Source organism: Actinoallomurus sp. CA-142502, from assembly GCF_050936355.1.
In the GTDB taxonomy this organism is placed as follows: Bacteria; Actinomycetota; Actinomycetes; order Streptosporangiales; family Streptosporangiaceae; genus Actinoallomurus; species Actinoallomurus iriomotensis.
In genome coordinates this window covers 3,760,944-3,818,614 of record NZ_JBNJMY010000001.1, presented here as the reverse complement: position 1 = coordinate 3,818,614, position 57,671 = coordinate 3,760,944, and the positions used below count along the sequence as shown (strand labels likewise).

General features: G+C 71.1%; 49 protein-coding genes (1 of these 49 only partly in view). 27 read left to right on the top strand and 22 right to left on the bottom strand.

Going from position 1 to position 57,671, the window contains the following annotated elements:
- The first annotated feature begins 60 nt into the window (after positions 1–60).
- The 12 genes from ACQEV1_RS18505 to ACQEV1_RS18450 all read left to right on the top strand — a co-directional run bounded on the left by ACQEV1_RS18505 (position 61) and on the right by ACQEV1_RS18450 (position 15,730).
- A complete protein-coding gene (locus ACQEV1_RS18505) occupies positions 61–558 on the top strand; it encodes an HAD domain-containing protein (RefSeq protein ID WP_433394842.1) in 498 nt (165 codons plus the stop codon).
- A 42-nt stretch (positions 559–600) separates the two neighbouring features.
- A complete protein-coding gene (locus ACQEV1_RS18500) occupies positions 601–1,011 on the top strand; it encodes an OsmC family protein (protein WP_285617092.1) in 411 nt (136 codons plus the stop codon).
- An 80-nt stretch (positions 1,012–1,091) separates the two neighbouring features.
- A complete protein-coding gene (locus tag ACQEV1_RS18495) occupies positions 1,092–3,725 on the top strand; it encodes a beta-N-acetylglucosaminidase domain-containing protein (protein WP_433394841.1) in 2,634 nt (877 codons plus the stop codon).
- A 124-nt stretch (positions 3,726–3,849) separates the two neighbouring features.
- Positions 3,850–4,674 carry a phosphatase PAP2 family protein gene (locus ACQEV1_RS18490; protein ID WP_433394840.1) on the top strand — a complete coding sequence of 275 codons (825 nt, stop codon included), beginning with the start codon at positions 3,850–3,852 and terminating at the stop codon, positions 4,672–4,674.
- Positions 4,675–4,687: 13 nt separating this feature from the next.
- The gene (locus tag ACQEV1_RS18485; protein WP_285617097.1) at positions 4,688–5,488 is read left to right on the top strand and encodes a phosphatase PAP2 family protein; all 801 of its coding nucleotides are present in this window, start codon (positions 4,688–4,690) and stop codon (positions 5,486–5,488) included.
- A gap of 693 nt (positions 5,489–6,181) precedes the next feature.
- Entirely contained in the window at positions 6,182–6,973 is a 792-nt protein-coding gene (locus ACQEV1_RS18480) for an AfsR/SARP family transcriptional regulator (protein WP_285617099.1), read from the top strand.
- A gap of 55 nt (positions 6,974–7,028) precedes the next feature.
- Positions 7,029–7,385, top strand: coding sequence for a DurN family substrate-assisted peptide maturase (locus ACQEV1_RS18475; protein ID WP_285617100.1), 357 nt, complete (start codon positions 7,029–7,031; stop codon positions 7,383–7,385).
- 24 nt (positions 7,386–7,409) lie between these two features.
- Positions 7,410–7,646 carry a cinnamycin family lantibiotic gene (locus ACQEV1_RS18470; protein WP_285566926.1) on the top strand — a complete coding sequence of 79 codons (237 nt, stop codon included), beginning with the start codon at positions 7,410–7,412 and terminating at the stop codon, positions 7,644–7,646.
- Between the two features lie 85 nt (positions 7,647–7,731).
- Positions 7,732–11,850, top strand: a complete 4,119-nt coding sequence (gene lanM / locus ACQEV1_RS18465) for a type 2 lanthipeptide synthetase LanM (protein ID WP_433394839.1) — start codon at positions 7,732–7,734, stop codon at positions 11,848–11,850.
- 11 nt (positions 11,851–11,861) lie between these two features.
- Positions 11,862–12,773: a Nif11-like leader peptide family natural product precursor gene (locus ACQEV1_RS18460; protein ID WP_433394838.1), complete on the top strand. Its 912-nt coding sequence runs from the start codon at positions 11,862–11,864 to the stop codon at positions 12,771–12,773.
- Positions 12,774–12,782: 9 nt separating this feature from the next.
- A complete protein-coding gene (locus ACQEV1_RS18455; protein ID WP_285617104.1) occupies positions 12,783–13,799 on the top strand; it encodes an ABC transporter ATP-binding protein in 1,017 nt (338 codons plus the stop codon).
- 1,064 nt (positions 13,800–14,863) lie between these two features.
- On the top strand, positions 14,864–15,730 hold the full coding sequence (locus tag ACQEV1_RS18450; protein WP_433394837.1) for an ABC transporter permease: 867 nt from the start codon (positions 14,864–14,866) through the stop codon (positions 15,728–15,730).
- Positions 15,731–15,733: 3 nt separating this feature from the next.
- Here the strand turns inward: ACQEV1_RS18450 and ACQEV1_RS18445 are convergent, their stop codons facing one another.
- Genes ACQEV1_RS18445 through ACQEV1_RS18435 form a run of 3 tightly spaced genes read right to left on the bottom strand, consistent with a single transcriptional unit; the run spans position 15,734 to position 20,293 of the window.
- Positions 15,734–16,276, bottom strand: coding sequence for a hypothetical protein (locus ACQEV1_RS18445; protein ID WP_285617107.1), 543 nt, complete (start codon positions 16,274–16,276; stop codon positions 15,734–15,736).
- 12 nt (positions 16,277–16,288) lie between these two features.
- Positions 16,289–19,273 (bottom strand): bifunctional [glutamine synthetase] adenylyltransferase/[glutamine synthetase]-adenylyl-L-tyrosine phosphorylase, encoded by a 2,985-nt coding sequence (locus tag ACQEV1_RS18440; RefSeq protein WP_433394836.1) that lies wholly within the window; start codon positions 19,271–19,273, stop codon positions 16,289–16,291.
- Positions 19,274–19,315: 42 nt separating this feature from the next.
- Positions 19,316–20,293, bottom strand: coding sequence for a helix-turn-helix transcriptional regulator (locus ACQEV1_RS18435; protein ID WP_433394835.1), 978 nt, complete (start codon positions 20,291–20,293; stop codon positions 19,316–19,318).
- 64 nt (positions 20,294–20,357) lie between these two features.
- Between ACQEV1_RS18435 and ACQEV1_RS18430 the strand changes: the two genes are divergently transcribed.
- On the top strand, positions 20,358–21,158 hold the full coding sequence (locus tag ACQEV1_RS18430; protein WP_433394834.1) for a nuclear transport factor 2 family protein: 801 nt from the start codon (positions 20,358–20,360) through the stop codon (positions 21,156–21,158).
- 71 nt (positions 21,159–21,229) lie between these two features.
- Here the strand turns inward: ACQEV1_RS18430 and ACQEV1_RS18425 are convergent, their stop codons facing one another.
- On the bottom strand, positions 21,230–22,810 hold the full coding sequence (locus tag ACQEV1_RS18425; RefSeq protein ID WP_433394833.1) for an MDR family MFS transporter: 1,581 nt from the start codon (positions 22,808–22,810) through the stop codon (positions 21,230–21,232).
- Positions 22,811–22,935: 125 nt separating this feature from the next.
- Here ACQEV1_RS18425 and ACQEV1_RS18420 point away from each other — a divergent pair, with 125 nt between their 5' ends.
- Together ACQEV1_RS18420 and ACQEV1_RS18415 are read left to right on the top strand one after the other, a co-directional pair.
- A complete protein-coding gene (locus ACQEV1_RS18420) occupies positions 22,936–23,505 on the top strand; it encodes a TetR/AcrR family transcriptional regulator (RefSeq protein WP_285617118.1) in 570 nt (189 codons plus the stop codon).
- 12 nt (positions 23,506–23,517) lie between these two features.
- On the top strand, positions 23,518–24,501 hold the full coding sequence (locus tag ACQEV1_RS18415; RefSeq protein ID WP_433394832.1) for a hypothetical protein: 984 nt from the start codon (positions 23,518–23,520) through the stop codon (positions 24,499–24,501).
- Positions 24,502–25,231: 730 nt separating this feature from the next.
- On the opposite strand, the gene ACQEV1_RS18410 is transcribed toward ACQEV1_RS18415, so the two are convergent.
- Together ACQEV1_RS18410 and ACQEV1_RS18405 are read right to left on the bottom strand one after the other, a co-directional pair.
- Positions 25,232–25,702 (bottom strand): hypothetical protein, encoded by a 471-nt coding sequence (locus tag ACQEV1_RS18410; RefSeq protein WP_285617122.1) that lies wholly within the window; start codon positions 25,700–25,702, stop codon positions 25,232–25,234.
- A gap of 185 nt (positions 25,703–25,887) precedes the next feature.
- Entirely contained in the window at positions 25,888–27,069 is a 1,182-nt protein-coding gene (locus ACQEV1_RS18405; protein WP_433394831.1) for a hypothetical protein, read from the bottom strand.
- Positions 27,070–27,497: 428 nt separating this feature from the next.
- Between ACQEV1_RS18405 and ACQEV1_RS18400 the strand changes: the two genes are divergently transcribed.
- Positions 27,498–28,361, top strand: a complete 864-nt coding sequence (locus ACQEV1_RS18400; protein ID WP_433394830.1) for a tyrosine-type recombinase/integrase — start codon at positions 27,498–27,500, stop codon at positions 28,359–28,361.
- On the opposite strand, the gene ACQEV1_RS18395 is transcribed toward ACQEV1_RS18400, so the two are convergent.
- From ACQEV1_RS18395 to ACQEV1_RS18370, 6 genes are all read right to left on the bottom strand, one after another.
- Complete coding sequence (locus tag ACQEV1_RS18395; RefSeq protein ID WP_285617125.1) at positions 28,343–29,704, bottom strand: glutamine synthetase family protein; 1,362 nt, start codon at positions 29,702–29,704, stop codon at positions 28,343–28,345. The two genes, ACQEV1_RS18400 and ACQEV1_RS18395, sit on opposite strands and share 19 nt — an antisense overlap.
- 96 nt (positions 29,705–29,800) lie before the next feature.
- Complete coding sequence (locus tag ACQEV1_RS18390; RefSeq protein WP_285566946.1) at positions 29,801–30,562, bottom strand: amino acid ABC transporter ATP-binding protein; 762 nt, start codon at positions 30,560–30,562, stop codon at positions 29,801–29,803.
- Positions 30,559–31,413 carry an amino acid ABC transporter permease gene (locus ACQEV1_RS18385; RefSeq protein WP_285617126.1) on the bottom strand — a complete coding sequence of 285 codons (855 nt, stop codon included), beginning with the start codon at positions 31,411–31,413 and terminating at the stop codon, positions 30,559–30,561. Before ACQEV1_RS18385 ends, ACQEV1_RS18390 begins: the two co-directional genes overlap by 4 nt.
- Positions 31,383–32,189, bottom strand: a complete 807-nt coding sequence (locus ACQEV1_RS18380; protein WP_285617127.1) for a substrate-binding periplasmic protein — start codon at positions 32,187–32,189, stop codon at positions 31,383–31,385. The genes ACQEV1_RS18385 and ACQEV1_RS18380 overlap by 31 nt, the downstream gene beginning before the upstream one ends.
- A gap of 74 nt (positions 32,190–32,263) precedes the next feature.
- Positions 32,264–33,793: a penicillin-binding transpeptidase domain-containing protein gene (locus ACQEV1_RS18375; RefSeq protein WP_285617129.1), complete on the bottom strand. Its 1,530-nt coding sequence runs from the start codon at positions 33,791–33,793 to the stop codon at positions 32,264–32,266.
- Positions 33,794–33,895: 102 nt separating this feature from the next.
- Positions 33,896–34,702: an ABC transporter substrate-binding protein gene (locus tag ACQEV1_RS18370; protein WP_285617130.1), complete on the bottom strand. Its 807-nt coding sequence runs from the start codon at positions 34,700–34,702 to the stop codon at positions 33,896–33,898.
- Between the two features lie 162 nt (positions 34,703–34,864).
- Here ACQEV1_RS18370 and ACQEV1_RS18365 point away from each other — a divergent pair, with 162 nt between their 5' ends.
- Positions 34,865–36,100, top strand: coding sequence for an MDR family MFS transporter (locus ACQEV1_RS18365; RefSeq protein ID WP_433394829.1), 1,236 nt, complete (start codon positions 34,865–34,867; stop codon positions 36,098–36,100).
- A gap of 55 nt (positions 36,101–36,155) precedes the next feature.
- Positions 36,156–37,427, top strand: coding sequence for an MFS transporter (locus ACQEV1_RS18360; protein WP_433394828.1), 1,272 nt, complete (start codon positions 36,156–36,158; stop codon positions 37,425–37,427).
- 14 nt (positions 37,428–37,441) lie between these two features.
- Here ACQEV1_RS18360 and ACQEV1_RS18355 read toward each other — a convergent pair whose 3' ends face one another.
- A complete protein-coding gene (locus ACQEV1_RS18355; RefSeq protein WP_433394827.1) occupies positions 37,442–37,585 on the bottom strand; it encodes a hypothetical protein in 144 nt (47 codons plus the stop codon).
- An 18-nt stretch (positions 37,586–37,603) separates the two neighbouring features.
- Between ACQEV1_RS18355 and ACQEV1_RS18350 the strand changes: the two genes are divergently transcribed.
- Positions 37,604–37,810 (top strand): hypothetical protein, encoded by a 207-nt coding sequence (locus ACQEV1_RS18350; protein ID WP_433394826.1) that lies wholly within the window; start codon positions 37,604–37,606, stop codon positions 37,808–37,810.
- 62 nt (positions 37,811–37,872) lie between these two features.
- Positions 37,873–39,717, top strand: a complete 1,845-nt coding sequence (locus ACQEV1_RS18345) for an NAD+ synthase (protein WP_433394825.1) — start codon at positions 37,873–37,875, stop codon at positions 39,715–39,717.
- Between the two features lie 211 nt (positions 39,718–39,928).
- On the opposite strand, the gene ACQEV1_RS18340 is transcribed toward ACQEV1_RS18345, so the two are convergent.
- The 4 genes from ACQEV1_RS18340 to ACQEV1_RS18325 form a co-directional block, all read right to left on the bottom strand.
- Positions 39,929–43,600: a DUF6531 domain-containing protein gene (locus tag ACQEV1_RS18340; protein WP_433394824.1), complete on the bottom strand. Its 3,672-nt coding sequence runs from the start codon at positions 43,598–43,600 to the stop codon at positions 39,929–39,931.
- 155 nt (positions 43,601–43,755) lie between these two features.
- The gene (locus ACQEV1_RS18335) at positions 43,756–45,813 is read right to left on the bottom strand and encodes an ATP-binding SpoIIE family protein phosphatase (protein ID WP_285617137.1); all 2,058 of its coding nucleotides are present in this window, start codon (positions 45,811–45,813) and stop codon (positions 43,756–43,758) included.
- Between the two features lie 313 nt (positions 45,814–46,126).
- Positions 46,127–46,810 (bottom strand): TetR/AcrR family transcriptional regulator, encoded by a 684-nt coding sequence (locus ACQEV1_RS18330; RefSeq protein ID WP_285617139.1) that lies wholly within the window; start codon positions 46,808–46,810, stop codon positions 46,127–46,129.
- Between the two features lie 14 nt (positions 46,811–46,824).
- Positions 46,825–48,384 (bottom strand): MFS transporter, encoded by a 1,560-nt coding sequence (locus ACQEV1_RS18325; protein WP_285566965.1) that lies wholly within the window; start codon positions 48,382–48,384, stop codon positions 46,825–46,827.
- Between the two features lie 197 nt (positions 48,385–48,581).
- Between ACQEV1_RS18325 and panB the strand changes: the two genes are divergently transcribed.
- Both panB and ACQEV1_RS18315 read left to right on the top strand, forming a co-directional pair.
- A complete protein-coding gene (panB, locus tag ACQEV1_RS18320) occupies positions 48,582–49,433 on the top strand; it encodes a 3-methyl-2-oxobutanoate hydroxymethyltransferase (protein ID WP_285617141.1) in 852 nt (283 codons plus the stop codon).
- A gap of 116 nt (positions 49,434–49,549) precedes the next feature.
- Entirely contained in the window at positions 49,550–50,524 is a 975-nt protein-coding gene (locus ACQEV1_RS18315; RefSeq protein ID WP_433394823.1) for an asparaginase domain-containing protein, read from the top strand.
- An 11-nt stretch (positions 50,525–50,535) separates the two neighbouring features.
- On the opposite strand, the gene ACQEV1_RS18310 is transcribed toward ACQEV1_RS18315, so the two are convergent.
- The 4 genes from ACQEV1_RS18310 to ppgK all read right to left on the bottom strand — a co-directional run bounded on the left by ACQEV1_RS18310 (position 50,536) and on the right by ppgK (position 53,762).
- Positions 50,536–51,267 (bottom strand): helical backbone metal receptor, encoded by a 732-nt coding sequence (locus tag ACQEV1_RS18310; protein WP_285617145.1) that lies wholly within the window; start codon positions 51,265–51,267, stop codon positions 50,536–50,538.
- Positions 51,264–52,223 (bottom strand): ketopantoate reductase family protein, encoded by a 960-nt coding sequence (locus tag ACQEV1_RS18305; protein ID WP_285617147.1) that lies wholly within the window; start codon positions 52,221–52,223, stop codon positions 51,264–51,266. The genes ACQEV1_RS18310 and ACQEV1_RS18305 overlap by 4 nt, the downstream gene beginning before the upstream one ends.
- Positions 52,220–52,900, bottom strand: coding sequence for an NADPH-dependent F420 reductase (gene npdG, locus ACQEV1_RS18300; protein WP_433394822.1), 681 nt, complete (start codon positions 52,898–52,900; stop codon positions 52,220–52,222). Before npdG ends, ACQEV1_RS18305 begins: the two co-directional genes overlap by 4 nt.
- Positions 52,901–53,012: 112 nt before the next feature.
- A complete protein-coding gene (gene ppgK, locus ACQEV1_RS18295; protein ID WP_285617150.1) occupies positions 53,013–53,762 on the bottom strand; it encodes a polyphosphate--glucose phosphotransferase in 750 nt (249 codons plus the stop codon).
- Between the two features lie 116 nt (positions 53,763–53,878).
- Here ppgK and ACQEV1_RS18290 point away from each other — a divergent pair, with 116 nt between their 5' ends.
- Positions 53,879–54,460 carry a hypothetical protein gene (locus tag ACQEV1_RS18290; RefSeq protein ID WP_285617152.1) on the top strand — a complete coding sequence of 194 codons (582 nt, stop codon included), beginning with the start codon at positions 53,879–53,881 and terminating at the stop codon, positions 54,458–54,460.
- A gap of 36 nt (positions 54,461–54,496) precedes the next feature.
- Here ACQEV1_RS18290 and ACQEV1_RS18285 read toward each other — a convergent pair whose 3' ends face one another.
- Positions 54,497–54,670 (bottom strand): hypothetical protein, encoded by a 174-nt coding sequence (locus ACQEV1_RS18285; RefSeq protein ID WP_285566978.1) that lies wholly within the window; start codon positions 54,668–54,670, stop codon positions 54,497–54,499.
- 58 nt (positions 54,671–54,728) lie between these two features.
- Here ACQEV1_RS18285 and map point away from each other — a divergent pair, with 58 nt between their 5' ends.
- From map to ACQEV1_RS18265, 4 genes are all read left to right on the top strand, one after another.
- Positions 54,729–55,577: a type I methionyl aminopeptidase gene (gene map, locus ACQEV1_RS18280; RefSeq protein WP_285617154.1), complete on the top strand. Its 849-nt coding sequence runs from the start codon at positions 54,729–54,731 to the stop codon at positions 55,575–55,577.
- 33 nt (positions 55,578–55,610) lie between these two features.
- A complete protein-coding gene (locus ACQEV1_RS18275) occupies positions 55,611–56,573 on the top strand; it encodes a DNA polymerase ligase N-terminal domain-containing protein (RefSeq protein WP_285566982.1) in 963 nt (320 codons plus the stop codon).
- Between the two features lie 158 nt (positions 56,574–56,731).
- The gene (locus ACQEV1_RS18270; protein ID WP_433394821.1) at positions 56,732–57,478 is read left to right on the top strand and encodes a metal-dependent hydrolase; all 747 of its coding nucleotides are present in this window, start codon (positions 56,732–56,734) and stop codon (positions 57,476–57,478) included.
- A 97-nt stretch (positions 57,479–57,575) separates the two neighbouring features.
- Positions 57,576–57,671, top strand: partial view of a S1C family serine protease gene (locus ACQEV1_RS18265; RefSeq protein WP_433394820.1) — the 5' end (the start) only. Its footprint extends 951 nt past the window's final position; 96 of the gene's 1,047 nt are visible here — the first part of the coding sequence; its start codon is at positions 57,576–57,578; its stop codon lies off the right edge, out of view.

Sequence of the window (57,671 nt, the reverse complement as noted above, 5' to 3'; positions counted from 1 at the left end):
TTATGGACGATCACTCATCCGCACTAGGCGTGGGACACGTGGTGTCATAGCGTCTCAAGCATGGACACGCCGCTGGTGTTGCTCGACGTGGACGGTGTTCTCAATCCTCTGCAGCGTTCGCCCGGCTATCAGCGGTACCGGGCCACGCCGAACGGCGTCACCTTCCGGCTGTTGCTCAATCCCCGCCACGGGCCGATGCTGACCGCGCTCGCCGAGGAGACCGGCGCGGAACTCGTCTGGGCCAGCTACTGGACCGACGCGGCCAACGAGTGGATCGCCCCACGGGTCGGCCTGCCCGAGTTGCGCGCCATCCCGATCCCCCCGCGCGACCCCGTGTACTCCTACGGGGGCTGGAAGGCGCGGCACGTCGCCGAGTGGATCGGCGAGCGGCCTTTCGTATGGTTGGAGGACGAACCGGATGTTCCGGACGTCCTCGCGACCGGGCCGGCGCTCGGCCCGCATCTGATCGTGGGAGTGGATCCGGAGGAGGGCCTGACCGAGGCCCACGTGGAGCAGGCGCGCGGCTGGCTGGAACAACTGCGGCAGGGCGCGCGTTAGGGGGCGCGTTAGTAGGGCAGTCCGGCGACAAGGGGGATGATCATGGCTTCGGTACGGGTCGAGCGCACCGACGACGGCGGCTTCGTGGCCACCAACGGCCGCGGCGCGCGGGTGGCCATCGGGGGTTCGGGAGACGACGGCGTCTTCACGCCCGTCGAGCTGCTGCTCGCCGCGCTGGGCGGCTGCGAGATCGTCACGGTCGAGCCGCTGACGTCCGAACGCGGCCACCGGCTCGTACGCCTCGCGGCCACCGTCGAGGCCGAGAAGGTGGCGCCGACCCGCCTGGGCGCCGTCACCGTCACCTACGACGTCGAGCTCCCCGAGGGCGACGAGGACGCCGCGAGGGTCTTCACCGACGTCGCGCACCGGGTGCACGACAACCACTGCACGGTCGGCCGCGCCCTGCGCGAGACCACCCCGACGGAGCAGATTCTGCCCGATCTCGCGCGTTAGCGCCCGAAATCGGCGCTTGACGAACACTTCCGCGCATTATTGGCTGTTCGCGGTTGTTCTGAATCGCGAGGAGTTCCCCCATGCGCAGGCTCTGGGCCCCCGTCACCGCCCTGCTCGCCACCGCGGCCGTCACCGCGCCCCTGCCCGGCCCGACCCCACCGGCACACGCGTCGGCCACCGCGACCGTCTGGCCCACGCCGCAGCAGATCAACGACCGGTCCGACGGCTTCCGCCTCCCCCGTACGGTCGGGCTGGTCGCCACGGCCGACGCCGACGCGCCCGCGCTGCGGACGGTGCGGGCGGTCCTGAAGAAGGCCGGCGCGACCGACATCCGGCAGTCGGCGGCCGACCCGAAGACCGAGGTGACCGTCTGGCTGTCCGGCGGCGCGCCCGTACTGAAGGGCCTCGGCGTCGCCGACCACACCGGGCTGGGGCCCGAGGGTTACGTGCTGGCCGCGGGCCGGTACCGCGGACGCGACCACATCGTCCTCGACGGCGCCGACGGCACGGGCGCCTTCTACGCGGCCGAGACGTTCGGGCAGCTGGTGCGCGAGCGCTGGATGCCGGGCGTCGCCGTACGCGACTGGCCCGCGATGCGTTACCGCGGTTCGATCGAGGGCTTCTACGGCACCCCGTGGTCCCACGAGGACCGGCTGGCCCACCTCGACTACCTCGGCGCGCACAAGATGAACACCTACGAGTACGCGCCGAAGGACGACCCGTACCACCGGGAACGCTGGCGCGACCCGTACCCGGCCGACGAGCTCGCCCAGCTCGGCGCGCTGGTGAGCCGGGCCCGCGACAACCACGTGGAGTTCACCTTCGCCCTCTCCCCCGGCCTGTCGATCTGCTACTCCTCCCAGGCGGACGTGGACGCGCTGATCGCCAAGCTGGAGGCCGTGTACGACCTGGGCGGACGGGCGTTCAACGTGCCGTTCGACGACATCGACTACGGCGTCTGGCACTGCGCGGCCGACAAGGACAAGTTCGGCGACGGCGCGGCCGGAGCGGGCGCGGCGCAGGCGTACGTGCTGAACAAGGTGCAGGCGTGGGCGCGCGCCAAGGGCGACGTGCATCCGCTGCAGATGGTGCCGACCGAGTACTCCAACGTGACCGACTCGCCGTACAAGCAGGCCCTGCGCGACAAGCTGGACCCGGACGTGATCGTGCACTGGACCGGCGTCGGCGTCATCCCGGCGACGATCACGGTCGACGAGGCGAAGCAGGCCGAGAAGGTGTTCGGCCACCCGATCCTGGTCTGGGACAACTACCCGGTCAACGACTACATCGCCGGGCGGCTGCCGCTGGCCGCCTACACGGGCCGGGAGAGCGGCCTGTCCGGCTCGATCACCGGGATCATCTCCAACCCCTCCAACCAGGCCGCGGTGAGCGACGTCGCGCTGTTCTCCTTCGCCGACTTCGGCTGGCACGACGCCACGTACGACGCCGGGCGCGCCTGGGCGGCGGCCCTGGCCGAGCGCGCCGGCGGTGACCGGGAGACGATCGCCGCGCTGCGCGCCTTCGCGGACGTGTCGTCCTACGACGGCCGGCTGCACCTGACCCAGGCGCCCGAGCTGGCCGCCGCCGTGAACGCCTTCTGGCGGCGCTGGGACGCCGGCGACCACCACGGCTCCGTCCGCGACCTGCGGACGCGCGTACGGGCGCTCGCCGCCGCCCCGGCCCGGATCCGGGCCGGCGTCATCGATCCCGCCTTCGCCGACGAGGCCAAGGCGTGGCTCGACGCCACCGAACTCTGGGCGCAGGCGATGGACGCCGCCCTCGACATGATCACCCACCCGCTCGCGCGCGGCTGGGCCGACCGGCGGCGCGTCGACGCCCTGGTGGCACGGGCGAACGCCATCCGCGACACCCGCGAACCGCACAGCGGCACCGCGCCCAAGATCGGTGACGGGGTGATCGACCGGTTTCTCACGACGGCGAAGGCGGCGTTCGACCGTACGGCCGGCGTGCACGCCGTACGGCCGGCCGGGATCACCTCCCTGGCGCAGTACCAGGACAACGCCCCCGCCCGGATGACCGACGGCGACACCGGCACGTACTTCTGGAGCAACGCGGCGCCGGCGGCCGGCGACTGGGTCGGCGTCGACTTCGGCGAGCCGCGGCCGATCGGCGACGTCGGCGTCCTCATGGGCAAGTCCGGCAGTCCGAACGACTACATCCACGCCGGGACGCTGGAGTACTCCACCGACGGCTCCTCCTGGACGCCGCTGGCGGACGGGACCACGGCGGAGGTGCACGCCACCGCGCCGGCCGGCACGACCGCCCGGTACGTCCGTTACCGGGCCACGGCGGCCAATGACGGGTACTGGTGCGTGGTGCGGGAGTTCCAGGTGAGCGTCCCCGGCCAGATCACCTACACCGTCACGGGCGGCCCGGCCGGTGACCTGGCCGCCGCGGCCGACGGGTCGCTGGACACCGCCTACACCGCCTCGGCCGCCCCGGCGGCGGGCGACGCGCTCGTCGTGACGCCCTCGGCGGCACGGCGGCTGGCGCGCGTCCGGGTGCTGGGTTCGGCGGGCACCGCCGCGGTGGAGGTCAGGTCGGGTGACACCTGGCGCCACATCGGTATCCTCCGTAACGGGTACGCCGACCTGCCCGCCGGTGGCGATCCGGTCGACGCCGTGCGTCTGACCTGGGAGTCCGGCTCACCGGCGCCCTCGATCAGCGAGGTCGTGCCGGTCCCGGCCGAGTGATCGCCGGAGGAGATCCGGGCGACCGTATCCACCCTGAGGACTAGGGCGTGTACTCATATGGGCCGAGTCGCAGACCATTCCTGGAGGTGATCACAAAAGCCAGGCTTTCCTTCAGGATCTAGACATGGCCCAGCTCGCCCAACCCTGTCGCCCGGCGCCGCGCGACATCGACCTGAAGGGCTCGTGGTCGCCCCGGCTCTGGCGGGAGATCGCCCTGATCGCCGTCTTCTACGGCGCGTACACCCTCGTGCGCCTGGTGATCCCGCACAACGAGTCGGCGGCGTACGTCCACGCCGGGCAGGTCATGCGCCTGGAGCACGCCCTGGGGCCGAACGTCGAACTGGCGCTCAACCGCGCGCTGCTGCGCATGCCCCTGCTGGCCAAGGCCGCCAACATCTTCTACGCGACCGCCCATTTCCTGGTCACGCTGGCGGTGCTGGTGTGGCTCTACCGCCGGCGTCCGCGGCAGTACCGGTGGCTGCGCACGTCGCTGCTGCTGGCCACCGCGATCGCCCTCGTCGGGTTCTGGATCTACCCGCTGGCGCCGCCGCGTTTCCTCGGCGGCGCGGGCTTCGTCGACCCGGTGACCGCCCTCCACAGCTTCGGCCTGTACTCCTCGCCCCAGGCGGGCTCGCTCACGAACCAGTTCGCCGCCATGCCCTCGATGCACGCGGGCTGGGCGGTCTGGTGCGCGGTGGCGGTGATCGCGAGTACCCGCCGGCCGCTGGTCAGGGCCCTGGCGACGCTCTACCCGATCGTCACGGTCACCGTGATCTTCTCGACCGCCAATCATTACCTGCTGGACGCCGTGGCAGGGATCACCGTGATGGCGTTCGCCCTGTCCGCAGGCCTTATCCTCCATCTGCGGGAGAACCGGTCACGTCCAGCGAAGGATCACGAAGTGACAAACAAGACAACTATTGCCGATAGTCCAGGCGGCCGGATCTGACACCATGGGGATCATGTCGAGTTCGGCCGTAGCGCCAGTCGCCACGGGCGACGCGACTGAGGCACCGGAGGACAAGCCGGCCGGGGTACGACCGCGCGTCTGGCGCGAGATCCTGCTCATCGCGCTCTGCTACACGGCGTACTCCTTCGTACGCAATCTGGTACCCACGACGCACACGGCGGCGCTCCGACTCGGCGGACGGATCCTCAACCTCGAGCACCTGCTGCACATCGGCTTCGAACTCCCGCTCAACCACCTGTTCGTACGCGTGCACTGGATCGGCGTCGTCGCGAACTACTACTACTCGACCCTGCACTTCATCGTGACCCCGGGCATCCTGGCCTGGCTGTACGTCCGCCACCAGGACCGCTACGTCTTCTATCGGCGGCTGATCTTCGCGACGACGGTACTCGCGCTGGTCGGCTTCTATCTGCTGCCCCTCGCACCGCCGAGGATGCTGCCGGGATACGTCGACACGGTGCTGGTCTGGCACACCCACGGCCTGTACGCCTCGGGCGCCTCACCGGTCGGCTCCGTGTCGAACCAGTACGCGGCGATGCCGTCCCTGCACACCGGCTGGGCGCTGTGGTGCGCGATCGCCGTCTCGGACGTGATCCGGCGCCCCTGGGCCAAGATCCTGCCGTTCCTCTACCCGCTGGCGACGGTGCTCGTCATCCTGGGCACGGCGAACCACTATTTCCTGGACGCGGTCGGCGGCGCGGTGACACTGGGCTGCGGCTACCTGGCCGCCCGGGGCGTCCGCCTGGTCATCCCCCGCCTGGGCCCCGTCGCGCGGGTGTTCTCCACCGACTAGGGCCGCGGCCCCTTCGCGGGCCGGCGTAATGGCGGCCGTGGGCGGCCGTCGGCGTGAACAGGCAGCGTACGGGACCGCTTCGCCGGTAGAGCCCCTGCAGCCGCCCGTTCGGGCGGTCAGCGCTGAGCCGTACCGGACTGCTCGCGGTCGAGACCTGGACCGAGGTGCCGCGGCTGCGGGGCCGTGCCTTTGCGAGCCCTCATGGCGGACTTGAGCGCGACCTCGCCGTCGGCCGGTGGCCCAGCGTGGCAGAGAGGCGCGCATCTCCCTGCACACGGGGCCACCTCTGTGTCCACCGCGGTTCCCTTTGACCTCACCTCTCCGCCTCCCGGGCCCACCCACACCTCCACCCCGAGAAATATCGCCACTAATCCGCTTTTAAAGCACCGATCACCCTCGGTCACACGCGCGAAAACGGAACACCGAAATCCACCGTCGGGATCATCCACGCCGAACGCGCCACCTCACGTCGTCTTCCCAGGCCATCGCCCATTGATCGTGATTGTCCCTCAACGTCCATAGCTGTATCGTACGAGCCCGAAACCGGTGACACAGAAGTGCCACGGACGCGTCCTCACGGCCGTGACCAAAGAAAGCCCGACTTGACCATAAATCAAATGATTTCGGCGAGTTCCCCCGTCGTCGGCCTCAGAAGCCGGATCGCGGTACGAGAAGCGAGTCTGGAGTTCAGTCGTGCATGGTCTAAATTTCCGCGTCCTCGGTCCGCTCGAGGTCTCCGCCGGCACACGGCGGGTGCCCGTCGCGGCCGGGAAACAGCGGACACTCCTCGCCACCCTGCTGCTCAGCGCGAACCAGACCGTGCCCATCGAGGAGCTCACCGACCGCCTGTGGTGCGGGGACCCGCCCCGCGGCCCGCGCGGGGCGCTGCACACGTACGTCACGCGGCTGCGGCAGACGCTCGACCGCCACACCGGCGGCGGGTCCGGGCTGATCAGCACCTCCCCGGCCGGGTACGGCATCGAGCTCGACGCGGGCGGGCTCGACCTGATCCGCTTCCGCACGATGGTCGCCGAGGCGCGTACGGCCGGGCGGCGCGGCGACCTGACCGCCGAGTCCGCCGGGCTCACCGCGGCCCTGTCCCTGTGGCGCGGTCCGGTCCTGTCCGACGTACGGTCGGAGTCCCTGCACCGCGACGTCGTTCCCAGCCTGATCGAGGAACATCTGCGCACGTTGGAACGGCGGCACGAGGTCGACCTCGCGCTCGGCCGGCACGATCGCCTGGTCGGCGAACTGCGCGCACTGACCGGCAGGCATCCCTTCCACGAACGCTTCTGGGGTCAGCTGATGGTCGCGCTGTACCGCTGCGGCCGGCCGGCCGAGGCACTCGAGGCGTACGGCGAGGTCAGCGCGTCGCTGCGCCGCCGTCTCGGCGTCTGCCCGGGGCCGGAGGTACGCGACCTGCACACCGCGATCCTGCGCGACGACCCCCGGCTTTCGTCAACGCCACCTGAAGGCGAACTGTAAGCGGACTGAAAGAACCCCTTCCTAAGTTGGGAACGCCGACAAGGAAAGGGTGCTCATGACCGCCAAAGGGCCGACCCTGTATCCGGGCGTTGAGGAGATCCGGCAAGTTCAGCAATTAATGATCTTCTGCTCACTGCTGCCTCCGGACGGGAAGCTGCGCGAAGTCCTCACTCGCGCTCTCGACCTCCACGAAGAGCCCGTTCTTTCCCGAATCACTCCCATGACTGATATTCAGCCTCATGCCACAAAGGCGTGGCTCGAGTCCATTTGGATAGAAAGCGGGCTGTCCCCGGACGAAAAGGAGTTGGTTCGCTGGCAGAACGACAGTGACAACATGGCGGCCGCCATCCGGGAGCTGCAGAACGTCGAGCGGCAGATCGGCATCCGGCTCGTCGCCGAGAAGACCCAGTAGCCCACGTTCACTCAGGAGGTATCCGTGTCCGACACCATGACGCTCCAGGCCGTCGTCGACAGCGAGTTCCGCACCGAACTGCTGGCGGACCCCGCGGCCTTCGGCCTGTCCGGCTCCTCGCTGCCCGCTCCCATCGAGCAGCCGGACCAGGAGTCAATCGACTTCTGGACCGAGGGCGTCGCCGCGATGGAGATCTACGCCTGCCAGACGAGTTGCAGCTGGGGTCCGATCACGGCGGTCTGCGACGGCACCACCAAGTAGGCGACAGAAGGGGCCCACACCCCGCGCGGTGGGCCGGCAGACGCCGGCCCACCGTTCCTCGCGACCGCAGGAGCGGCTTCTCCCCATGAGTGACCATTCCTTCCTGGACATCGCCGCCCGCGCCGCCAACCTGTCCGAACGCGAACGGGTCGTCGCCACCCTGCGCGCCTCGGGCACAACGGCGACGCCCGGTGTCCTCCCCGCCTTCGACACGTGGAAGATCGACCGCCTGGCCGGCAAACTCGCCGCCAGACTCCACGCACGCCCGACCACCAGCACCGAAACCGACAAGGCCCGCCCCTACCCGGACCCGCCCGGCGATCAGACGCCCCATACGGACGGAACGCCCATAACCGGGCCTCCGGCAGAGGGCAACGCGGACAGACCCCACGTGGTCGCGCCCCACACGGATGGGCCCCACACGGTCGCACCCGAGCCTGTCGTGACCCGCACGGACATGACCCGCACGGACATGACCCGCGCGGACCTGCGCCGTACGGACGGCCCTTCGGGGGAGCCCTGCACCGACGCGACGCGCGCGAGCGGAACCGGCGCAGACGCGGACACCGTGGACGCGGCCGAAGCCGCCTCGCCTCAGGCCACCATGGCCACCCACGCAAACCGGACCAGCACGGACGTCACGGGCGCGTCCGGCGCAGATGCGAACACTACGGACGGGACCGAAGCCTCCGCCGCTCAGGCCTCCGTGATCGATACCGGCACGAACGGGACCGCCACGGGCGAACGCTCTCAGCGCGAACGCACCAAGCAAGAGATCGTGACCGTTCTGACCACCTACCGGCACTACGAGCTCGGCCTGGCGGGCGCCGGTGAGCGGATACGGACGGCGTTCGCCGATGTCCACGCGTCGTGGCTCCCCGTCTACCGCGCGGCCCTGGGCGGCTTCGCACGCCCGCCCGCCGCCACTGTCGGCACCACCCCCGCTCCGGGCACCGGCGCAACTCCCGGCACCGGCTTCGCGAACCCCTCGCGGACTTGGCCTCTCGACCTGTCAGAGGCCCCATCCGGCAACGTCTCGCACGACCGGCCCCACCGCCCGTCGAGCGCCTCACCCGGCCGGTCGCCGAACCGCCGGGTCCGCCGCACGCCGGAGGTCCCATCCACCGCACCGCAACCCCACCGACCGCCGAAGAGCTCACCCGGTGCCCCCTACCTCCCGCCGGAGCCCTCACCAGGCGAGTTCCACCGCCTGCCGGAAGCCCCATCCGCCGGGCCACAACCCCACCCCACACCCGAGGCCTCACCCGCCGAGCCACGACTCCACCCGCCGGAGGCTCCACCCCGCGAGCCTCTCTCGGCCGCGCGACCGCGCCGACCGGCGGACGCGGCGTCCCGGCAAGCGACGGAGGCCCTGCCGGACGCCGGCTGGCGGGAGTTCGACGTCTACTACGGCCACCTGGCCATCGCGTGCGAACCGTTTCTCGACGAGCTCGGCCGGCGGCTCGGCGAAGAACACGCGCGGCATCCAGGGCTCTTCGACCAGCGGCTCATCGACGACCTTCAGCGGCATCTCCTCGAACGATTCGAGCTGTCGCTCGCCTGGGCCGTCGAGGCCGACGCGAACGTGCACTGCGCCCGTACCGGCATCGACCGCGCGTCCGCGACCCGTGAGGAGTACCTCGCCTATCTCGACGCGACCTTCGCCGACGCCGACGCGTATCACCGCTTCTACCTGCGGTTCCCCGTCCTCGGCCGGTGGCTCGCCGAGGTGACCGGCATGCTCGCCGAGTGCGGCCGCGAGTTGATCGGCCGCCTCGCCGCCGACCGCGCCGACATCGGCGCCGCCTTCTTCGGCGAGGAGATCACCGCGTTCCGCTCCGTACGCCTGGGGCTGTCCGACCACCACGCGGGCGCGCGCAGCGTCGCGATCGTCGAGGTCGCGCTGAGCGGCGGCGGCACCGGCTCGTTCGTCTACAAACCGCGTTGCGTCCGCTCAGAGGCCGCGATGCAGGACCTGCTCCGCAGGCTCCGCGACGACGGCGTCCTCGCGTTCTCGACCCGGCCCGTGCTGCCGAAACCGTCGTACGGCTACGAGGCGCTGATCCCCGCCGGCCGCAACCGCATGGCCGCCCGCGAGCAGGTCGAGCGGGTGTACGAGGAGCTCGGCGGCCTCCTCGGCGTCTTCTACGTCCTCGGCGGCGGCGACCTGCACTTCGAGAACATCCTGATCGCCGACGGGCACGCCTACGTGTGCGACTGCGAGACCGTCCTGGGCGTGCTCCCGGTCGGCCAGGCACGGCCCGCCGGCACGCTGCTCGACTCCGTCTTCAAGACCGGGCTGCTCGAGTGGCCGCGCACCACGACGTCCGCGACCGAGATGCGGATCAGCGGCTACTCCGGCGGCGAGGCGTACGAGATGCCGATCCCGGTGCCGCGCGTCAACGAGCACCGCCTCAGCTTCCGCGCGTCGGTGACCCATCGGTCGGGGGTGCACGTCGAGCCGGCCGGGTCCAACCGCGTCTTCCTCGGCGACCGGCTGATGCAGCCGCAGGACTTCACCGACGCCATCATGGACGGTTTCGGGCGCGTGTACGCCTGGTTCGAGCAGCGGAAGGACGACGCGATCCGCGAGGTGAGCGAGATCTTCGCGGACACCTCGGCCCGGTTCATCAACTGGGGCACCCAGGTGTACTCCCAGTTGCTGATCTCCGCGCGCCATCCCAAGTGCCTGGTCGACCCGCTGGAGGTCGACCTGCTCGTCGGCACCGTGGGCACCTTCCCCCGCACCTGGGACACCGACGGCACGCTCTCCGAGCGCGAGCTGGTCTCGCTGTGGCGGCTCGACATCCCGATCTTCACCGCACCGGCCGGCGACCGGTGGCTGGTGCACGACCACGCCGTACGCCTGCGCTCGCGGCTGGAGGTCTCCCCCATCGAGGGCGCCGCGCAGCGGATCCGGCGGCTGTCGCGGGCCAACCGGGCGCAGCAGACGCAGTACATCGCCGCCAGCCTGTCCTCCGGCGAGGTCGCCAGCCCGGCGTTCGTGACCGCGTCACTGGAGTACGCCACGCGGATCGGCGAGCGGCTGTGCCGTACGCTCCGCGACCCCTCGGCGCCCGCGCCCTGGACCTCGTACGGGCTCACCGGCGACGGCATGGCGGAGGTGGACATCGACGGCGACCTGTACCACGGGTCGGCCGGGGTCGCGCTGTTCCTGGCCTACCTCAACGACTTGGTGCCACGGCCGGAGTTCCGCCGTGCCGCCGGGCGCGCCCTGTCCCACGCCGTCACCCACACCGACCGGCGGCGGCCCGGCGCGTTCCAGGGCCTCGGCGGGCTCATCTACGTCCTCACCCACCTGCACCACCTCTGGCAGGACCGCGGCCTGCTCGAACTCGCCGTACGCCTGAACCGGGAGCTGGCCGGGCCGATCGACGCGGACACCCACTTCGACGTGCTCAGCGGCTGCGCCGGCCTGATCCCGGTGCTGCTCGGTCTCGGCCGCGAGACCGACGGGCAGGGGCTCGAACACGCCACGCGATGCGCGGACCTGCTGCTGCGGCACGCGGTCGAGGACGGCGACACGCTGAGCTGGCCGCCCACCGATCCGGGCGAGGCCGTGGCGAACCTCACCGGCTTCTCCCACGGCGTGGCCGGCATCGGCTGGGCGCTGATCCAGCTCGGCGCCCTGATCGACGAACCGGTCTACATCGACGCCGGCCGGCGCGCCTTCGCGTACGAGGCACGCCACTTCGACGAGGCGCAGCAGGACTGGTACGACCTGCGCACCAGTCCGGGCGGCGCCGTACGCGACGGCCACCACTTCGCCAACGCCTGGTGCAACGGCGCGGCCGGCATCGGGCTGAGCCGGATCTCCAGCTGGGCGGCGCTCGGCGGTGACGACGAGCTGTTGCTGCGCGAGGCCCATCAGGCCCTCGCCGCCACGATGCGGGGCTTCCCGCGCCTGATGAACGACACGCTCTGCCACGGCCGCACCGGCAACGCGGAGCTGTTCCTGCGGTTCGCGGCGCTGCGCGACGAGCCGGCGTTCCGGCTCGAGGCGAACGTCCAGGTGCAGGAACAGTGGCGCCACCTCGACGACGCCGAGAACGGAGTCATGGAGGGCGGGTTCTTCCCCGGCCTGATGCTCGGCCTGTCCGGCTTCGGCATGCACTTCCTGCGCCTGGCCCGGCCCGACCGGGTTCCCTCCGTCCTGCTCCTCGATCCCGCCCCCAGCCGATAAGGAGACACCGCATGTCCGTCGAATCCAGCCGCGCCTTCCTCCAGATCGCCTACGACTCCCCGGAGCTGAAACAGCAGCTCAAGGCCGTCACCGGTACGCGAGAGATCGTCCGGCTCGGGTCACGCTACGGGTACTCCTTCGACGTGCCCGAGCTGATGGAGGCGTCCTCCGCCTTCACCCCCGGAGAGACACCCGAGCCGGTACGGCGCCCCACCGAGGCCGAACGCGACGCCGGCCCGCTCCACCACGAATACCTGCTGGAGGACCTGCCCGGTCTGAAGGGCGTCATCGACCAGCTCCCCCATCTGAAGATCAAACCGCCCTCGTTCGACCTCGACCGGTTCGCGCGGACCTTCCGGGAGGAGGACCTGCGGTCGACCGGCCTGTCCCCGGCGGACCCGGCCTTCCAGGCCTGGCACGAGTCGATGATGAAGGCGCACTGGCGCGACCCGGCCCTCGGCACCGGCGCCCCGCGCCGCGACTTCCACCTCGTCAACCTCGACGAGCACGTCGACCATCCCGGATACGACCGCTACCTCGAGGCCAAGCACCGCATGGTCCGTACGCTCGAGGAGTTCTTCTCCGCCGAGATCCGGTTCTCGGGCAGCCTCTGGTATCCCCCGTCCGGCTACCGGCTGTGGCACACGAACGAGACGCAGCCGGGGTGGCGGATGTACGTCGTCGACTTCGACGAGCCGTTCGCCGACCCGGCCGACACGTCGTTCTTCCGCTACATGAACCCCCGTACCGAGGAGATCGTCACTCTGCGGGAGACGCCGCGGATGGTCCGCTTCTTCAAGGCCGAGCAGGATCCGCGCCGGCTGTTCTGGCACTGCATCGTGAACCCCACGCCGCGACACCGGTGGAGCTTCGGGTTCGTCGTGCCCGACCACTGGATGACCGCGGTCGCGCGGCAGGTCTGAGGCGGCGACGTGTTCGGGCTCAGGCAGCGCTCACCCGCATCCGGTCCCCACGCCCTCGCCCCGTACGACGCGGGCCCGGCGCCGGACATCCCGGCGATCCGGGCCGTCGGCGTCCGCAAGTCCTTTCCGGGTGTGGAGGCGGTACGCGGCATCGACCTGACGGTCGCCCAGGGCGAGACGTTCGGCTTTCTCGGCCCGAACGGCGCGGGCAAGACCACGACCATCGCGATGCTCTGCACCCTGGTCACGCCGACGGCGGGACGCATCGAGATCGCCGGCCACGACACGCGGACCGCGCCGCACCGGGTGCGCCGCGACCTCGGGCTCGTCTTCCAGGAGACCACGCTCGACGGCGACCTGACCGCCGAGGAGAACCTCCGTTTCCACGCCGACCTGTACGCCCTGCCCCGCACGACACTGTCGGCCCGGGTCGACGCGATGCTCGACCTCGTCGGCCTGGCGGCCCGCCACGACACGCTCGTCCGCACGTTCTCCGGCGGCATGCGCCGCCGGCTGGAGATCGCCCGTGGGCTCCTCCACCGGCCACGCGTGCTGTTCCTGGACGAGCCGACCATCGGCCTCGACCCGCACGCCCGCGCCCGTCTGTGGACCCACCTCGGCGAGGTACGCGAGCGCGAGGCCACGACCCTGTTCCTCACGACGCACTACCTGGAGGAGGCCGAACGCTGCGACCGCGTCGCCATCATCGACGACGGCCGCATCGTCGCGCAGGGCACACCCGCCGAGCTCAAGGCCGTCCTGGGCGCCGACCGCGTCGACCTGCGCACGGGCGACGACGAGGCGGCCGCGACCGCCCTGCGCACGAAGTTCGGGGTGAAGGCCATGGCGGGCCCGCACGGCGTACGGGTGGAAGCCGAAGACGGCGCCCGTCTGGTCCCCCGCCTGTGCGCGACTTTGGACGTACCGGTCTACGAGGTGACGGTCACCCGCCCGACTCTGGACGACGTGTTCCTCCACCACACCGGCCACCGCATCCGCGACGACCCGACAGGCGACCCGCGATGACCGGACCAGCCCCCGACCCCGAGGCGTGCCTGGCCTATCCCTTTCGTCGCGAGCGGCGTCCACGGCGGAGGAGGGAGCCAGCCCTGGTGTGGCCGCCGACCGGCGATGCGGCGCCTTGGCACCGCCCAGCCGGACAACGCATCCGTCAGACCCACCCTGCCGCCCTGGCGGCATCACGACGGCACCGCCGCCAACGGCGCGCTACGCACGGTGCCGACCTGCACGCGAAGTCGGGTCCTCGCGACGCGGCCTGCCGACCTGGCGGCATCACCACAGCACCGCCGCCAACACGCACATCACGGACGACACCGACCGGACACGCGAAACCGGCACCTCGCGACCCACCCTGCCGACCACGGCCACCGACGGCCGGCCGGACCGGGCGCGACGGAACCAAGAACACACCCCGGCGCCAGTGCCACTTCGACGACGAGCACAGACCGGCGACCCGATGCCGCGAGCCCGCTACGCGTCTACGAACTCAGAGGTGAACCACGATGACCGAACCAACCCCCAACCCGGCCGCCCACGCACACGGCGACCGCGCCAGCGGCCCGGCGACATCACGACGGTGCCGCCATGGCGGACGCGCGCATCACAGACGACGGTACCGGCCCAGTGCACGAGGCCGCGGCCTCCCGACGCGGGCCGCCGACGACCAGCCTGACCAGCGCGGAACCAAGAACACATCCAGGCACGAGTAGCACTTCGACGGCGAGCACCGTCCTCCGACCCGATGCCCGCCACCCCATCACGCACCTACGAACCCACAGGTAAACCATGATGACCGAACCAATCCCCGACCCCGTCACCCACGCACACGGCGCTGCGGCCCGCACACGTCCGTTGTCCGCGGTGTCCCGGTCGCAGGGCGACCGTGGGCCCGCTCTCGAAAGGCGGGACGCCGATGATCGAGCGGGACGATCAGAACACGGCCGCGGTGGCCACACCCCCGGACCTGGGAAACACGAGGCGGGTGAAGGGTTCTCGTGGGGCGGAGGAGGAGTCGTGACCCCGGCGCGTGCCGTCGTGCAGGGGCTTCGGCGAGGGACTGGGCGGCGGGCATGACGCATGCCGCTCACGCGCGGTACGAAGCGGTCGGTGTCGGTCCCGGGCGGCTCGCCGCCGAGTTGCGGGCGGGGCGGATGGTCTGGCGGCGGGAGCTGCTGCACTTCGTCCGTGACCGTACCGGCACGCTCGTCGCGCTCCTTCAGCCGCTGCTGTTCCTGTTCGTGCTCGGCGTCGGGCTCGGGCGGCTGTTCGCCGGCGCGGGAGGCGGTTCGGCCACGGACTATCTCACCTTCCTGTTCCCCGGTGTGCTCGTCATGGCCGCGCAGCCCGCCGCGATCTCTGTCGGCGCCTCGATCGTCTGGGACCGGGAGTCCGGCTTCCTGCGCGAGATGCTCGTCGCTCCGGTCCGCCGCGGCACGCTGCTGGCCGGAAAGTGCCTCGGCGGTGCGACCGTCGCCACCTGCCAGGGCACGGTCGTGCTCGCGGGCGCGGGGCTGATCCACATCCCGTACGATCCGGCGCTGTTCGCGCTGCTGCTGGCCGAGCTGGCGCTGACGGCGCTCGCCATGACGGTGCTCGGCGCGGTGGTGGCGGTCGTCATCCGCCGCGCCCGGACGTTCACGATGGTGCTGAGCGTGCTGATGACGCCGCTGATCTTCCTGTCCGGGCTGATGTTCCCGGTCGCGGCGATGCCCGCCTGGATGTCGTGGCTGACGCCGGCCGATCCGCTGACGTACGCGGTGGACGCGATGCGCCGCACCGTCAACGCCTGCCGGCCGGTCCGGGGAACGTCGGCGCTGTTCGAACCGGTGTCCTGGGCCGGCCTGCGCCCCTCGCCGGTGCTCGAGCTCGCCGTGGTCGCGGCGTTCACGGCGGTGGCACTGGCGATCGCGGCCCGCCGCTTCGCCCGTACCGGCTGACGCTCAGCGGCCGGCCGGTCCGTTCCGCAGGATCTCGCGGCGGCGTACGGGCGCGGACGTCCAGCGGCGGACGGCCGCGAGGACCTCCTCCAGCGGCCGTGCCAGCTGGTCGGCCCGGACGAAGATCGGGCCGCCGACCCGAGGGATGCCGCTGCGGGCGAACCACCGTGGCGTCCCGCGGTGCGCGGTCACCACCTGCGCGGCGTCCACCGGCACGAACACCAGCAGCTCCGCGCGGCCGGGCCGGCGTTCGACCCGGACCTCGGCAACGTTCGACCAGGGCAGACGGACCCGTGCCGAGTGCAGCGTGACCCCGTCCTCGCTGATCGTGAGGAGCGGGGCTCCCCGCGACGCGCGTGCGACGGCGCGCAGGAACAGCGGCAGGAAGACGACCGTCACGAACCCGAAGACGACCAGGAGCAGCACGCTGATCAGCGGCCCGTCGCCGCGCGCGATGTACGCGGCGTACCCGGCCGCCGGCGGCAGCAGCACCGCGGGCAGGCCGGCCTTGGCCACGGCCGCCCACCGGTATCCGACAGTCAGCATGTGTCACCCAGTTCAGGCGCTCTGGTCATCTCCGTAGAAAACGCGCTCGACCACCTTACGGGCGTGGCGCGCGCGGCGCCGGTAGTCCTCCAGCAGAGCGCCGGAGGCCGGGTAGCCGAGCACGCTGGTCACCGCCGAGCGTTCGCGGTGGTGCTCGGTCGGCAGCAGGTCCGACGCCCGTCCGCGGACGAGCATGATCGCGTTACGGATCCGGGTGGCCATGCGCCAGGCGTCGGTCAGGATGGCGGCGTCGTCGGAGTCGAGCAGGCCCGCCTCCGCGGCGGCGTCGAGCGCGGCGAGCGTCCGGGTCGTCCGCAGTCCGGGCACGTCGTGCCCGTGCCGGAGCTGCAGCAGCTGTGCCACCCATTCGACGTCGGACAGCCCGCCGGGACCCAGCTTGGTGTGCAGCCGCCGGTCGACGCCGCGCGGCAGGCGTTCGGCCTCCATCCGGGCCTTGAGCCGCCGGATCTCGCGCAGCGCCGTGTCGTCGATGCCGTTCTCCGGCCACCGCACCGGGTCGATCAGCGCCCGGAAGCGCTCGCGGAGCCCCTCGTCGCCGATGATGGGCGCGGCGCGCAGCAGGGCCTGGCTCTCCCACGGCGCCGACCAGCGGCGGTAGTAGGAGGCATAGGAGTCGAGGGTGCGGACGAGCGGTCCGTGCCGGCCCTCCGGCCGCAGCCCGGGGTCGATCACCAGGGGCGGGTCGGGCGCGGGCAGGGCGAGCAGGCGGCGCAGCTCTTCGGCGACCGCGTGCGCGACGGACGAGGCCTCGCGCTCGTCGGCGCCGGGCAGGGGGTCGTGCACGAACATGACGTCCGCGTCGCTGCCGTAGCCCAGCTCGAACCCGCCGTACCGGCCCATCGCGACGATCGCGAACCGGGTCGGTAGCGGCGCGCTCCGCTCCGCCGAGATCCGTTCGATCGCGACCCGCAGCGCCGCCTCGATCGTGACCGTGGTGATCGTGGTGAGCGCCTCGGCGGTGGCCCGCTCGTCGAGGAGGCCGAGCAGGTCGGCGACCGCCGTACGGAACAGCTCGCGGCGGCGCAGCCCGCGTACCGCGGCGACGGCGTCCGCCGACCGGTCGTGCGGAGAGGAGAGGTAGCGGCCCACGGCCGACTGCGCCTCGCCCCGCAGGGCGTCGGCCGGGCGGGGGGTGAGCTCGGACTCGGCGCGCAGCATGCCGACCGCCTCCGGGGCGCGCAACAGCAGCTCGGTGGCGTACCGGCTGGAGGCCAGCACCCGCGCCATCCGCTCGGCCACGGCGACGTCGTCGCGGAGCAGCCGCAGGTACCAGGGTGTCGTGCCGAGCGCGTCGCTGACCTGGCGGAACCCCAGAAGGCCCGCGTCCGGGTCCGGGCAGTCGGCGAACCAGTCGAGCATCACCGGCAGCAGCGTGCGCTGGATGGAGGCGCGCCGCGACACCCCCGCGGTCAGTGCCTCCAGGTGGCGGAGGGCGCCCGCGGGGTCGGTGTAGCCGAGGGCCTCCAGGCGGGTACGGGCGGCCTCGCGGGTGAGCCGTACCTCGTCGCCGGGCAGCCGGGCGACCGCCTGCAGCAGCGGCCGGTAGAACAGCTTCTCGTGCAGCCGCCGTACCTCGCGCGCGTGCCGGCGCCACTCGGCGGTGAACTCCCCCACCGGGTCCACCCGGAACCCCAGCGCCCGGCCGAGGCGCCGCAGGCTCTGTTCGTCCTCGGGCACGAGGTGGTTGCGCCGGAGCCGGTGCAGCTGGATGAGATGCTCGACGCGGCGAAGGAAGCGGTACGCGGTGCCGAGCGCGGCGGCGTCACCCCGGCCGACGTACCCGCCCCAGGACAGTTTCTTCAATGCGATCAGGGTGTTCGGGCCGCGCAGCTCCTCGTCGGCCCGGCCGTGCACGAGCTGGAGCAGCTGTACCGCGAACTCCACGTCGCGCAGCCCGCCGGGGCCGAGCTTCAGCTGCCGGCCCGCCTGTTCCGGCGCGATGTGCTCCTCGACGCGGCGGCGCATCGCCTGGACGTCCTCGACGAAGTTGTCGCGGCCGGCCGCGCTCCACACGAGAGGCGCCAGCGTGCGAACGTAATCCTCGCCCAGTTCGAGGTCGCCGGCCACCGGGCGGGCCTTGAGCAGCGCCTGGAACTCCCAGGTCTTGGCCCAGCGCTCGTAGTACGCGCGGTGGCTGGCCATCGTACGGACCAGCGGCCCGGACTTGCCCTCCGGGCGCAGGGCGGCGTCGACCTCCCACAGCGCGCCCTCCGGCGTGGTGGCCGAGCACGCCCGCATCATCCCGGACGCCAGCCTGGTGGCGGCCCGCAGCGCGGCGTCCTCGTCCTGGCCCGGCGCGGGCTCGGCGACGAAGACGACGTCGACGTCGCTGACGTAGTTCAGCTCGCGTCCGCCGCACTTGCCCATGCCGATGACGGCGACCCGGCACAGGTCCGCCTGCTCGCCCAGCTCGGCGCGTGCGATGGCCAGTCCGGCCTCCAGCGCGGCCGAGGCGAGGTCGGCCAGCTCGGCGGCGACGTCCTCGATGTCGACCACGTGGGTGAGGTCACGCCCGGCCAGGTGCAGCAGCGACCTCCGGTACGCCACGCGCAGCGCGACCAGGGGATCCTCCGCGGTCGCACGGGGCGCCGGGTGAGCGGGGTCGGCGCCGACCGCGCGCAGCAGCGTCTGCCGCAGCTCATCGGCGGTGGGCCGGCGTACGGCGTCGGGGCCGGCGAGGACACGCCAGTGGCCGGGGTGACGGACGAGGTGGTCGGCCAGCGCCGCGCTGACGCCGAGCACGGCGAACAGCCGGTCGCGCGCGTCGGCGTCCGCGTTCAGCTCGGCCCGGATGTCGGCGGTCTCCAGCAGCCGGAGAAGGCCGGTGAGCGCGAGGTCGGGATCGGCCGCGGTGCCCAGGGCCTCGACCAGCCCGTTGAGTTCTTGACCTTGGAGCCGGCGTTCGGCGCCCGTGGCATCGGTGACGCCCAGCCGGGCCAGCCGCCCGGCGAGGCTTTCGAGTCGGCGTTCACTCACCACCAAAAGGTACCGAGACGCTCCGGCGACCGACAGCGACGGTCACGGCCGGGCGTAGAGCTGGCGGAGGGAGTCGAGGGTCCGGATGAGGTGGTCGCGGAGTTCGGCGGGGGCGAGGATCTCGGCGTCGGCGCCGAGTTTGAGAATCTCCCCCAGCGTCTGGTCGTGGGACTCGACGGGGATCGTCACCCGGATCCAGCCGTCGGCGTCGGGGGGCGAGGCGGTCCGTCGCGCGGCGCGGACGACGGCCGGTTCCATGATGTGGGGCAGGCGGTCCACGGCGCCCGGGGAGAGACGCAGGGTCGCGATGTCCTGGTGGCGGCGCGCGTCGAAGTGTTCCAGGTAGGCCCGCCAGTGGGCGGCGAGGTCGAAGTCCGCCGGCCGGTCGAACCGTTCGTCGAGGACGCGCAGGTCGATGATCCGTGCGATGCGGTAGGTCCGGATCCGCCGGTCCGCTCCGGCCACCAGATACCAGTGGCCCGCCTTGAGCACCAGGCCGTACGGCCGCACGGTACGGGTGATCTCGTGGGGTTCGGCCCAGCGAAGGTAACGGATCCACACGGCGCGGTCGTTCCACACCGCCTCGGCGACCGCGGTGAGGTACAGGACGTCCTCGGCGTCGCGGTACCACGCCGGGGTGTCCAGGTGGAACCGCTCGGCGATCCGCCGGGCCCGGTCGCGCGACTCCGTCGGGAGCGCCGCCATCAGCTTCAGCTGCGCGGCTGTCACGACGGCGCCGAGCCCGAGGTCGGCGGCGGCTCGGGGCAGCCCGGTCAGGAACAGTGACTCGGCCTCCCCCGCGGTCAGGCCGGTCAGCCGGGTGCGGAAGCCGCCCAGCAGCCGGTATCCGCCGTCGTGGCCGGGCTCCCCGTACAACGGCACTCCGGCGGCGCTGAGGGCCTCCATGTCGCGGTAGACGGTGCGCACGGACACCTCCAGCGCACCGGCGATCTCCTGTGCCGTCATCCGCTCCCGTGTCTGCAGCAGCAACAGGATCGAGACCAGCCGGCTCGCGCGCATGGCCCGAAGTCTGCCGCGGTCCACTGTCAGGAGGTGTCAGGGAAGCCCGGGTTGACTTCCGGCCATGAACCTGGACATGGAGCAGTTCGTCGATCGCTATGTCGCCGTATGGAACGAGCCGGACGCGGCGGCCCGCCGCGACCTCATCGCCGGCCTGTGGGCGCGAGACGGCGTCGAGGTCACCGAGTCGGCACGGCACCGGGGACGGGACGCGATAGAGGCACGGATCACCCGGACCCACGAGGAACTCGTGCGATCCGCCGGCTTCGTCTTCCGGAGCGCCGGCGACGCGACCGGCCATCACGACACCGTCGCCTTCACCACGTACATGTTCCCGGCCGATGGCGGTGACGTCGCCTGGACGGGCCGGATATTCGCCGTTCTGGACGAGGAGGGGCTCATCCGGTGCGACCACCAGTTCACCGTCGCGGACCAGGGCGCGGCTACGCGCGCCACGGTCGAAGAACTCCTCCGCCGGATGGGGGAAGGCGATCCCGGCCGGATCGCCGAGCTGTTCGCCGAGCCCGTCGACTGGCGGCTGAACTGGCCGTCAGGCGATCATCCGGCCGTTCCCTGGATCCGGCCGCGCGCGACGCGCGCCGATGTCGCCGAGCACTTCCGCGAGATCGCCGCGGCGCACCTCCCCGAGAAGGCCGGCACGTCGGTGACGCGCGTCCTCGTCGAGGGCACGGACGCCGTCGTGCTCGGCGACATCCACCAGACGGTGAAGGCCACCGGCGAGCCGTACACGGCCGGGTACGCGCTGCGTCTGACCGTGCGGGACGGTGTGATCACCCGTTATGCCGTCTACGAGGACAGCCTCACCGTCGCCGAAGCCCACCTGGGCCACCCCCTGCGCCGCTGAACGTCCGGTCGCGACGTGACATCGCCCGGCGCCCGCGCGTGCGGCGGGGCCGGGCGATCTCGTACCAGGGGTCAGATGACGGGCTCGACGAGTTCGGCCTCCGTGGCGGCCGCCTCCTTGACCGCGGCCGGTCCGCCGCGCAGCGGCACCTCGCGGACGAGGAAGGCGACGACGAAGCCGAGAAACGCGAGGATCGCGCCGCCGATCAACGTGCCGTGCAGCCCGCTGGTGACGCCCGCCTTGAACGCCTCCTGGACCGGCTCCGGGAGGGTGGACAGGATCGCCGGGGTCACGTGGGTCCCGCCGGACGCGATCGCGTGGCCGGCCTTCTCACCGAGCCGTCCGGTCAGGGTGTGCTCCAGGCGGTTGGTGAAGATCGAGCCGAGCAGGGCGATGCCGAGCGAGCCGCCGATCGTACGGAACAGGGTCACCGCGCCACTGGCCGCGCCCATGTCGCGCAGGGTCACGCTGTTCTGGGTGATCAGCGTGGTGTTCTGCATGATGAAGCCCATGCCGAGCCCGGCCACGAGCGTGAGCGCCGAGGCGAGGACGATGCCGGTGTTCACCTTCAGCAGGAGCATGACGAGCATGCCGGCGGTCAGCAGGGCGCCGCCGATGATCGGGTAGATGCGGTAGCGGCCGTTGCGCATGATGAGCTGGCCGACGGTGAGCATCACGGCGAGGATGCCGAACATCAGCGGCAGCATCCAGAGCCCGCTGGCGGTCGCGGAGGCGCCCTTGACGTCCTGCAGGTACTGCGGCAGGAAGTTCACCGCGCCGAACATCGCGGCGCCCACGAGGAAGCTCAGGATCTGGGCGACCGTGAAGTTGCGGTTGCGGAACAGCCGCAGCGGCAGGATCGGCTCCGCCGCCCGCTGCTCGGCGAACACGAACCCGGCGAGCGCGACGACGCTCAGGACGGCGAGCCCGATGACCTGCGCGGACGCCCACGGGTACTCCGTGCCGCCCCAGCTCGCGACCAGGGTCAGCGCGACGATCCCGACGGTCAGGAGCAGGGCGCCGAAGTAGTCGATCCTGGCCTTGATGTGCGGCGTGTGCAGGTGCATCCCGAGGCCGGTGACGAGCAGGGCCACCGCGCCGAGCGGCACGTTGACGTAGAAGGCCCAGCGCCAGCTCAGGTGGTCGGTCAGAAAGCCGCCGAGCAGCGGTCCGCCGACGAACGCCACCGGCATCATGCCGCCGATGATCGCCTGGAAGCGGCCACGCTCACGCGGCGGCACCAGGTCGCCGATGATCGCGAACGCGCCGACCATCAGACCGCCGGCGCCCAGGCCCTGGACCGCACGGAAGCCGATGAGCTCGTTGATGTTCTGCGCGAGACCCGACAGCATCGACCCGATCAGGAAGATCACGATCGACGCCATGAACATGCCCTTGCGGCCGTACAGGTCGCCGAGCTTGCCCCAGATGGGCGTCGCGGCGGCGGTCGCGAGGGTGTACGCCGTGACGACCCAGGACAGGCGGTTGATGCCGCCCAGTTCACCGACGATCGTCGGAAGCGCGGTGCCGACGATCAGGTTGTCGAGCATGGCCAGGAACATCCCGAGCATCAGCCCGATGATCGCGATGTAGAGGGACCGCGTGGTTCTGTCGGACGGCGGTCCGGAGTCCTCTGTGTTCGTCCCCGTCATGGATAACCTCTCCCCATAGGTCGACCGGTCGGCTTACTTGCCGACCGGCCAGCAGAACTTACTTGCCGTACGGTAGGCTAGGTACTAGCCGGTCGGCAAGTAGGTTTATTCCAGGGGTGAGAACGATGGGCGAACGACGAAGCGGGACCCGCGAGAGGATCCAGGCCGTCGCGGTCGAGTTGTTCGCCGAACACGGCTACGACAAGACCTCGCTCCGCGAGATCGCCGAGCGGCTCGACGTGACCAAGGCGGCGCTGTACTACCACTTCAACACCAAAGAGGACATCGTCGTCAGCCTCTTCGACGACCTCATCGCCGGCCTGGACGAGATCATCGACTGGGCGAAGGACCAGCCGCCGACACCGGAGACGCGCCAGGAGATCGTCCGCCGGTACGCCCGGCTCGCCCGCGAACGCCCCAAGGGCATGATGCGCTTCATCCAGGAGAGCAAGACCACGATGCAGGAGCTCGCCCCGGGAGAGAAGCTCCACGACCGGTTCAACACGCTGTCCGCGATGCTGCGCAGCCCCGACGCCTCGCTCACCGACCAGCTCAGGTCGCGGCTCGCCCTGGTCCCGGTCAGCGCCTCGGCGTTCATGCTCCAGGACGCCGACGCGACCGACGACGAGAGGTACGAGGCCGGGCTCGAACTCGCCCTGGAACTCGTCTCCCCCAGACCGGCGGCCGCCGACTAGTGTCCTGAGTCGGTGATTCGCCGCGTAGCCGTGGCCACCGCCGGAGACCTGGTCTTCGACCCGGCACTTCCCGCCGCCATGCTCGCGGACGTGCGCTCCGGTTCGGGTGAGCTGCTCGTCACGGATCCGGGGACACCGCCCGGCTCCCACCGCTTCCGTCGCCAACGTGTCATGTCGGGTGCGCTGACCTGGTGCGTCGTCATCGTCTCGGTCGGGACGCTGGAGCACGTGACCGGCGGGTGGTGGGCGTGGCCTGCCGGGGTGCTCGGTGCGCTGACCTTTCTGCCCTGGAACGCGGTCGATCGGCGCCGCGATCGCGAACCCATGGTGGCGGGTTCTGTCGCGATGCTGTTCCCGTGGGCGCTGTTCCCAGGCCTCGCAGGCTTGGCAGTGTGCGCGTTTCTGCTGCTCATGGTCTACGCGGGTTTCGTCGCCGACTGCGGGGGAGGGACGACCCACGTGGTGGGGCGTGATCGCGTCGTCTCGCTCGCCGACCTCGAGGAGGCCGAACGCGCGCGGCTGTCACGGGTACGGGCGGCTCGCGAGCGGGTGGAGGAGGCCCAGCGACTGCTGGCTCCGGGCTTCGACGGGACACTCGTGCTCACGGCGCTTCGGGAGGAAGAGTGGGGGCTCGCCACGCGGATGAGAGAGATGACGCCGCACGCGGCCGAGGCGGCCGGGAGAGCCGACGAGACGGTGATCGAGCTTGTCGAACAGTACGTCCGCCCGGTGGAACGGGCGATCCAGGCACACCGGGAGTGGGAGCGGATCCAGCGGGCGGCCGGCGGCGACGAGGCTCATGCCGGACTGCTCGCTCGTGCGGAGGCCGGGTCGAGGTCGGAGGACACGGCCGAGCCCTCCGACCTCGACGGCGATCTCACTCTGGAAGCGGCGCGCCGGGCATGTGAGGAACTCACGGCCGAGGCGATGAGAGCCAACGTCTGGCTGCTCAACGCCCTGCACGGCGGCGAGGAGGACGACCTCCCCGACGAGTGACACGAGTCCACCGCCCGTGGATCAGCGCCCCGCGCCGCCGCCCGGCCGGCGCTTACAGCACCTTGAGGTAGCGGTCCCGCTCGTACTCGGTGACCTGGCGGCGGTAGTCCTCCCACTCCGCGCGCTTGTTGCGCAGGAACTGATCAACCGCGTCCGCTACATGCGACACCATGCACCCGCTAGCCGCTGACCTGCATACGAGCGGTCGTCATTGGTCATTGTCGGCCACCCTCGGCCGCCCTTCCACGGCCCACAGACGGCCCCAGCAAACGCCCCCCTGCGTTCCAGCCGGTTCACGTCCCTTGCTGGAACATAGAGGCGTGTATCCCTGATGTATCCCAGGTTTCCACTGGTCACAGCACTAGGGATACATCGGATACATCGGATACACCCTGAAAGGCGTCGGCCGTGCCGTGCTCCCGCCCCGTGCAAAGGGGCGGACCACAGTTAGTCACCCATTGACGGCCAGGTTCCGGCCAGGCCGGTGCCGCTCGGTCTATGAGGCTCGGAGGCGACTCACCTCACCCCCACCGTTTCAGCCCTTCGGTGTGCGAGGACACATTGAAGCGCGATGTCCCCCCCCGCGCCCCTCATGCTTCCTTAGGTCAAAGGCGATTGAGGGACACGGCGGACACGTCAGGGCTGATGGCGTGCCACCTGGCAGAGGGCACCCCCGGACCAGCCGTCGTTACGTGACTCGTCGTGGACGAGCCGGATGGGTATGGTTCGGCTAATGATGGTTGCACTGTCTCGTTGTCCGATCGTTTTCTTCACACAGGATGACGGTCATCGGGATTTTGATCTTCTCGCTTTTTCCCATCGACAGATAGGTGAGAAGGAAGCCGTCGATACGACCGGTTTCATCACCGCTCCGGACTAGCTGGACCGCCAGCTCCACGGACCTTTGTCCGGAATCATCTCGGCTGCTGCCCAGAACCGTCCCGGCAGCACCGCATGTGCCGTCCACAGTCTGGGGCCGAACGGGATCGAACCCAAGGGCCTTGAGTGACCGGGGCTCCAGTGCGATCTGTAGCCCGCCTTGATCCGCAGGGTTCGCCCGTATAGCAAAGCCGGTGACCGCGATACCACCCTTCGTCGCGATCGGACCAACGCTGGCTATCCGCACGCTGCCCGGGGCATCCAAACAGAAGACACCCAGACCCGCAGAATAGGCATGATCCCTTTTGGCCGGAAATGCCATACCCGCAGATGCACCGGTACCGGGGCGAACCAAACGTGGCACCTCCGCGGAGACACCGGATCCGTCATCGTCCGCGCCGTGGCCGGCCTGGCCACCGCCGGAGCATCCCGCTCCGGCGAGTTGGACGGCCAGGCCGGCACAGAGCGTCGCCCCGATTCGGCGAGTCGCATGAGTTCTCAGCATCATCAGGCGGGATCGGAGTTCATCTCCGGGGAGGACGCCCATCCCGAACTTGTGGACCCGCAGAGCTTGCTGTCCTGGGTGATCACCCATTCGATCTTAGTGTCGCTTGTCCAGCCCGACTGGGCCGATAGGCTCATCCAGCCAAGTTCGAGCCCAGCTCCGTAGGTCACGTTCTTAGCGGTGTCCTTCCAATATGTTGCGCCGTGGAATGCGGCGGCGCAGGCGGTGTAAGAGACGTGCGCGTGGCGCTCGGCGATGCTGAGGAAGGCGTACGTGCTTTCTGGCTCGACATAGCTTGTGTTGACGCAGTTAAGGGTGCCCCTGTAGTAGCGATAGTTGACCTCATTCCCCACCGTCGCGTCTGCGACGCCTGGCAAGGTTGCGCCGGAACCCTGGGTAAGATTTATGCTTTCCGTTCCGTTCTGCGTCCACGCACCGCTCTGGCCATCGACCTGAATTCCGATTCCGAGCGTATGGCTGACTGACTGGGATTGGTAAACTGTGCCTTTGGCGCCGGACCATGCCGATACAACTGCAAATCGCTCTGGATTTTGGGTATAGAGGGTCGATGGTTCCAGTACGCACGGCTCGGCGTTTGACGTACTGGACCGCACTGAGGTGTGCGGCAGCAGCACCGTCGACCGGGCATGGGACGCAGCGCTGCGAGTCAGTTTCGTGCCGCTGTTGGTCACCCATTCGGCCGGGTCGTCAGTGGCGTCGTACGCTTGCGGCGACGACGGACTCAGATCGAAGCGCAGGTCGGCCGGGCGCGCGTCCCCGCCTGCGTCCGATTTCGCCGTCGACCAGACACGGTGGCCACTGCGCGCCGCGCTAGAACTCGCTCCATGCGTGGCCGTGTACTGCCACGTCACCGCGTTCTTTGAGTCGGATGCGACGATTCGCAGATCGACCTTTCCGTCGTCGCCGACGTATCGCGAATCGATGCCATCGGGCAGTCTAAAACTAAAATGCCCACTGGTATCGGTTCTGGTAACGGCGACGGTCGGGAGAGCCACCTTTCCGCCTTCGTGAATGATTTTGTCGAGCTCGGATCTATTCGGCCACGCTTGAGCCACGATGTCCGCATGCGCCAATGGCTCACCCGAGCGAGTGACTAGACCTGTCGTCGTCGGATCTTCGACACTCGCCGCTAGTGCCGAATGCGGCATAACCGCGGCGATCATCAGTACGGCGGTACTCGCCCCGAAGAACCGCCTACCCCATGAAGCACCCAATCGACTCCCCTTCGTTGAACGCGCCGTTTTTAGCGCGGCCTACAGCCGCAAACAGGCCCGTCGATTTCGACACCCCCGTCGCGACCCTTGCCGGAAGATTCCGACATCCATGGAGATACTTACAGGGACAGTCAACTTATACTATAGAAAAGGTAAAGTGATATACATCACATGTCCCCTAAGGCACCGCCACCGGCGGCTTGACCTGTGACGATCTGCCATGTCGGGCCTCTGGCGAACGGCAGGACCGGATCCGGCCGCCGAGAGCGTCCCAAGCTCTCCTCACCGCCTGACCTGCTACTCACGTCACGAGCGGGAAGGGAGACGGCGAGACCGTAGACTGTTTTTGGCGTGGCCAAATAGGTCGTCCAGGGCCAATGATCGCGTGCGCCTCGACGCCTCATCGCTCGCAGCACGGCGTCAGCGGGCTCCTGCGCACGCCCCCCTGCCCCACCGCCGGGGGGCACCTCGAACGCCGATGTCCCCCACCGTGTCCTGAGCGCTACCGCGCGATGGTGGATCTTGGCGCCGGATGCGGACTCCGACAAGGCGAGATCTTCGGGCTTCCGGCGGACGAGATCGACTTTGACTCGGGCTGGCTCCACATCGCCTGTCAGATCAAGGTCGCAAATGGTCACTTGGTGTTCGGGGCACCGAAGCGCAACAAGGAACGGGACGTACCACTGCCAAGTCGCGTTGCCCGAGTGCTCACGGATCACATGGACGAGTACCCGCCCGTAGAGATCTCCCTACCTTGGCTCCGACCGGACGGACCGCTGGTAACCAAACGTCTTGTCTTCACTCGGATGGGCGGTGAAGGTGCGGTTCGCCGAACTGACTTCAACGTTCGGATATGGAAACCCGCCCTCGTCGAGGCTGGAGTCATCCCCCACCCAGCGCCCGGCGCCCGCCACCAGTCCGCCCGAGAGCACGGGATGCACGCCCTACGGCACTTCTACGCCTCCGTACTGCTGGACGCTGGCGAGAACGTCAAGGCACTCAGCCAGTACCTAGGTCACGCCGATCCCGGCTTCACGCTCCGCGTCTACACGCACCTAATGCAGAGCAGTGAGAGCCGTACCCGCAGGGCCGTGGATGGCATGTACGAGTGCATCGATTCCGTGCCAGACGGCCTAGGGCTCTTAGCGCAGGTTCGGGCCGACGGTCACGTGGCCGTCGGCCCTTGTCGCTATATGCGCCTGGCTAGCGCGCTGACCAGCGCTTACAGCACCTTGAGGTAGCGGTCCCGCTCGTACTCGGTGACCTGGCGGCGGTAGTCCTCCCACTCCGCGCGCTTGTTGCGCAGGAAGAAGTCGAACACGTGCTCGCCGAGCACCTCGGCCACGAGGTCGCTGCGCTCCATCTCGACGATGGCCTCATCGAGGCTCTGCGGCAGCGGCTGGATGCCCATCGCGCGGCGTTCGGCGGTGGTCAGGGCCCACACGTCGTCCTCCGCGCCCGGGGGCAGTTCGTACCCCTCCTCGATGCCCTTCAGCCCGGCGCCGAGGATGACCGCGAAGGCGAGGTACGGGTTGCACGCCGTGTCCAGCGAGCGGAACTCGATGCGCGTCGCGTGGCCCTTCTGCGGCTTGTACATCGGCACGCGCACGAGGGCGGAGCGGTTGTTGTGGCCCCAGCAGATGTACGGCGGGGCCTCGCCGCCCGCGCCCGCGGAGGCGCCGACGCCGCCCCACAGCCGCTTGTAGGAGTTCACCCACTGGTTGGTGACCGCGGTGAGCTCGGCGGCGTGCCGCAGCACGCCCGCGATGAACGCCCGTCCGACCTTGGAGAGCTGGTACTCCGCGCCGGGTTCATAGAAGGCGTTGCGGTCGCCCTCGAACAGGGACATGTGGGTGTGCATGCCCGAGCCCGGCTGCTCGGTGAACGGCTTGGGCATGAAGGAGGCGAACACGCCGTGTTCGAGCGCGACCTCCTTCATCACCAGCCGGAACGTCATGATGTTGTCGGCCGTGGTGAGCGCGTCGGCGTACCGCAGGTCGATCTCCTGCTGGCCGGGGCCGCCCTCGTGGTGGCTGTACTCCACCGAGATGCCCATCGACTCCAGCATCATGATCGCGCTGCGCCGGAAGTCGTGCGCGGCGCGGTGCGGAGTGTGGTCGAAGTAGCCGCCCGAGTCGACCGGCTCCGGCCTGCCACCCTCGGCGACCTGCTCCTTGAGCAGGTAGAACTCCAGCTCAGGATGGGTGTAGAAGGTGAAGCCCAGGTCGGCGGCGCGGGCCAGGGTGCGCTTCAGGACGTAGCGCGGGTCGGCGAAGCTCGGCGTGCTGTCCGGCATGAGGATGTCGCAGAAGATCCGCGCCGTCCCCGGCGCCTCGGACCTCCAGGGCAGCACCTGGAAGGTCGACGGATCCGGTTTGGCGAGCATGTCGGACTCGTGGATCCGCGCGAACCCCTCGATCGAGGATCCGTCGAACCCGATCCCCTCCGCGAACGCCTGCTCGAGCTCGGCAGGCGCGACAGCGACCGACTTGAGGAACCCGAGCACGTCGGTGAACCACAGCCGGATGAAACGGATGTCGCGCTCCTCCAGCGTACGGAGCACGAACTCCTGCTGACGGTCCAAAACCGATCCCTTCGTAAGCCCGGAAACATGTATGGCGACTTACATTCTGCCGTCTCCGTGTTTCCCCCACGTTACGAGGCCCTGCCCAGCGCCTGATCAGACGTCCTCCACCTCGCCGACCTGTGCGGCCGCCGGGTCGAGGACACGGGACAGGAACGTACGGGTCCGCTCGTTCACGGGCGCGCCGATGACCTCCGCGGCCGGGCCCTCCTCCACGATCACGCCGCCGTCCATGAACACGACGCGGTCGGCGACCTCGCGGGCGAAGCTCATCTCGTGGGTGACCACCATCATGGTCATCCCCTCGACGGCGAGGCTCCGCATGACGGCGAGGACGTCGCCGACGAGCTCGGGGTCGAGCGCGGACGTCGGCTCGTCGAAGAGCATCACGGCCGGGCCCATCGCCAGGGCGCGGGCGATCGCCACGCGCTGCTGCTGGCCGCCGGAGAGCTGCGCCGGGTAGGCGTCGACCTTGTCGGCCAGCCCGACGCGCTCGAGGTTCGCGCGGGCCGTCTTCTCCGCCTCGGCGGCCGACCGGCGGAGCACCTTGCGCTGGGCGACGGTGACGTTGGCCAGCACCGACAGGTGCGGGAAGAGGTTGAACTGCTGGAAGACCATGCCGATGCGGCGACGTACGGCGTCGATGTCGCACTCGGGGTCGGTCAGCTCGACGCCGTCGACGACGACCGTGCCCGAGGTCGGCTGCTCCAGGAGGTTCACGCAGCGCAGGAGCGTCGACTTGCCGGACCCGGACGGGCCGATCACACAGACGACCTCGCCGGCGCCGACCTCCAGGTCGATGCCGCGCAGCACCTCCAGGTCGCCGAACGACTTGTGCAGGTCGCGGACCTCGATCATCGCTGTCCCTTCTTCTGCCGGGCCTCGAGACGCCGCGCCAGGTAACTCAGCGGGATCGTGACGATCAGGTAGCAGATCGCGGCGACGATGATGGGCGTGGAGTTGCCCTGCTGGCTCGCCACGTCGTTGGCGTACTTGGACAGCTCGCGCTCGGTCAGGGTGAGGCCGAGGAACAGCGCCAGCGAGGAGTCCTTGAACAGCAGGACGAGCTCGTTGGTGAGCGGCGGGATCACGATCCGCAGCGCCTGGGGCACGACGATCGTCCGCATCGCGCGGCCGTGCGACATGCCGAGCGTGCGCGCCGCCTCCATCTGGCCGCGGGGCACCGCCTCGATGCCGGCCCGGATCGTCTCGGCCATGTACGCGGCCGAGACCAGCCCGAGGGCGAGCGCCGCCTGGCCGTACACCCCGCCGGGCAGGTTGGTGCCGGGGAACGCCAGCGGCACGCCGGTGCCGACGAACACGAAGATCAGCAGGGCGGGCAGGCCGCGGAACACCTCGATGTACACGAGGGCGAACCAGCGGTACGGCGCGGCGGACGACAGCCTCATCAGCGCCAGGACGAGTCCCGCGGCGAGCCCGAGCACGAACCCCGTGATCGTGTAGATCAGGGTGTTGCGGAGCCCGACCGTGATGACGTCGGGGAAGAGCTGCTTGGCGATGCTCCAGTTGGCGAAGTTCGTGTGGATCTGACCCCAGTCGGCCGATGCGACCAGGGCGACGACCACCACGACGAAGATCGCGTACTCGCCGCCGAGCACGAGTTGCCGGCGGCGGCGCCGCGTCAGGCGCGGCGCCGCTTCCTGTGCCGTCGCCACGCTCAGCTGCCCGCCGGGAGCGGACCGATCCACTTCTCGTAGATCTTCTTGTACGTGCCGTCCTGCTTGGCCTGGTCGATCACCTGGTTGATGATCGCCAGCAGCTTGGGGTTGTGGCCCTTGCGGACCGCGTAGCCGAGCTGTTCGCCGGTGTGGATGTTGGCCGCGAGGCCGAACTTGGCGTTGGCCGGGTCCTTGAGCCAGCCCTGCACGACCGGGTAGTCCGCCATGATCGCGTCGACCTGGGCGCTGCGCAGGCCGTTGAGCAGGCTCTCGGCGTCCTTGTAGGACTTGGGGTCGACGCCCTTGCCCTGGAGGAACTCCTCGCTGGTGGTCTGCGCCTGAGCACCGATCTTGATCTTCTTGGCCTTCAGGTCCTCGACTGAGGCGTACGTGATGCCCTTCCTGGTCATCACGGCCTGGGTGGCGTCGAAGTAGGGCTTGGAGTAGTCGATGAACTTCGCGCGGTCGGCGGTGATCGTCATTCCCGCGGCGGCGACGTCGCACTTGCCCGCGTTCAGCGCCGAACCCGTTTTGATCGTCTCAAAGGGCGTGTCAATGATCTTCTGGGTGACGCCGAGTTTCTTGGCCACCAGGTCGATCAGATCGACGTCGAAGCCCACGACCTTGCCGCCCTGGGGGGACTGGAACGGCGGGTACGGCATGTGGGTGCAGGTCGTGATGGCGCCTTTCTTCACGAGTTTGGCGCCCTGGACCGTCACCCCCTTGTCTCCGCTGCCACAGGCGGTGACGACGAGGGCGGTCGCGCAGAGCCCGGCTGCGACGGCCAACCGGCGACGTATGGGCACAATTCCTCCAGGTTCGCTGCAAAGCAATGCCCGAGACTATGTCATATCTGCAGCTACCAGGAGGGACGACTCAGTCACGACCTGGCCACGGCGAGGAATCGGGCGGCGATCGGCGCGGCGACCTTTCCGCCTTCTCCCCCGTGCTCGACGAAGACGGCGAACGCCAGATCGCCCCGGTATCCGATGAACCAGGCGTCCGTGTGACCGGCGGAGTCGTACTCGGCGCTGCCCGTCTTGCCGTGCGTCCCGGCGGGCAGGCGGGCGCCCGCGGCCGTCCCGTACCGCACGACGTCGCCCATCATCGAGCGGAGCCCGGCGGTGACCGTGGCGGGGAGCCGTCTGGCCGGGAGCCGGCCGAGCAGGTGCGCGGCGACCAGCCGCGGGGACCGGTAGGTGCCGTCGGCCACCGCGGCGGCCACGACCGCCATGGCGATGGTGGTGGCCTGGACCTTGCCCTGGCCGATCGACGCCTCGGCGAGCGCGTTGCCCTCGGCGTCGCCCGGGACGTCGCCGGAGTAGGCCGTCACGCCGGGGTCGAAGTGGGCGCCGAAGCCGAAGGCGGACGCCGTCGCCGCCAGCCGGCGCCCGCCCGCCGCGACGCCGAGCCGGGCGAACGTCGTGTTGCAGGACTCGGCGAAGGCGCGGGCGAGCGGCACGGTTCCGAGGTCGAAGTCGCGGTCGTTGTGGATCGTGCGCTGGGCCGCCACGGTGACCGCCGGGCAGCCGACGCGTGACCCCGGCGACATCCCGCTCGAAAGAGCGGCGGCGGCGGTGACGACCTTGAACGCGGAGCCGGGCGGGCTCATCGACTGGAAGGCGCCCTTGGGCTCCGGGAGCCGGTCGGCGATCGCGAGGATCTCGCCCGTCGAGGGCCGTACGGCGACGAGCGCCGCGTCCGCCGACCCCACGGCGCGGTCGGCCGCCGCCTGTGATCGCCGGTCGAGCGTGGTGCGCACGCGCTTGGGCGCGCGGCCGGAAAAGACCTTGACCCGCTGCGCGGAGCGGCCGGGGTTGTCCAGCTCGACCGCCCAGCCGGGGTCGTCCTCGGCATCGGGGTCGCCGAACCTGTCCGCGACGTCGGCGAGGTAGGGCTGGACGCCGCTGCCGGCCGGCAGCCCTCTGCCGTCGGCGGCGACCGGCGAGGAGGGCGCCGCGCCGAGCCGGATGAGCACGAGCCGCCCGCCCTCGGCGAGCGAGGGGTACAGGGTCGCGGGCGACCAGCGGACCCGCCAACGTCCGCGCCGCCGCGCCAGCCGCAGCACGGCGTGGAAGCTCCAGACTCCGGCGCCGGACAGCACGCGGGTCACCGCGAAGTCCTCGGTCGCGGTGTCGCCGGCCCGTACGAGCCGGCCGGGCACGAGTTCGATCCGAACGACGCGCAGGTCGTGGGACAGCGCGCGGTGCCGGTCGGCGAAGTCGGCGGGCGGGTCGTCGACGAGGCGGCGCATCGCGGTCACGTCGCCCCGCGCCCAGGCGCTGAAGTAGTCGGTCGCGACGGTCCCGGGCGCGGCCGGGCGGCCCGGCGAGCGCAGCGCGACGCAGGACACGGCGACCGCCAGGACCAGCACCATGACGCCCCCGGACAGGACGACCGCCGTGCGCATGTCACCGCCTCCCCCTACGACCGCACCCAGTCGAGCACTCGGCGCCGGTGCGGGCGAGAGGCGTGACCTGTTCCGGTCGGCCGGGCTCGCGCGCGCGGCGGGTCAGCCGGCGTCGGGCGGCATCGGCCCCATCCACTTCTCGTAGATGCGGCGGTAGTCGCCGTTGTCGCGGCTGCGGGCGATGACCTGGTCGATCAGGCGCAGCAGGCCGGGGTCGCGTCCGCGGCGGACGGCGAAGCCGTATCTCTCACGCGTGCGCGCGCCCGCGACGATGGTGAAGTCGGCGTTGTCCGGGTCGGTCAGCCAGTAGCGCACCACCGGGTCGTCCTGGACGAGCACGTCGACCTGGCCCGTGCGCAGCGCGCCGAGTTCGGTGACGGAGTTCTCGTACGCCTTGGGCGCCCACCCGCGCGCCCGCGCGTACTCCTGACCGGTGGTGCCGGTGACCACGCCGACCCGCAGGCGGTCCCGGGCGATGTCGTCGGGCCGGACGCGGGGCCGCCGGCGGGCCATCAGCACCTGGCCGGAGTCGAAGTAGGGACGGGAGAAGTCCACCTTGGCGGCGCGGCGCCCGTTGATGGTCATGCCGGCCGCGGCGACGTCGCACTCCCCCGCGGCGAACACCCTGCCGGAGGTGATCGCGGTGAAGTCGGTGTCGACGATCTTCTGGCGGACACCGAGCCGCCGCGCCACGAGATCCATGAGGTCGACGTCGAAGCCGACGACGGTGCCGCGCCGGTCGAACTGGAACGGGGCGTACGGCAGGTGGGTGCAGGTCGTGAGCAGCCCGCTGCCGATGAGGCGTACTCCCTGGACGGTCGCGCCGCCGGCACCGGCGCCGCACGCGGTGAGTAACAGCGCCGCGATCGCCAGGAGGGCGGGCGGCCGTGACGGAGCGATGGGGTGCACGGTGCCTCCGAGGGGTTCGGATCTTCGGCGGCGGGCAGGGGACACCCGGTCACCGAGGCGAGTCAACCAGTTGCGTGCCGTGACCGCCAGTAAAGGCGTCCGCGCGCCAAGCGGCGGAAAAGCGCTCGCAAAATGTCGTACCCGTCGGCGACGATTCCCTCCATGACCTCCGTCGGCGAACAGCTCCCCGCTCCCGTCCGGCCCCGGCTCCCCCCGTTTCTCCACACGCGTGTCGGCGGCCTGCCCCGGGCGTTCTGGGCGCTGTGGGCGGGCTCGTTCGTCAACCGGCTGGGCACGATGGTCGAGCCGTTCCTGGCCTTCTACCTCACCGGCGTGCGCGGGTTCTCCGTCACCGCGACCGGCGCCGTGCTCGCCCTGTTCGGGCTGGGCTCGGTGTTCTCCCAGACGCTGGGCGGCGTGCTGGCCGACCGCGTCGGCCGGCGCGCGACGCTGAGCGGCGGCATGCTGGCGACCGCGGCGGCCATGCTGGCGCTCGGTTACGTCACGGCGACGCCGATGGTCGTCGCCGTCGTGTTCGTGCTCGGCATCGCCATCGACATCTACCGCCCGGCCTCACAGGCGCTGGTCGCCGACCTGGTCCCGCCCGCCCACCGGCCACGCGCGTACGGGCTGCTGTTCTGGGCGATCAACCTGGGGTTCGCGGTCGCCATGGTGTTCGGCGGCACGCTGTCGCGCGCGGGCTTCTCCTGGCTGTTCTGGATCGACGCCGTCACCTGTGCGGTGTTCGCCGTGCTGGTCTGGCGCGCGGTGCCCGAGACGCGGATGCGGCGCGCCGACCGTGAGCCGGGCGGGTTCGGCGACGTGCTGCGCGACCGGGTGGCGGTCGCCTCGGTGCTGATCGTGTTCGGCTACGCCTTCGTCTATCTCCAGGCCTACTCCACGCTGCCGCTCGCGATGCGGCACGCGGGGCTGCCGCCGCAGGCGTACGGCCTGGCCATGGCGGTCAACGGCGTCGGCATCGTGATCGTCCAGCCGCTGACCGTGGCCTGGCTGGCCCGCCGCGACGCCAGCCGGGTGCTGGCGGCGGGCATGGGCACGGTCGGGCTGGGGTTCGGGCTGACCGCGCTGGCCGGCTCGACGACGATGTTCGCCGCGACGGTGCTGGTGTGGACGCTGGGCGAGGTGCTGTTCGCCGCCGTGTCCTCGGCGATCATCGCCGATCTCGCACCACCCCACCTGCGCGGACGTTACGGCGGGCTGTACGGCACGGCGTTCTCGGTCGCGGCGCTGCTCGGCCCGCTCGGCGGCAGCTGGCTTCTCGGGCACGGCACGTGGCTGCCGTGGGTGACCTGCGCGGCCCTGTGCGCGGTGTCCGGCGCGGGCGCCCTGGCGCTGGCCCCCGCCGTACGCGGAAGAAGGGAAGGCTTGACCGTTTAACCGCTAAATGTCTAACTTCGGAAGTTGATACCCGAAGAAACGGCACGCGAGCCGAATGGTGCAAGCATCAAGCTCGGCCGAAGCGGCGAGCGGGTTGAGAGTTCTGCGCGAGCGGAACTTCCGCTGGTTCTTTCTGGGCCAGTGCGCGTCGATGCTCGGCGACGGCATGGTCGCGCCGGCCCTCGCCTTCGCCGTTCTGGGCCTCACCGGCCACGTGACCGACCTCGGCTTCGTCCTGGCGGCCGGCACCGCCTCGCAGGTGCTGTTGATGCTCGTCGGCGGCGTGATCGCCGACTGGCTCCCCCGCAACGTGCTCATGCTGGGCTCGGACCTGCTGCGCACCGTCAGCCAGGGCGTCATGGCGGCTCTGCTGATCACCGGCGCGGCCCGCGTCTGGCACCTGCTCGTGCTGGAGGTGGTGCACGGCTTCGCGGCGGCGATGTTCATGCCCGCCGTGCCCGGCCTCATCCAGGCCACCACGACGCCCGAGCAGCGCCAGGCCGCCAACGCGCTGCGCGTACTGGCCCTGTCCGGCTCACTCGTCGCCGGCCCGGCGGTCGCGGGCGTGCTCGTCGTCGCGGTGGGCCCCGGCTGGGCCATCGGCGTCGACGCGGTCACCTTCGCGGCCAGCGCCGCGTGCCTGTCCCGGCTCCGGCTGCGGTACGACGTCCGCCTGCGCCGCTGCCGCTTCGGACGCGACCTGGCCGACGGGTGGCGGGAGTTCCGGTCGCGGCGGTGGGTGTGGAGCATCATCCTGGCGGCCTCGGTGATGAACCTGCTGTACGCCGGCTTCTCCGTGCTCGGCCCGGCGGTCAGCGCGCGCTCGTTCGGGGGCGCCGGCGCGTGGGCGGTCATCTCGGCGACCTTCGGCATCGGCTGCCTGGGCGGCAGCATCGTCGCCCTGTGCGTACGGCCGCGGTTCCCGTTGCGGTCGGCGCTCATCGTGATGGTGGCGTTCGCCTGCCCGACCCTGACCCTGGCGGCCGGCCTCACGGTGGGCGTCGTCGCCGCGGCGGCGTTCTTCGGCGGCCTGGTGATGATGCTGTTCAACACGCTGTGGGAGACGACGCTCCAGCAGCACATCCCGGCCACGACACTGTCCCGGGTGAGCGCGTACGAGTGGGCGGGCGCGGTCGCCTGCCAGCCACTCGGCCTCGTACTGGTGGCGCCGATCGCGGGCCGGCTGGGCCTGCACGCGACACTGTGGACGGCGGGAGTGCTCCAGGTCCTCGTGGCCCTCTTCCCGCTGCTGATCCCGGAGGTCCGCACCCTCCCGTCGCCGACCGCCCCGCCCCCGGACCCGGTCTGCGCCGCCCCCCGAAGCTGACCGGCCGACCCTGCTCACCCGGCGGCGGGTCGGTGACCGGCGGTGAGTTCGCCGCTGAGTCTGCCGTGGATGTGGGCGCTGGGCCGGTTCAGGCCGATGATCTTGACGGTCCTGCCGCGCTGGGCGTACTTGGTCTCGACGGCGTCCAGAGCCGCCACGGAGGAGGCGTCCCAGACGTGGGCGTCGGACAGGTCGATGACGATCTGGCCCGGGTCGCCGGCGTGATCGGCCCCTCCGCCCGATCGCGGGGCGGCTTCCGCGCCTACGAGCGGCTCGCCGCCGAGCAGGTCGACCGGCTTCGCGTCCAGCCGGCCCGTGCCGAGGAGTTCGCCGCCCCACTGCGTTCGCGCCTGGAGGGCGAGGCTCCGGCCGACGGCTGGTGACGGCGAGGCCGGGCGTCGCCCACGTGCCCCGCGTCCGCCCCGTACGCCTTAGGCTCGATGCCGTGGCACAGTTGCGCATCGCTCTCGCACAGGTGAACGGGACCGTCGGCGACCTCACCGGGAACGCCGACCTGATCGTCGAGTGGACCCGGCGCGCGGCCGGGCGTGGCGCTCATCTCGTGGTGTTCCCCGAGATGTTCCTCACCGGCTATCCCGTCGAGGATCTCGTCCTGCGCAAGTCCTTCGTCGACGCCTCCATCGAGACGATCGAGGCCACCGCGAAACGGCTCGCCGACGAGGGGCTCGGCTCGATCCCGGTGGTGACCGGGTACCTCGACCGGCGCGCGGACGTGGTGGATCGGGTCGGGCAGCCGGCCGGGGCGCCGCTCGACGCCGCCGCGGTCCTGTACGAGGGCCGCGTCGCGGTCCGTACGGCAAAGCACCATCTGCCGAACTACGGCGTCTTCGACGAATACCGCTACTTCATGCGCGGCGACCGGCTGCCGGTCCTCCGCCTGCACGGCGTCGACGTCGCCGTCGCCGTCTGCGAGGACCTCTGGCAGGACGGCGGGCCGGTCGCGGTGACCCGTGAGGCCGGGGCGCAGCTGCTCGTCGTGCCGAACGCCTCGCCGTACGAGCGCAACAAGGACGACGTGCGCCTGGAGCTGTGCGCGCGGCGGGCGCGGGAGGCCGGCTGCGCGCTGGCCTACGTCAACCTCGTCGGCGGACAGGACGAGCTGGTCTTCGACGGCGACTCGATCGTGGTGTCCGGCACGGGCGAACTGCTCGCCCGCGGCCCGCAGTTCGCCGAGGACCTGCTGGTGGCCGACGTGGAGCTGCCGGACGCGCCGGCGGAGTTCGAGCCGGGCGAGACGCCGGCCGACGCGCACGACGGCACCACCATCACGATCGAGCGGGTGTTGCTGTCGTCCACGCCGGTCCCGCCGTACGCGCCGGAGACCCCGCCCTGCGCCGAGCCGCTCGGCGACCTGGGCGAGGTGTACGGCGCGCTGGTGCTGGGCGTGCGCGACTACGTGCGCAAGAACGGCTTCCGCTCGGTCATCCTCGGGCTGTCCGGCGGCATCGACTCGGCGCTGGTCGCCACGATCGCCGCCGACGCCATCGGTCCCGACAACGTGCACGCGGTCCTGATGCCGAGCCGCTACTCCAGCGACCACTCCATCACCGACGCGGAGGAGCTCGTCAAACGGCAGGGCATCCACGCGCGTACGGTGCCGATCCGCGGCATGGTCGACGCGTACGAGGCCGAGCTGGACCTGACCGGCCTCGCCGCGGAGAACCTCCAGGCCCGGGTGCGCGGCAACATCCTCATGGGCCTGTCCAACGAGCACGGCCACCTGGTGCTGACCACCGGCAACAAGAGCGAGCTGGCCACGGGTTACTCCACGCTCTACGGCGACTCGGCCGGCGGGTTCGGGCCGATCAAGGACGTGCCGAAGGTGACGGTGTTCGCGCTGTGCGAGTGGCGCAACGAGCAGACGGCGGGGCTGCCCCCGCTCGTGCGCGCCTCCGCGACGCCGCCGATCCCGCGGAACATCATCGACAAGCCGCCGTCCGCGGAGCTGCGGCCCGGCCAGCTCGACACCGACTCGCTCCCGCCGTACGACGTCCTCGACGCCCTGCTCGACGACTATGTCGAGAAGGACATGGGCCATGACGCGCTGATCGCCGCGGGCCACGACCGCGAGCTGGTGGAGCGCGTGATCCGGCTGGTCGACGCGGCGGAGTACAAGCGGCGGCAGTACCCCCCGGGCCCGAAGATCACGCCGAAGAACTTCGGCCGCGACCGCCGCCTGCCCATCACGAACCGCTGGCGCGAGATCGCCGCCCCGAACACCGGCGACCCGGCGAGGGTCGGCAAGAAGCAGACCGCGACCGGCGAGTGAACTCCGTCCCCCGGACGGGTCGCCGGCTCCGTCCGGAGTCTCTCGCGTTCGCGCGACGGCGCCTCCCGCGACGCAGGGCGAGATCAGGACCTCCCACCGGTCCGCCGGCGCGGACGTCACATCCGTACGGGCGAGCAGGGCTTCGACCTGTGCCGGCGACCGCACCCGGGCCACCTCGTCGACGCCGGGGAGCCGGTTCGTCCGTCTCCGTTCAGAAGCTGTAGGACAGGAAGTCGATGCCCGCGCGCTCGAAGGCCTCCTCGCCGATGACCAACGTCTCGGGGCCGGGTAGGAAGTGCCCGCTGTGCCGGTTGATCATCACGGGGTAGCCGGGCAGCGCCGTCCCCATGCCGGCGGCGTAGACCTTCCCCCCGACGCCGGCGAGCACGGTGTGCGACATCTCCGTCCTCGGCTCGCCGTTGGCACCGAAGCCGGCGGGGATGACCCGCAGCTCAGGAGCCTCTCGTTCACCGGGGACGACGGCCCACTTGATCTCCGACTCACCGTGCAACGCGTTCATCAGGGTGGCCACCCCCGCACCCTCGTGCAGCGTCACCGGGGTGAGGCCGAAGAGCGCGGCGGCCCTCACCTCGCACTTCTGCTCCCGCAGGCTCCGGTTGTTCTCCCACAGCGGGTATGGCGCCAGGCCGAGCGGGTCGGCCGCCGCGGTCGGGTTGTGGACATAGGCGTGCGGGTTGGGTTGCGGCGTGATGCCGAGCGGGTCGGTGCTGTGGTAACGGCCGACCGCGGCGTCGTAGTAGCGCCGGTGGTTGTAGTCCAGGCCGGTCTCAGCGTCGTGGTACTGGCCCGGGAAGCGCAGGGGGCACGGGCCGGCCACGGCGTCGCCGCCCAGGCCGGCGCCCCAGAGGTTCGTCGCAGGCATCCGGACCAGGTCACCGGCCGTGTCGATGAGTTCCGCGGGCGACCCGGCGAGGTCGGTGACGATGGCGTGGAAACGCTCGTCCACCCAGCCGTCGGACCGCTCGCGTGCCGGTACCCGCTCGGCCTGGGTCAGGGGCTCGAACGTGCCGGGCCGGTGGTTCCAGGTGAGCGTCCGTGTCACGGTGCCGGTGCGCCGATGGACGGTGCGCGTCTCCTCGATGAGGACGGGACCGTCCCACCGGAAGTCGGTCCGCTCGACGACGCCGGCCGGGCCGGTGCACTCCTTGGCGACCCGCCGTCCGAGCGGGTCGTAGCGGTAGTTCCACCGCTGTCCGGCGGGTGTCGTCACCGACACGAGCCGGTCGCCGTCGCCCCACTCATAGGTCCAGGTCAGGACCTTCCCGGACAGGGTCCGTCGGCGCCGCCGCACCACCCGGCCCTGCGGGTCGTACTCGTAGTGCGTCCTTCCGGCCCGCCGGAGCAGGGTGGCGGTGTGGTCGCGCTCACCGACCGCGTCGTACGCGCCGTCGCCAGGCGACGCCGGCCAGACAGCGTCGGTGAGGTTCCCGGCCGCGTCGTAGGCGTACCGTTCGGTCCACCCGTCGGCCCGGACGGCGGTGACGCGACCGCCCGGGTCGAGGTCGAACTCGCGCGTACCGGACAGCAGGTCGGTAACGCCGGTGGGGTGCCCGTCGCCCCGGTAGCGGTAGGTGCGGTGCTGCAGGCGTCGGGCGCCGGATCCCTCCACCGGCGTCCCCCACAACGACTGCGCCGCGAGCCGGTGGTCGGCGCTCCACTGCTGCGTGAGAGCGACCTCGGGCCCGATCCGGCGCTCGACCTCCCGTCCGGCCGCGTCATGGTCGAAGCCGAGGGTCCGTCCCGCCGTGCGCAGGGCGACCGGCCTGCTCGCCGCGTCGTAGGCCCAGTGCGACTCGGCTCCGGTCGGCGTACGCCGCAGCACCCGCCGGCCGAGCGGGTCGTAGACACTGTGGACCGTGGCGCCGTCGCACGTCTCCGCGAGCACCCGGCCGAGCCGGTCGCGTTCGAAGGCGACCTCGGAGCCGGGGGCGCGCGCGTGGACGAGGCGGCCCGCCGGGTCGTAGGAGAACGCGATCACCTGACCGTCGGTGACCTGTGCGGTGATCCGGCCGAGCGGGTCTCTGGTGAGACGGGTGGTACGCCCGGCGCCGTCGGTGCGCGCGATCAACCGGCCGGTCGCGTCGTACTCGTAGCCCAGCCGCCGGCCGTTGAAGTCGATCTCCCGTACCAGGCGCCCGGCCGCGTCGTACTCGTAGCGCCAGACCAGGCCGCCGGACGTCGTCACGGACACGAGACGAGCCTCGGTGTCGTAGCCGAACTCCAGGCGGTTGCCGTCCGGTCCGGTACGGGCCGCGAGCAGGTCGAAGTGGGTGTACTCCGAACGCGTGACCCCGCCCGCGCCATCGGTGTGCGCGGTCGGGTTGCCCTCTCCGTCGTACACCCAGCGTTCGGCGGTCCCGCCGGGCAGGGTCCGCCAGGCGGGACGACCCTCGATCGTCCAGCCGTACCGGCTCACTCCGCCCACCGGGTCCGTCATGGCCGTGACCCGGCCGAACGCGTCGCGCTCATACTGGACCTCACCGCCGGCCGGATCGACGATCCGGACCGGCAGCCCGGCGGCGTTCGTCTCGATCCGGGTGGTGGCGCCGACGGCGTCGGTGACCGCCCGCAGATGTCCCCGTTCGTCGTAGGAGCAGTGCGTTGTGCCGCCGAGCGGGTCGGTCACGGCGACGAGATTGCCTCTCTCGTCGTACTCCTGCCGCCAGATCGTCTCCGCGTCCGCCCCGGTGACCTCCAGCGGGAGGCCGAGGTCGTGATAACGGCCGGTGATGCGGCGGCCGTCCGGGCGGGTGATCTCGATGACGTTTCCGGCGGCGTCGTACCGGTAGCGTGTCGTGTGGCCGCGCGGGTCCGTGCGTGCCAGCAGACGGTCGTAACGATCCCACTCCGCGGTGGTGCGGTGCCCGAGCGGGTCGACCTCGGCGACCACCTGGTGCGCCCCGTTCAGGTGGTACGTCGTGACGTGTCCGAGGGAGTCGGTGACCGTGGTGAACCGGCCGTCCGGATCATAGGTCAGCCGGGTGTCCAACAGGCCGCCGGAGCCCTCGCCCCGGACGGCGCGCCCACGTTCGTCGTAGCCGTAGCGGTACCAGTGGCCGTTGCGGTCGGCCCACGCCGTGAGGCGTCCGGCTTCGTCGTAGGAGAACCTCAGCGGCTCACCCGACCCGTTGGTGACCGCGACGAGGTGCCCGGCCTCGTCATAGGCGTACTGGACCAGTTCGGTGCTCTCGCCTTCGCCGGTCAGGAGCCGGAGCGCCCGTACCCGCCGGTCCGCGACGTCGACGGCGATCCGGTATCCGCCCGAGTGGCTGAGCTCGGTGAGTGTCGCCTCGTCGTCGTATCGCAGGTCGATCCGGTTGCCGTTGCGGTCGGTGATGGCGACGAGCGGCAGTGTCCGGGTGAGCGTCCCGTCGGACGACGCGAAGTGCATCGTGTGCCCGGCGTGGGGGTCGGTGACCGTGTATCCACCCTCCGGCCGCGACGACAGCGGCAGGCGTGCGCCCTCCACCGGCGACACGGTCTCGCCCGCCGCCAGGGCCGGGTACGTGAGGATCGCGCCGTCGGCGGTCGCCAGGGTCGCACCCGAGCCGTCGAGCTCCAGCCGCTGGTCGAGCGTTGACGCCCAGGTCGGCCCGAACAGACCGCCCGACCGATACGACGACACGTGGGTGCGGACCAGCGTCAGCGGCAGCACCCCGGCCAGCTCCACATCGGTCTGCTGGAGCACCACCTCGCCGGTGGCCACGTCGATCGGGTCCTTCGTCACCGTTCGTTTGGCGAAGGACCGTGCCTTCGTACGGAGGTCGCCCAGGTCGGTGACGGTGCGCAGCGCCCGCCCGCCGTCCTTGAGTGCGCCTCGTGAGGCCGCCGCGGGAGCCTCCCGCAGGAGGCCGCCCACCACGCGGAAGACTCCTAGGCGGCCGAGTGCCCTGCCGCCCGCCCCCAGAACCACCCTCGTCCCACCGACCCATCACCCGTTTCCCCGGTTCCGTCCCCGGACGATACGCGAGTCGTCCTTCTCGCGCGTTCCCGAAGTCCGGATCCTGAAGGTGGCGGTCAGAGGTGGAGCGCCTCGCCGGGCCAGGACTCCAGGACGCGGTCGCCGTCGCCCGGCAGGTCCACCTCGCACCAGACGACCTTGCCCTGGCCCTCCAGGCGAGCGCCCCAGCGCTTGGCCAGCCGGTGCACCACCTGCAGGCCCCGGCCGTTCTCGTCGTCGTCGGCCGCCTGGCGGGCGCGCGGCAGCGCGTCGGAGCCGTCGCGTACCTCCAGTACGAGGGTGCGGTCGAGCAGCATCCGCAGGCCGATGTCGCCCGTGGCGTACCGCAGGGCGTTGGTGACCAGCTCCGAGACCAGGAGTTCGGCGGTGAAGGACAGCTCGTCCAGCTCCCACGAGCCGAGCGTCCCGCGCACTCGCCCGCGCGCCTCGCGCACCGCCGACGGCCGGGCCGGGAGGGTCATGGTGACCACGTGCTCTTCGGGGAGCCGCCGCAGCCGGGCGATGAGCACGGCGATGTCGTCGCGCTCCTGGTCGGAGTACGCGCCGTCGAGGGTCGCCTTGGCGAGGTCCTCCAGCGGGCTGAGCAGCGCCTCCGGCCCGAACACGCGCCGCAGCCGCAGCAGGCCGTCGTCGATGTCCTGCCCGCGGTTCTCCACGAGCCCGTCGGTGTAGAGGACGAGGATGGAGCCGTCGCCGATCGTGAACTTCCGGGTCTCGATCATGCCCTCGCCGACGCCGAGCGGCGGCGCGGGCGAGACGTCGAGGAACTCGCTGGTGCCGCCCGGCCGGAGCAGCAGCGGCGGCAGGTGGCCGGCGGAGGCGATCTCACACGTGCCGTCCGTGGCGTCGTACACGGCGTACACGCAGGTCGCGAAGGCGGGCTCGCGCTCGCCGATCCCCCGCATCAGCGCGTCGACCTGCTGGAGGCCTTCGGCCGGCGACAGCTCCAGGTTGACGATCGTCTGCAGCGCGGTGCGCAGCCGGCCCATGGTGACGGCGGCGCGGACACCGTGCCCGGCGACGTCGCCGACGATGAGGGCGACGCGCCCGCCGGGGAGCGCGATGGCCTCGTACCAGTCGCCGCCGACCTCGATCAGCTGGTTGCCCGGCAGGTAGCGGTGGCGGATCTCGACGCTGGACGGCGCGGTGAGCCCGGTGGGGAGCATGCTGCGCTGGAGCGTGAGCGCGGTGGCGCGCTCCCGGCTGTAGCGGCGCGCGTTGTCGATGTAGAGGGCGGCGCGGGCCGCGAACTCCATGCCGATCTCGACGTCGTACGCGTCGAAGGGGCGGTGCGCGTCGCTGCGGGTGCAGACGATGAACCCGAGCGTCGTGCCCCGGGCGATGAGGGGCAGCAGGACCATGGAGACGCCGTCGAGGAGCCGGCCGACGGGAGGCCGCCGCCAGGCCCGCGCGATCGCGCGCGCGGCCTTGGTGTCGAGGTGCGGTTCGAGGACGGGCGCGCTGGTGGCCATGCAGCGGACGTACGGCGTGCCGGGCGGGTAGGCGAGGACCTCACCGGCGGGGAAGGCCGCGCTCCAGCTGGGGAAGTCGTTGTCGGCGGCGACGGCCAGCCGGTGCAGGATGGCCGTGCCCTCCGGGGAGAAGGAGGGGACCTCGTCGGCGCCCATGATGCTCTCGCGGATGAGCACGCCGGCGGAGTTGCAGAAGTGCGGGACGATCACGCCGGCGAGCTCCTGCGCCATCTGCTCGAGATCGAGCATCGCGCTGATGCGCGGCAGCGCGTCCTCCAGCAGCGCCCAGCGCATCAGCGCCGGGTCGGTGAAGCGTTCCAGGTCCGTCACCGCGACCCGGATCATCATCAGGCCGGAGTCGCCGTCGCGCCCGTGCATCGGCACGACCGTGACCACGGCGTCGCGGGGGTCGCCGTCGTCGAGGACGCTGAGGACCGCGGTGCGCTCCTGGCCGGCGCCGAGGGCGTCGAGCAGGCCGGTGAGGGTCTCCTTGGCGTCGGTGGAGAACAGGCCGGCCGCGTCGGTGCCCACGATGTCCTCCGGGGCGCGGCCGACGACGCCGGGGGCGTTCTGGCCGCACTGCAGGATCTCACCGGAACGGCCGATGCCGAGCACGAGCGTTCTCGCCGAAGAATCGGCCATGGCTGACGAACCCTTCCGTTGTCCCGCTGTTCGGCGCCGCCGCGCACCCTTGCTGTGGGTCAAGTATGTCGAGTTGGCCGCTAAATACGAGACAAATCGCAATTGTCGACTGCAGACTGCGAGAGCATGCTCACCAGTTGATCACACATCCGAATGTCCCGTCACACGCATCGGCGAGCCGCACCGTTCACCGGATCGCCCTACCCGTATCACCACTCGCAGGCGGATGAACACGGAACAGCGTCCTCCGGCGTGAGGAAGCGGCGGCCCGGCCTGCCGGTGGACGCCCTGCCGCCGCCGTACGGGCCGGGGCTCAGCGCGCGGCGATTCCCGTCATCAGGGCGTCGACCACCCGGGCGGCGAAGTCATCCGGCACCGGACCCGCGCCGAACGCGCGGGCGCGCTGGGCCAGGGCGCCCATGATGAGCCAGAGCGCGGTCTCGACGTCCAGGTCCGGCCGGAGCTCCCCCGCCGTCACCCCACGCCGCAGCACCGTGCGGATCACGTCGCGCCGGGGCTCGATGACCTCGCGGGTGAACCGGGCCATCAGCTCCGGATACCGCTCGGCGCCGCCCATGATGCTCCAGTAGCAGTCGAGGCGCTTCTTGTCCGTCTTGTTCGACACGAAGGCCTGCGCGATGGCGATCAGATCCTCGCGGACCGACGCGCCGACGGGAGCCGGGAACGGCTCCTTCAGCGCGGCCAGCGCGTCGATGATCAGCGCCTCCTTGTTCGGCCAGCGCCGGTAGATCGTCGTCTTGCCCACCCCGGCGCGGGCGGCGACGGCCTCGATGGAGACCCCCGCCACGCCGCCCTCCTCGGCGAGGAGGTCCACCGTCGCCTCGACGATCGCCTTGTCGGCGCGCTCGCTGCGCGGGCGGCCGGGTGGCCGGGCCGCCCCCGCCGGTCTGCCGGAGCTCACCGAGCCCTCGGAGCCTCCGGCGCCGGGCGACCCCGCGGCGACCTGAGCGGGGAGGCGTTCACGCGTCTGACTCATCGCGGATCACCGTCTCACACCTCGATCGGCTCTCGCTCCTCGGCCGAGACCTCGAAGCTCTCCTCCTGGCTCTTACCCGGCATCCACCGGAGTACGACGAGCGCTCCAAGGAGGGCGACGGCCGAGGAGATGGCGGACGTCACGTGCATGGCGTGCACGAAGGACTCGTGCGCCGGTCCCAGGAGCGCGCGGCCCGCCGGGCCGAGCTTCTCCGCGACGCCCGCGGTGGCCCCGATGGACTCCCCCGCGGCCCCGCGCAGGCTCGCGGGCAGCGCCGTCAGATGCGGCTTCATCCCCGAACGGTAGAGCGAGGTGACCAGCGAGCCGAGGACGGCGACGCCGAGCGCCACCGCGACCTGCCGGGCGATGTTGTTGATCGCCGAGCCCGAGCCGGCCTGCTCTCGGGGAAGCACCGACATGACCGCGGTGGTGGCCGGCGGCATGACCATGCCCATGCCCGCGCCCTGGACGAAGAACGTGATCTCGAGCAGCCAGATCGGACTGTCCACGGTGGCGGTCACGTGGTAGCTCAGCAGGGCGGCGGCGACCATGATCAGTCCGGTCGCGGCCACGCGCCGCGCGCCGTACCGGCTGACGAGACGGGCGCTGCGCGGCGCGACGAGCAGCTGCCCGACCGCGAGCGGGATCGTCAGCAGGCCCGCGCCCAGCGGGGAGTACCCGCGCACGCTCTGCACGTACAGCGAGATGAACAGCACGACGCCGCCGAGCGCGAAGAACACCAGCGCGATGGCGCCGACCGAGGCCGAAAGCCGGCCGTCGCGGAAGAGCCGGACGTTGAGGGACGGGTGCTCGATGCGGGTCTCGTACCAGCCGAACACCGCGAGGAGCGCGACGCCGGCGAGCACCGGGCCGTACACCTGGGGCACGAACACCGCGGCCTTCTCACCGCCCTCGATGATGCCGTACGTCACGAGGACCAGGCCCGCGATGGACAGCAGCACGCCACCGAAGTCGATCTTCATGCGCTGCCCGCGCGACTCGGGGACGACCAGGGCGATGGCGATCACGCCGACGATGACGATCGGGACGTTGATGAGGAAGACCGAGCCCCACCAGAAGTGGTCGAGCAGCAGCCCGCCGAGGATCGGGCCGAGGGCGATCGCGACGCCGACGGCGCCGGCCCAGATGCCGATGGCGCGGCCGCGCTCCTCCGGCTCGAAGACGTTCGCGATGACCGACAGCGTCTGCGGCATGACCGCCGCGCCGCCGAGGCCCATGGCCGCGCGCGCCAGGATGAGCTGGTCGGGCGACTGCGCGTAGGAGGAGACCAGCGACGACAGGCCGAACAGCGCCATGCCGATGATCAGCATCCGCTTGCGGCCGATGCGGTCGCCGAGCACGCCGAAGGTGAACAGCAGGCCGGCGAAGACGAGCGTGTAGGAGTTGATCGCCCACTCGAGCTGGCCCTGGGACGCGCCCAGGCCCGCACCGGGGTCGGCGATGGTCTTCAGTGCGACGTTGAGGACGGTGTTGTCGAGCACGACGACGAGAAGGCAGACGACGAGGACGTACAGGATCGTCCAGCGCCTTCTGTGGATGGTCTGCGGATCCATCTGACCCTTCAGGGATTCGATACGAGTCTGTCGCGTATCTGAACACCGCCGAGCACGGATCTCTTCCCGATCGATACGCAACGGTCCCGTTTCGCTATGAACAGGGAAATTTTCGGGGGTGTTCCGGCCGTTGCGCGCGTGTAATCATTCGGTATGTCCGGGGACGCCAGAGCGGCGCCTCGAGGCTGGAGGTATCGATGTCTGCATCTGAAAGTCGGTCGACCGTGCCCGTCGGGCTCTACGGCGGCCAGACCGGACGCCGCGTCACCGTCCGCGACCTCGCGGCGGCCAAGGAACGCGGCGAGAAGTGGCCCATGCTCACCGCGTACGACGCGCTGACCGCGCGCGTGTTCGACGACGCCGGCATCCCGGTGCTGCTCGTCGGCGACTCCGGTGCCATGGTCGTCCTCGGCTACGACTCGACCGTGCCGGTCACCGTGGACGAGCTGCTCCCCCTGACCGCGGCGGTCGTCCGCGGCACGTCGCGCGCGCTGGTCGTCGCCGACCTGCCGTTCGGGTCGTACCAGACCGGTCCGGAGGAGGCACTGCGCAACGCGACGCGCTTCCTCAAGGAGGCCGGCGCCCACGCCATCAAGCTGGAGGGCGGCGAGCGCGTCCTCCCGCAGGTCGAGGCGATGGTCGCGGCCGGCATCCCGGTCATGGCGCACCTGGGCCTGACGCCGCAGTCGGTGAACGTCTTCGGCGGCTACCGCGTCCAGGGCCGCGGCGAGTCCGGCGAGCGCCTCATGGCCGACGCCAAGGCTCTGGAGGCCGCGGGCGCGTTCGCGGTCGTGCTCGAGTGCGTCCCGGCGGAGCTGGCCGAGCGGGTCACCGCCGCCCTGTCCATCCCGACCATCGGCATCGGCGGCGGTGCGGGCACCGACGCGCAGGTCCTCGTCTGGCAGGACATGGCCGGGCTGACGCCGCACACCGCCAAGTTCGTCAAGAAGTACGCCGACGTCGCCGGGGTGCTGCGTTCAGCGGCCCAGGAGTACGCCGAGGAGGTCGTCTCCGGCGTCTTCCCGGCGCCCGAGCACTCCTACCGCTGAGCCGCCTACCGCTGAGTCGGTCGCCCGCCATCCGTGATCATGCAATAGGTTCGGTATAACGCATGATCACGGAGCGGGCGCTTCGGCGCCGCATGACGCCGGAGGACAGACGCGACATGACCCTCTCCCCAGGGCCGCCACCGTGGCCGATCCCGCCGTCGTGGACCGTCACGCCGCCCCGGCGCGCCACCGCGACCACGGATCCGCCACCGCCCGACACCGGCACGGCTCCGCCGCCCGCGTCGGCTCCGGCGCCGGTGGAGCAGGCCGCGCCGCGCCGCACGATCGTCCTGCTCACCACGGACGAGTCCACGGCGCGTGACGTCCCGGGCGTCGCGGTCGAGGCCCGTACGCCGCCGGCACCCGCCGCGGGCTTCGCCGGCGTGTACGCCCTGGCGGACGCGGCGGCGCGGGCGTTCGCCGACGGCGCGCAGGGCGTCGTGATCGTCCACGACGATGACGCGCTCGACGAGACGGCCTGGGCCCTCGACGTGCTGCACACCGGCGAGGCGCCGCTCGTGCTCGCCGCCGGTACGGCCGGGGCCGTGGACCTGGCGGACGCCCTCAGCGTCGCCGCAGCCGCACCGGCCGGCTCCGGCTGCCTGGTGGTCGCGCACGGCGAGATCCACGCGGCGCGGTACGTCCGGCGCACCGGCGCGCACGCCTTCTCCTCGCCCGGAGCCGGCCCGCTGGGCCGCGTGACCGCCGGATCGGCACGCCTGCAGTGGCGTCCACCGGAGCGCCTGACCGTACGCGGCGGCCCGGCCGCCGACCGCACGCCGCACGTCGGCCTGCACACGGCGGTCCTCGGCGACGACGGCGAACTGCTGGGCGCGCTGGCCGAGCGCTGCGACGGCCTGGTCGTGGCGGGCGGGCCGCTGGACCCGATCGCCGGGACGCTGGCGGCCGCCGCGTCCCGCATGCCGGTGGTCCTCGCCTCCCCCACGGGCCACGACGCCTTCACGACGACGTCCCTGGACCCGCTGAAGGCGCGCGTCCTGATGCACCTGCTGCTCGCCGCCGGCCGCGACCACGACGCGATCCTGTCGGCCTTCGCCGCCGCCGAGCACCCGGGGCCCGTCCAGCTCTGACCGCGGCGCGGCTACAGAGACGCGGTCAGGACGGTGCGGGCCTCGGCGAGTGACGGCCCGTACCACTCCAGGTGGCGCCCGCTCACCAGCGCCACCCGTACGCCGGGGAACTCCTCCGGGCCGTCGCCGGGGCCGAAGGCGTACGGCTCGTCCGGCAGGACAACCACGTCCGGGCGGCGGTCCAGGATCCGCTCCACCGTGACCCTCGGGTACCGCTCGGCGTCGCCGGCGTAGAGGTTGGCGACGCCCAGCCGTGCCAGCACGTCGCCCGCGAACGTCTCGCGGCCCAGCACCATCCACGGTCTCCGCCAGATCGGGACCACCGCCGTACGGGTGGGCGCGGGCGGTTCGTCCAGCACGTCCGCCCAGGCCGTACGGGCGGCGCCCAGCCACGGCGGTTCCTCCAGGCCGCAGGCGCCGAGCATCGTCGCCAGCTCCGACAGGGCCTCGGGCAGGTCGCGGATGACGGTCTCCCACACCGGGACCCCGGCCGCGCGCAGCCGGTCGAGGTCGGCCGCGCGGTTCTCCTCGAAGTTGGCCACGACGAGGTCCGGTTCGAGGGCGATGATCCGGTCGACGTCGGGGTTCTTGGTGCCCCGCACGCGGACGACGTCCAGGTCCGGCGGGTGGGTGCACCAGTCGGTGGCACCCACCAGCAGGTCCGGCGCGGTCGCGGCGATCGCCTCGGTCAGCGACGGTACGAGCGACACGACGCGCCGCACCCGCACCGGAGGCCGTCTCACCGGCCCGCGCCCTCCAGCGCCGTCCAGAACTCCTCGGCGGTCAGCTCACCCGGACCGTGCCCCTCACGCGCCGAGCGGTTGGCGAGCCGTCGCAACAGCTCGTTGACCGGCGTCGGGATGCCGTGCTCGCGGCCGAGCAGGACGATCTCGCCGTTGAGGTAGTCGACCTCGATCGTGCCGGTGCCGCGCTGGAGGCTCTGGTACGTCGAGCCGCCGGAGCGGCGACGGCCCCGTACCGGCCGGGACTGGGAGATGAGGGGCTGGACGTCCGGCGGGTCGACGCCCGCCGCGCGCAGGCAGGCGGTGCCCTCCTCGCGGGCCCGGCGGACGATCTCCTTGCCCTGGTCGCCGGGGCCGAGCAGCGCCTCGACCGCGTTGCCGAGGTTGTTCAGCAGCTTGCCGTACTTGTAGCCCATGATGTCCGGTCGCGCCCGCGACTCGAAGGTCGCGCCGGCGAACGCCTCCGCGAGCGAGCGCGCCGTCTCGTCGTCGCCGCGCGGGTAGCGCCCGACGTCGAGGGCGCCGCTGACGGGGGCCATGTACGCCTCGATCACCCCCGGCTCCAAGAACGCCGCCGGCAGCACCACGCACATGCCGTAGACGTCCGGGAACAGCCGGAGGGCGAGGCGCTCGTTCTCCACGCCGTTCTGGGCGCACGCCACGACGATCTCGGGTGGGGCGGCGGCGTACAGCTCCGCGAGGGCGGGCAGGGTGTCCTGGGTCTTCATGGCGAGCAGCACCACGTCGCCCGGCGCGAACTTCACGTCGGCCGGGCGGGAGGCGACCGGGATCTCCAGCGTGACGCTCTCGTCCGGCGTGTCGAGCCGCAGGCCGTGGTCGCGGATCGCCTCGTAGTGGGCGCCGCGGGCGATCAGCGTGACGTCGTGTCCCTGCCGGAACAGCTGGGCGCCGATCGTTCCCCCGATGGCGCCCGCGCCGTAGACGACGAACCTCATAGGCCGGTCACCCGTACGCCCGCGTGCGTCTTGTAACGGCGGTTCACCGAGATGAGGTTGGCGGTCAGCGCCTCGACCTGGTGGGCGTTGCGCAGCCGGCCCCCGTACACGCCGCGCACCCCGGGGATCCGGCCGGCGAGCGCCTGCACGGTGCCGGTGGCCTCGCGGTCATCGCCGAGCACGAGGACGTCGAGGTCCACCTCGTCGACCTCCGGGTCGAGCAGTACGACCGCCGAGACGTGGTGGAACGCGGCGACGACGGTGCTGCCGGTGAGCACGGCCGCGGCCTGCTGGGCGGCGCTGCCCTCCTCGACGGGCAGCGCGTACGCGCCCTGCTTGTCGAACCCGAGCGGGTTGACGCAGTCCACGACGATCTTGCCGTCGAGGTCGTCGCGCAGCGACTCCAGCAGCGCCCGGTGCCCGTCCCACGGCACGGCGACGATCACGACGTCGGCCTCGCGCGCGGCGACGGCGTTCTCCTCGCCCCGGGCCTGCAGCCCGTCGCCGAGACTCTCGGCCGCCTGCCGGGCACGCTCGGCGCTGCGCGAGCCGATGATCACGGAGTGGCCCGCGAGCGCGAAACGGCGGGCCAGCCCCTTGCCCTGGTCTCCGGTACCGCCGAGGATCCCGACGGACAGCCCGCTGACGTCCGGTGATTCAGCCTGCGAAATGGTCATGGGGCCGATCCTGCCACGGAGCGGTGAGGCGACGAGCGAGCGGAGTGGCCGGTGAGGCACGAGCCGGCCGCGGAGCGAGCGAGGAGCCGAGCGCGCTCAGCGAGCGCGCCCGTCATCCGGCCGGCGACCGGGGTGCGGCGGCCATGGCGGCGCCGACGATGCCGGCGTCGTTGTGCAACTCGGCCGCCACCACCTCGGCCCGTACGTCCTTCAGGTGCGGGAGGAAGTGTTCGGCACGCTTGCTCACGCCGCCCCCGATGATGATCAGCGAGGGCCAGAGCAGGTCCTCGACCCGCCGCAGGTACTCCTCCAGCTTCCCGGCCCACTTGTGCCAGCTCCAGTCGTGCACCTCCCGGGCGTGCGCGGAGGCGCGGCGCTCGGCGTCCTTGCCGCGGATCTCGATGTGCCCCAGCTCGGTGTTGGGCACCAGCGTGCCGTCGTTGAACAGCGCGGTCCCGACGCCCGTGCCGAGGGTCACCAGCAGCACCGTGCCCGACCGTCCGCGCCCGGCGCCGTGCGCCATCTCCGCCACGCCCGCCGCGTCGGCGTCGTTCAGCAGCGTGACCGGCGTGCCGCACTCGTCGGCGAGCAGGTCGCGCGCCGCGAGGCCCTCCCATTCGTCGGTCAGGTTCACCGCGGTGCGGGTGACGCCGTCGGTGACCACGCCCGGGAAGGTGACCCCGACCGGACCGGTCCAGTCGAAGTGCCGGACGATCTGCGCGACCGCCGAGACGACCGGACGGGACGCGGCGGGCGCCGGCGTCTCCACGCGCATGCGGTCACGGGTGAACCGGCCCGTGACCACGTCGACGGGCGCGCCCTTGATGCCGCTGCCGCCGATGTCGATGCCGAGAATCTCCATGACACATGCGTACACCACGCCGTCTCGCCCGATGCGCCCGGCTCGGGACACGTGACCTTCCCACCTCGCCGCCGATGAGGGTGAGACTCCGGGGTCCGTACGGCACGATGGGAACCATGGACGCGAGTCAGGTCAGGGCTCTGCGAGAGCTGCTGGCGACCACCGGCTGGCCGGAGCGCACCCAGGACTTCGCCCGGTCTCTGCGCGCTTCCGCCCGGGTGCCGGGCGGCCTGCTGCTGTTCGGCCCGCGCGACGACGAGCCGTGGCACCTCGCCGCACACCTGGACGACGAGAGCCGCCTGTGCGGGCTGCCGGAGATCAGCCCCACACTCGTCCGCTGGGACCCGCCGCCCGGCGCGCCGGCCCATCTGAGGATCGGGCTCGACCGGCTGGAGGCCGCACGCCGCGGCGAGACGCTCCTCGTCGTGTCGGAGGAGACCGCCCCGGAGGGCGTGCTCGAACGCGTCGACGACGCCCGCCGGATCGGCGCGACGGTCTTCGCACTGGAGGGGGGCGACGAGGAGCTGCGCGGGCTCGCGCACGAGTCACTGTCCGTGCCGCCGAGCGAGTCCGCGATCTCCTTCGACGCCGCCCAGCACCTGGTGAGCGCCGCGACGGGCGAACCGCGCGTCAAACGCGGCCTGCGCGACCGCCTGGCCGGCCTCCTCGACACGATCACCGGCCCGCCGGCCGGCTGACCGTCTCCGGCCCGACGGCCCCCTCTCGCGCTCGCGTCAGTTGTCGTCTTGGGCCTCCCACTGTTCGTTGCGCTCGCGGGCGTGCTGGAGCGCGTTCGCGGCCTGGGCCTCCGTGGCGTACGGGCCCATCCGGTCGCGGTCGGGGCACCCGGGGCCGTGCTCGACCCGCATGTGCTTGAGACAGAAGAACCACTCGCCGTCGTCGCTCATCATCGCCTCCTGATCGACTTGTCATCCTTCCCCTCACGGGCAACTACACTCCAACACCATGACGACGCAACTCCGTCCCGGCCGCGTCTCGCCGATGCGCACGGTGCCCGCAGAGATTTCCCGCCCGGAGTACGTCGGCAAGAAGTTCCCCCGCACCGGCGAGCCCGACGTCAAGACGCCGGAGATCATCGAGCGGATGCGGGTGGCCGGCCGGATCGCGGCGCAGGCGATGGCCGAGGTCGCCAAGCACATCGAGCCCGGCGTCACCACCGACGAGCTCGACCGCATCGGGCACGAGTTCATGCTCGACCACGGCGCCTACCCCTCGACGCTCGGCTACCGCGGGTTCCCTAAGTCGCTGTGCACCTCGCTGAACGAGGTGATCTGCCACGGCATCCCGGACGACACGGTCGTGCGCGACGGCGACATCATCAACATCGACATCACCGCGTTCAAGGACGGCGTGCACGGCGACACCGACGCGACGTACCTCGTCGGCGACGTCGACGAGGAGTCCCGGCTGCTCGTCGAGCGCACCCAGGAGGCCCTGGCCCGCGCCATCAAGGCGGTGCGCCCCGGCCGGCGGCTCAACGTCATCGGCCGGGTGATCGAGTCCTACGCCAAGCGGTTCGGGTACGGCGTGGTCCGCGACTTCACCGGCCACGGCATCGGCACGACGTTCCACTCCGGGCTGATCGTGCCGCACTACGACGACCCGAACGCCTCGACCGTCATCGAGACGGGCATGACGTTCACCATCGAGCCGATGCTGACCCTCGGCACGATCGAGTACGAGATCTGGCCCGACAAGTGGACGGTCGTGACGAAGGACCGCAAGCGCACCGCCCAGTTCGAGCACACGCTCCTCGTCACCGACGACGGCGCGGAGATCCTCACCCTCCCCTGAGATAACGCCGCACGGCGGGGTACGCAACGCCGTATGGCGGAACTACGGACCTACCGCAGCAAACGCGACGCGCGCCGTACGCCGGAGCCGGTCCCGGCGGAGGGTCCGCTGCCCGAGGGCAACGACGACACGTTCGTCATCCAGGAGCACCACGCGCGGCGGCTGCACTGGGACTTCCGGCTCGAACGCGACGGCGTGCTGGTCTCGTGGGCGCTGCCCAAGGGTGTGCCGGACGACCCGAAGGTCAACCACCTCGCCGTGCACACCGAGGACCACCCGCTGGAGTACGCCTCGTTCGCCGGGGAGATCCCGCAGGGCGAGTACGGCGGCGGCCAGGTGATGATCTGGGACCGCGGCACGTATGAGACCGAGAAGTGGACCGAGCGCGAGGTCAAGATCGTGCTGCACGGCGGCCGGGTCTCGGGCCGGTACGTCCTGTTCCCCACGAACGGCAAGAACTGGATGATCCACCGGATGGATCCGCCGGTCTCCCCCGACGCCGACCCGATGCCCGAGGACGTACGCCCGATCGTGCCCGAGAAGCGCGCGCGGCTGCCGCAGCGGCATGACGAGTACGGATACGAGTTCGCCTGGGGCGGGCGGCGGCTGATCGCGTACGGCGAGCGAGGGCCGGCGCGTGTCGTCGCCGCGGACGGCAGGCCCGCGAAGGCGCCGCGCGGGCTCGGCGAGGCGCTCGGGATCCACCGTGCGGTCCTCGACGGAGAGCTGACCGACACCGGCGGCGACACGTACATGATCTACGACCTGCTCTACCTGGACGGGCGGTCGCTGCTGGACGAGCCGTACGAGCGGCGCCGTGAGCTGCTCGGCGACCTGGAGCTGTCCGGGCCGCACTGGCAGACCGCACCCTGGTTCGACGACGGCGAGGCGGTACGCGAGGCTGCGCGCGAACAACACCTTCCGGGCGTCGTCGCCAAGCGCCTCGACGCGCCGTACCGTCCGGGTAAGGCCGACTGGCGCCTGATCCCGGTCTGAGCTGCGCGGTTCGACCGTGTTGCTGGGTTAATCTGACGAATTCCGCTGACACACGGTGAACGTGCGCATCTGCTCCGGCGCGTCGTCCAGCATCGAAGGCCCTCGGCCCGTTACAGTCCGCGCGTGGTTAATACGTGGGCAAAGCGAGTGATGTACGCATGATGGGGCATACTCACGCCCTGGCGGGGGCTGTCGCGTGGCTGGGAGTGGTGCCCTTCCTCGCGGACTATGGAATGAAGATGACGCCCGGTGAGATCGTCGCCGGCTCCGTCGTCTGTGCGGGGGCGGCACTGCTGCCCGACATCGACCACCACAGCGGTTCGATCGCACAGGCGCTCGGGCCGGTCACGAAGGTCCTGTGCAAGGGCGTCGCGTGGATCTCCGGCGGGCACCGGCACGCGACGCACTCACTGTTCTTCATCGTGCTGATGACGTTCGGCACCGACCTGCTCGCCCAGTACTTCCGGCCCGGCTGGTGGGTCGAGCTCTTCCTGCTCATCTGTCTGGGGCTGCGAGGGGTCGGAATCCACGTCCCCGAGCGCGAGCACTTCAACGTGATCATCAACGGCGCCCTGGCACTCGGCCTGACCTATCTCATGATCGGCATGCACTTCGCCGGGCCGGGGATCGACCTGTTCATGGGCCACTACTACCTGGGCTGGGCCGGCCTGTCGGTGGGGCTCGGCTGCTTCATGCACATCTTCACCGACTGCCTGACCCCGGAGGGCTGCCCGGTGTTCTGGCCGTGGCAGAAGCGGTTCGAGATCCCGATCGTGCCGCGCACCAACGGCGTCGTGGAGAAGTGGGTGGTCACCCCGATCCTCACCCTGGGCGTGGTCGTCCTGGCGATCCGTACGTCGGCCGGCGGCTTCGCCGTCAACTGGCTCCAGCACAACCGCGGCTGAGCGCCAAACCGGCCCATCTCCCCTCTCCGGCAAAGGATGGGCCGGTCCGGCGTGCCGTACCGCTTGCCGTCCGTGACTGCGGGGAACAGCAGTCTGCATGAAGCGACACACGCGGTCCGCCTCGGCGGTGGTCGTCGGGCTGGCGCTGATCGCGGGCTGCGGCACCGAGGTGCGGCGGGACACCCGGCCCGGC

Bases quoted from the DNA above. Each gene is read 5' to 3' on its own strand.
- panB (WP_285617141.1), top strand. From the start codon at position 48,582: ATGTCTGCATCTGAAAGTCGGTCGACCGTGCCCGTCGGGCTCTACGGC.
- ACQEV1_RS18365 (WP_433394829.1), top strand. From the start codon at position 34,865: ATGACCTCCGTCGGCGAACAGCTCCCCGCTCCCGTCCGGCCCCGGCTC.
- ACQEV1_RS18505 (WP_433394842.1), top strand. From the start codon at position 61: ATGGACACGCCGCTGGTGTTGCTCGACGTGGACGGTGTTCTCAATCCT.
- ACQEV1_RS18375 (WP_285617129.1), bottom strand. From the start codon at position 33,793: ATGCGCACGGCGGTCGTCCTGTCCGGGGGCGTCATGGTGCTGGTCCTG.
- ACQEV1_RS18305 (WP_285617147.1), bottom strand. From the start codon at position 52,223: ATGAGGTTCGTCGTCTACGGCGCGGGCGCCATCGGGGGAACGATCGGC.
- ACQEV1_RS18405 (WP_433394831.1), bottom strand. From the start codon at position 27,069: ATGATCGCCGCGGTTATGCCGCATTCGGCACTAGCGGCGAGTGTCGAA.
- ACQEV1_RS18285 (WP_285566978.1), bottom strand. From the start codon at position 54,670: ATGAGCGACGACGGCGAGTGGTTCTTCTGTCTCAAGCACATGCGGGTC.
- ACQEV1_RS18475 (WP_285617100.1), top strand. From the start codon at position 7,029: ATGACCGCCAAAGGGCCGACCCTGTATCCGGGCGTTGAGGAGATCCGG.
- ACQEV1_RS18360 (WP_433394828.1), top strand. From the start codon at position 36,156: ATGGTGCAAGCATCAAGCTCGGCCGAAGCGGCGAGCGGGTTGAGAGTT.
- ACQEV1_RS18390 (WP_285566946.1), bottom strand. From the start codon at position 30,562: ATGATCGAGGTCCGCGACCTGCACAAGTCGTTCGGCGACCTGGAGGTG.
- ACQEV1_RS18485 (WP_285617097.1), top strand. From the start codon at position 4,688: ATGTCGAGTTCGGCCGTAGCGCCAGTCGCCACGGGCGACGCGACTGAG.
- ACQEV1_RS18500 (WP_285617092.1), top strand. From the start codon at position 601: ATGGCTTCGGTACGGGTCGAGCGCACCGACGACGGCGGCTTCGTGGCC.
- ACQEV1_RS18490 (WP_433394840.1), top strand. From the start codon at position 3,850: ATGGCCCAGCTCGCCCAACCCTGTCGCCCGGCGCCGCGCGACATCGAC.
- ACQEV1_RS18325 (WP_285566965.1), bottom strand. From the start codon at position 48,384: ATGGATCCGCAGACCATCCACAGAAGGCGCTGGACGATCCTGTACGTC.
- ACQEV1_RS18270 (WP_433394821.1), top strand. From the start codon at position 56,732: ATGATGGGGCATACTCACGCCCTGGCGGGGGCTGTCGCGTGGCTGGGA.
- map (WP_285617154.1), top strand. From the start codon at position 54,729: ATGACGACGCAACTCCGTCCCGGCCGCGTCTCGCCGATGCGCACGGTG.
- ACQEV1_RS18435 (WP_433394835.1), bottom strand. From the start codon at position 20,293: ATGCGCGCGAGCCGGCTGGTCTCGATCCTGTTGCTGCTGCAGACACGG.
- ACQEV1_RS18330 (WP_285617139.1), bottom strand. From the start codon at position 46,810: ATGAGTCAGACGCGTGAACGCCTCCCCGCTCAGGTCGCCGCGGGGTCG.
- ACQEV1_RS18450 (WP_433394837.1), top strand. From the start codon at position 14,864: ATGACGCATGCCGCTCACGCGCGGTACGAAGCGGTCGGTGTCGGTCCC.
- ACQEV1_RS18460 (WP_433394838.1), top strand. From the start codon at position 11,862: ATGTCCGTCGAATCCAGCCGCGCCTTCCTCCAGATCGCCTACGACTCC.
- ACQEV1_RS18445 (WP_285617107.1), bottom strand. From the start codon at position 16,276: ATGCTGACTGTCGGATACCGGTGGGCGGCCGTGGCCAAGGCCGGCCTG.
- ACQEV1_RS18430 (WP_433394834.1), top strand. From the start codon at position 20,358: ATGAACCTGGACATGGAGCAGTTCGTCGATCGCTATGTCGCCGTATGG.
- ACQEV1_RS18495 (WP_433394841.1), top strand. From the start codon at position 1,092: ATGCGCAGGCTCTGGGCCCCCGTCACCGCCCTGCTCGCCACCGCGGCC.
- ACQEV1_RS18420 (WP_285617118.1), top strand. From the start codon at position 22,936: ATGGGCGAACGACGAAGCGGGACCCGCGAGAGGATCCAGGCCGTCGCG.
- ACQEV1_RS18400 (WP_433394830.1), top strand. From the start codon at position 27,498: ATGATCGCGTGCGCCTCGACGCCTCATCGCTCGCAGCACGGCGTCAGC.
- ACQEV1_RS18410 (WP_285617122.1), bottom strand. From the start codon at position 25,702: ATGGCATTTCCGGCCAAAAGGGATCATGCCTATTCTGCGGGTCTGGGT.
- lanM (WP_433394839.1), top strand. From the start codon at position 7,732: ATGAGTGACCATTCCTTCCTGGACATCGCCGCCCGCGCCGCCAACCTG.
- ACQEV1_RS18315 (WP_433394823.1), top strand. From the start codon at position 49,550: ATGACCCTCTCCCCAGGGCCGCCACCGTGGCCGATCCCGCCGTCGTGG.
- ACQEV1_RS18290 (WP_285617152.1), top strand. From the start codon at position 53,879: ATGGACGCGAGTCAGGTCAGGGCTCTGCGAGAGCTGCTGGCGACCACC.
- ppgK (WP_285617150.1), bottom strand. From the start codon at position 53,762: ATGGAGATTCTCGGCATCGACATCGGCGGCAGCGGCATCAAGGGCGCG.
- ACQEV1_RS18425 (WP_433394833.1), bottom strand. From the start codon at position 22,810: ATGACGGGGACGAACACAGAGGACTCCGGACCGCCGTCCGACAGAACC.
- npdG (WP_433394822.1), bottom strand. From the start codon at position 52,900: ATGACCATTTCGCAGGCTGAATCACCGGACGTCAGCGGGCTGTCCGTC.
- ACQEV1_RS18335 (WP_285617137.1), bottom strand. From the start codon at position 45,813: ATGGCCGATTCTTCGGCGAGAACGCTCGTGCTCGGCATCGGCCGTTCC.
- ACQEV1_RS18275 (WP_285566982.1), top strand. From the start codon at position 55,611: ATGGCGGAACTACGGACCTACCGCAGCAAACGCGACGCGCGCCGTACG.